A 57,671-nucleotide genomic window follows, 5' to 3' on the forward strand; every position below is an offset into this window, starting at 1 on the left:
CGGGGCCTTAATCTTTTAGGTAGAAAAGTAAAAATAGAAGGGCAAGCTCTATCAGGAGAGGTTAAGTCAGTATTTTTACAGCAAAGTGGGGCAATAGAAATAATGGTTTTAGTAGGGGACGAGCATCTCAAGACAAAATTGGACCAAGTTCTTGAAGTTGAAGCTTAAGTGTCTTCTGTACAAGTTTGTCATCCAGCCCCGAATTACCGCGCTTGACTGCGGTAATTCGACATTCTTGTAGAGCAAGTACCTATAGATTAATTGAAAGACTTGAACGGGGAAGTTCCGTCAAGTGGAGAAATAAAACATAGCGTTTTAAAAGGAACAAAAATGACCAGTACTTATTATAGCAGTCTTTCAGGAATGCTCGCTGCAAGTTACGGATTGCAAAATACCTCGAATAATATAGCAAATATGCAAAGCCATGGTTTTAAACGTAGCGACGTATTCTATTCATCTCTCGGTAATGGGCATGGAGAGGAAGGAAATGGGCATGGCGTACGTGTGCAAGGTACCTCGATTAATTTTAAAGAAGGTAATCATCAGCCAAGCGGTTCTGGTTCTGATTTAGCAATGGTTGGTAATGGTTTTTTTGTAGTGAAACTAAAAAATAATGAATTAGTTTATACTCGTGATGGGCATTTCAAATTCGAAAATGGCGTTTTGATTGATTATAAAACAGGTGGACAAGTGCAGGGCTACGACTATTCTGGCAATTTGACACCAATCTATGAGCAAGGCCCTAAAATATCTGCAGGCCAAGCCACCAGAAATATTTTTATTCATGGTAAACTTATACCTCAAAAAAAACCAGAAAACCAACAATCCCCTCTGTCTAAATATGAGGATATCACCTTTGAGCTAAAAGACATTTACGATGCACAAGGAAATCCCCATACCATTACTTTGAAATTCACAGGCACTGAAAGACCCGATCAAACTGCACCACCAACAGAATGGATACTAACGGGTATCAAATACGATAACAAGGATGAGATAAACCCTCCATACACTCAAACAATAGAGTTTGATGGAACTAATGCTATTTATCAGGGATTATTAGAAGGCCATAACACCATTCAATTATCTCTAAACGGACAACCAATCTCTGTTTACCTCGGAAATCAATACAATGGAGATGATGAACATGTAGTATTAGGTACTGCCTCGACCGATCAAAAAACAGAAACCATTATTGAAATTCACAAAAATGATGGTTACCCCCAAGGCGAGCAAAATGAGCTTAGAATTAATGAAGAAGGCCTAATATCCTACTACTACACTAATGGACAAATCATTAAAGGTATCTACATAGGCATGGCCTCTTTTGATGATATGGAAAACAATTTAATCCAAACGCAAGACAATTTTTTTCGCGCAAAAACAACTCATGGAATTCATTATGGACATGCCAATACCCAAAAGTTAGAGGCTATTCAATCCGGATATTTAGAGGCCTCGAATGTTGATCCCACCATGGAGTTTGCCAATATTGTCGTTTTACAAAGAATGTTCCAAGCCTGCTCGCAGATTATGGATATAGACAAACAATTATTAGAAGAGTTGGAAACTAAATTATGAAGCCCTATCGATTAATTAATGCGGTAGAACTGCAGCAATTAAACCAACAATTTAAACACAAATTGGATGCATGGAATGGGGAGTACTGCCGTACTCCTCTTGGCTTGCATCTGGCGATGACACCCAAAAACTACCGGGTAGAACAGGCCTATATGCTCCAGGAGCATCAGGATGAACTTGCTTGCATCGAAGGTGATTATTTAAGTGTGCTCACCCAGGCAATATTTGCTAGTGAACAATCCGTTTTTCATGCCGCAAGCAAAGAGCTTTTCCTAAAACTACTCAATAAGTTTTTCCACCGAGAAGACAGCATGCTGCTGCCCTATCAGGGAGAAAATCCAGAGTGGTTTTATGCTGGCTCCACCAGTGTGCTGCTTACCTTCGCCTGCGGGCAAAATAATTTCACCCTGATTACGAACCCTGATTGGGTTTATCAACAGCTGCCTGCATCACCAAGAAAAGCTACCGCTTTGAGTTCTCTTGAGGAAGCATTAGCCGAACAAACCATTCATTTATCACTGGAACTTAGCTCCAGTAATTTATCGATCAAAAGTCTTGCTAGTTTGCAAGTCGGTGACGTACTAAGCACCAAGCATCCTATTACTGAGCCATTAAGAATACTCCGTGGAACAGCGCTATTCGCTGAGGCTGAATTAGGCCAATCAGCATCTCATAAATCAATTATTTTAAAGAGGAAATCATGAGTATTACCGTAAAAAAAGTAAGCCTAAAAGAACATGCCCCCCAAACTGAAGGTCAATTTCTTAATCAAAACTATTTAGGTTTGGTTGGCGATATTGAAGTGCAATGCACTGTGCGTATTGGTACCTTAAATTTAAGTATTGCTGAATTAAAAGATCTGAAATCAGGTCAGGAATTACTGCTTGCTCAAAAAACCGATGAGCCGGTTGAAATTATCTTAAATGACCGTGTAATTGCTCGTGGCGAGTTGATGAGCCATGATGACCATTTTGCAGTACAGATTACGGAAATTAATGCATGAGAAACAGAGTAATGCCTGAGTTTAAAACTGAAAAACAGTCGCTCCTTGCAGTCTATGTGCCGCGGCTTGTCCGAGGTATCCAGAAACGTAGCGCTCATACTAGAGAAGCCGCAGCACGTAAAGAGGGATATTTAGCACTGTTATGCTTACTCATTTCTCCAGCACTTCACGCCCAAAGCACCCTGACATTTAAACAAGATCCAATCAATAACATCCATTGGCTTCCTTATTTAGTTGTTTTGTTAATCCTACTCATGGTGCTCTTCCTCTTGGCAAAGCGCTCAAAAGGTTTAGTAAAAAACCCAATCCAAGGCAAAATCATTGAGAAAATCCCCGTGCATCATAAAATGCAAGTTTACATTCTTGACTACCAAGGACAACGATTTTTAATTGCCGACAATCAAAATGCCCTAGCTATTCATCCCGTTCAGGAGGTCAAACCTTCATCATGATGTTTCTGCGTATTATTTTTTGTTTTATCTTGTTTTGCCCGTTAACGGTACTGGCTGCTGGAACGAATATAGGTCCAATCCATTTAGATCAGGACAATATTTCTCCGGCACTGCAAGCATTCGCGCTGCTTACGGTTTTAAGTTTAGCGCCTAGTATTTTAATTATGCTGTCTTCGTTTACGCGCATTGTGGTTGTGCTTTCCATGTTGCGAAATGCGCTAGGATTGCAACAGACGCCCCCGAATACTGTGATCATCAGTTTGTCGCTATTTCTGACTTTATTTACCATGATGCCGGTAGCTAAAGCCATTTATACTGAAGCGTATCAACCCTATGAAGCACATCAAATTACCACCGAAACTGCGCTTGATAATGCCGTCAAACCCCTAAAAAAATTCATGCTGCGACAAACGCGAGAAAAGGACATGAACGTTATTTTGCAATTAGCAAAGGAACCTTTGCCCTCCTCTGCAGAAGAAATTAAATTCTATCAATTGATTCCTGCCTTTATCTTAAGCGAATTACAAACCGCCTTTCAAATTGGATTTATGATTTTTTTACCCTTCTTATTGGTTGACCTCATTGTTTCAGGAATTCTCATGACCGTTGGCATGATGATGATGCCTCCCATGAGTATTTCATTACCGATTAAAATATTGTTGTTCGTTTTAATTGATGGTTGGGATTTGGTTGTTCAGGCTTTGGTGGGGAGTTTTCAAATTTAGCGCCCTTACCCTATTAAGATAAATAGGAAAGGATGTTATTTTGCAAAATATGGTTTTAAGTATTGACTCAAAGTAACTAATTAAAATTTAATTTTTACAGGATACTATTATGAAATTATCAAATAAAATGTTAATAATGGCTGGATTTTTATTATTCTCCAGCCATATCATGGCTGAGTCATGGAACTCCTATTTCCCTCCTAACAAACAAATAAAAGCTAAAGTCATGGAGTTAACCGCATCTGCAGAAGCAAATAAAATTGTACAAAAATTACAAAAAGGAATAGCTGAGCATCAGGAATGGTTCCAATCTTATATAAAAGATCGCAAGCCCGGTGAAACGTTACCCTATCACAGCAATCTGGGAATTACTGAAAATGAGTATAAAATATTTCTAGATAATATAAACCATATGAGAATAAAACAAACTGGTACCGTTGATGTTTCATTTCAACAAGAAAAGGATGGTTCCTTCAAAATTAAAACAGAACAAAAATCACCCATTAATGGCCTAATTATCGGACAAAAAGCAGTCACCACTCCATTTGGTAAAGCAACAACATACTCCATAATTAATAACTCAAGCAAAGATGCACCTACAGGTCCATGGAAAGGAGTGCAATGGAGTTTTACTGACTTTGATGAGCAACAAATGGACACAAAAAGCTTTAGTGAAATGAAAGGGACGGATGTAAAACTTGCTGTAGGTAAATTATCCAATACTGGTGAAGGAATTCTTTACTATAATGTCAATGATATTGACATGCCTAAGAATAAAAAAATACAAATTACTTATGTTATTTTTTATCCTTTAAATAGCTAAATTTTAGCAAATCGCACGTAAATCACGGCTTCAAAGACCGGGATTTACGCGATTAAATTCAGTCATACATCTAGACTCAAACGAAAACTTAGGTATTCGCGTTTTTAGTAAGACAAACACGTACCGTCTTCATCTTCCTCCGGGTACTCATACTCATCGGTATACCCTGTAGTAAAATGGACGGCAGTCGCTACAGAACGAGTAATTAACGATGCAATGCTATGAGGAAAACTCAAGACACCTAAAGCAGCGGCAACAATAGCTGTCACTAATGCATTCCCAATAAATTGCAAGGTAGTACTTACCAAATCAAATGCTTCATTGGCAAGAGTCGGGTCGTCATAGAGCGATGCGCCAGCGGCAACTAATAAACAACCTATACCAAACGTCGCAGCCAAGGCTGCAGATAATACTGAAAACACGGCAACAGTGCCTCCAGCGAAAGGATAAACGACTGGTGCAATGAACTCGCCAACTGCATGACTCACCTTTTTATAGGGAGTAAAAAAACCAGGCCGCTCACTGTACGTATCGAGAGCTCTCCTCGCAATCTCTTCCATGCTTCCTGCATCGTTTGAAAATATATAATTCACTTCGCGTTGGCCATATAACCCAAACATACCGTTCCCCAGTATAATGTCTAAAAAATAATCATTATACGTTTTTGAAAAATATTGTGTCAAATAGAAAAACAGTATTCATCAACGCTTAACGTATCACCGCATGTACTTCTTGAACGCTACCTGACTCTGGCGTGCTCTCACCTTGGGAATTGGGAGCTGTTAACATTGAAAAAAGGGTGTAGCCTGAGCGCGTAAGAAAAGAAAAAGGCGTATGAAATAAGCTAAAGGCAAGTAAAAGGCTACTTATGGCAAATGCCGTTAATCCCAAGCCCGCAATGTGAAATGCAGTCGCTGCATTATCAATCGACTCATCGCAAAACTCATAACTACCGCATAGTGCAGCTCCCGTTGCCGCTAGTGAAGCACCTACCCCTAGAACGGCCCCAAAAATAACGCAGGCTACAGAAAATCCAGAAAAAACACTCAATGCCGCAGGATAAACAATATTGGCTAGCAAACTACCCGAAAACTCATAGCCATTTTTATATGATGTAAAAAAACCGGGTCGTGCATTATACGTTTCCATAAATCTTCGGGCAGGACCTTGCAAAAACCAATCATCATTTTTATCTTTGGCAAAATTAATTACATTCCATACATCTTCCCATGCAACCATCCCAAGCATAAAAACACCCTCCCTGAGTAGTATTTATACATCATCATAATGTGGGAAATAATTAGCTGTCAAATCCACTTAGCTGCAAATAACCTTACGAATTTATTAATTATTTCTTTAATTAAAGATATAGCATATTTTGAAGCAAGGAGCTGGTACCGTTTTAATGCAAACATAGTTTGTACTATCCCCGCCCCCAACATTATAGGTTTGCCTTTTTTATAAGTTAGGCTTATAGTTCCCCAGTTTTTAACAACCTCACATGACAAGGAACCTTACATATGAGTAATCAACAAGTCCAAGAACAATTAAATCGTCATCTTTCTTATTTAGAACAAGATAAAAATAACCTGACTTTACTAGTAAAAATCAGCGATCTTTACATAGAACTCGATGACTTAGATACGGCTCAAGACTATCTTAATCAAGCAAATGATATCGACCGTATTGCCTGCCTTGGTCATCAAGGATTACTCCATTTAAACCGCGGCCAATTTTCTCAGGCTCAAGAAAGTTTTATTGAGGCCTTAACGTATGATGACACCCCAGCCCTTCGTTATAACCTGGGCTTTACCCATTTTATTAATTCCGACTTAGAAAATGCAGCAACAGTGCTATCCCCAATTATTGAAGGGGAACATCACCCAGAAGCAAAACGATTAATGGCGCGGATACACCATGGCCAAGGTGAGTTAGACCAAGCTTTAGATTTAGCAAAGGACGTATTAATTCATGATGCCGAGGATGCTGACGCTTTGGGCCTTCTCGCACTATTACATTTTGATCGCGATGAAAATGAGCAAGCAATTCAAGCTGCGAACCAAACACTTGAGCTCAATCCAGATAATTATGATGCAAAACTGGTTCATTCTATGTTGGGTCTAACTACTCAAGAAACAACAGTAGAGGATATTGAAAAACTATTGCAAATAAACCCAGGTGATTGTCGTCTTTGGTTTGCCTTAGGCAGTGCCCATATGAACCAAGGTGATTTTAAACGTGCAGATTATAGCTTACAAAAAGCTATAGAAATTTATCCTGAATTTTATGATTGTCGTATTGCTTTAGGTTGGTGCTCATTACTGCAAGATCAACTGGATGATGCATTCAATACCTACCAAAGTGCAACCCATCAGGTTGCTGAATTAGCTGATGGCTGGGGTGGTCTGGCGCTGGTTGCCGCATTGAAAGAAAATATTCCGCACGCTGAAGAATTAATTCAAAAAGCAAAAACACTAAGCTCTGATTGTTTCCTTGCGGAGATTGCAGAGATTATTTGTTTTAATTTGACTGATCCGATGAGAGCTAAAGAACATTTGGTTAATACCTTGAAAAAGACAGGGGTTCCAGTGAGTAAGAAATTGGCGGCGGTTATTGAGGAGTTACAGGGGCCAGTCCAGTTGCATTAGGATTGTATGGATATCTTGTAAGTTGGGCTGATGGCCCAACCTACTTTCAAGCTGTCTTCTGCCCACAATTTTTATTCACAACACAAATACCCTGCACTTTTATTTTAACCGGCTTAACTACCCAACCACCGCCTAAAGATTTAATCAACCCCACAGCAGCACTCATTTGCAAACCATCAACATTATTAGCGGATTGCTCAGCAGAAAACGCGGTAATTTGCGCGGTTAATACGTTCGAATAAGGTACTGTTCCAGCTTTATACTGATTCACCACTAATTTAAGTGCCAAACGTGCATGAGCAGCAGCACGATCTTGGAATACACTTTGCTCCCGTAAAATACGCAAAGCAATCAGATTGTCTTCCACATCCTGGAATGCTGTTAATACTACTTGCCGATAAGATGCGACCTGAGCCAGATACGCCTGTTTTGCAGCACGTACGGTAGCCGCTCGTAAACCACCATCAAAAATGGTTTCTGCCACTTGTAAGCCCAGCGACCAACCAAGATTAGGTTTATGAATTAATCGGTGGAAACTATTTGCCGAAGCACTCCCAGTACCAGTTAAGGTCAAAGTCGGGAAGTAAGCAGCTACAGCGACCCCAATGAGCGCGCTTGTTTGCTGAATCAAGCGTTCTGCTTGCGCAATATCTGGCCGACGTTCTAACCATACAGAAGGAACCGTTAAAGGAATTGTCGGTGCTTTGGCGGTTAAAGGCATGTGTTTCAACGATAAAAATGCGGGAGGACGACCAATTAATACCGCAATAGCATGTTCATATTGGCCACGCAAAATGCCATTATTCAATGCAGCAGCCTGTGCGCTTTCCAATTGGCTTTCTGCCTGTACCACATCGGCTTGTGACACCACTCCCGAGCGATATTGATTCTTTGTAAATCGCAAAATGCCTTTATAAGACTTAACTGTATCGTCTAAGAAGCGTTGGTTTTTATCTAAGGTACGTAATTCAAAATAATATTGTGCTAAAGAACCTTGGGCGGATAATCGCGTTACGCCAATTAATGCGGCATTAGACTCCGCCACAGAGCGGTCTGCTTCGATAGTACGGCGTACCAAGCCCCAAATATCGGGTTCCCATGTTGCATTGAGAATTCCCGTGTAGTTGGTGATGGTAGTTGCGGTGTTCCCAGTTCCCGTTGCTGCGGTACCTACAGAAGTTGTTCCGCCTGATGAGCTAATGAATGCAGTTGAACCTCCTCCCTGGCGTTGTCTAAAAATATTAAACGCACCAGTTATCGATGGAAAAAGGCTCGCGCGGGCTTCATTAACAATTTCTAAAGATTGACGATAATTCGCCTCAGCATTCACAATATTCTGGTTATAGTGATTAAGCTGTTCTTCCAAATCATTAAGTACTGGATCATTAAATAGTTTCCACCACTCCCCCCGATCCATATCATCTTGCGGCTCGATAGGCTTCCAGTTTTTACGTACAGGACCTGCAACCATTTTTCCCTTGGCCTCTTTAAACTCATGCGGGCCAACAACTTTGGGACGCACATAATTAGGTCCCACCATACAGGATGCGAGTAGAGTTACGATTAGAGTCACTGCCGACCCTTTGACTAATCGATTAGGCTGATTGACCATAAGCACCTCGAGTAGATTTAAATTGCGCAATCCAGCGATGAAGGCGGATGCTTGCAGTATCCAATGCTAAATAAATTACTGGTGTTGTATAAAGGGTCAATAATTGACTCAGGATTAAACCACCAACAATCGCAATACCTAATGGACGTCGTAATTCAGAGCCCACTCCAAAACCTACAACCAGAGGTAAGGCACCAAGTAATGCAGCCATAGTGGTCATCATAATTGGACGGAAGCGTAATAAGGCTGCCTCATAAATCGCTTCGCGTGGGGTTTTATTCTCATTGCGCTCTGCTTCCAAAGCAAAATCGATCATCATAATGGCATTTTTCTTCACAATACCAATCAAAAGAATGATACCAATCAACGCAATAATACTGAGATCAATGCTACACAGCATTAGAGCCAACAAAGCCCCAACCCCTGCTGAAGGCAAGGTAGACAAAATGGTAATGGGATGAATTAAACTCTCATACAGCATACCTAAAACAATATATACTGCTAATAAAGCCGCTAGAATTAAATACTTTTCATTCGCAAAAGACTGCTGAAATGCCTGTGCAGTTCCTTGGAAAGAACCAATCATTGTGGGGGGTAACTCCATCTTATTAATCATTGCTGTAATCGTATTGACAGCATCGCCAAGTGAAGTACCTGGAGCTAAATTGAAGGAAAACGTAGCCGCAGGTGTCTGGCTTTGGTGATTCACTGACAATAAGGTTGAACCCGGTTTAAAACTGGCAAATGCCGATAAGGGAACTTCATTTCCGGCCGGAGATTTAACATAGAGCTGATCTAGGATCGCCGGATATTGCCAATATTTTTGTGCCACATTCATCACCACAAAATATTGGTTCATTGGCATATACATCACTGAAATTTGGCTTTGCCCAAAGGCATTATAAAGCTCCTGATCAATGATTGCTGGAGTGAGACCAAAGCGTGATGCGGTATCATGCTCTACATTAACAAAAGTTTGCAAACCATGATTCAACTGATCATTATTTAAGTCTGAAATACCGGGAATCTTAGACAATTGCTCCATAATACGCGGTGTCCAAACAGCAAGATCAGCCAAGCTATCAGAAGACATTGTATATTGAAATTGCGCGGCACTCGCACGACCACCAATGGTTAAATCCTGAGAGGATTGCATGTACAATCTTGCCCCAGTAATCACTGCTAATTTTTTTCGTAGACGAGCTAAGACTTCTTCTGTTGGAATATTTTGATGCTTAGGAACTTTTAACAAGATAAATACAGTACCTGTATTGCCTGTATTATTGCCTGGGCCCGTACCAATAAATGCGGCAACATTCGCTACAGCAGGATCTTCCTTAATAATAGAAACGCATTGAATCATTTTTTTCTTCATTGCTTGGAAGGAAATATTTTGATCCGCTTGCAAGGAACCGGCTATTCGATCCGTTCTTTGTTGTGGGAAGAATCCCTTTGGCACAATCACATATAAATAAATAGTTAATAAAATAGCCGCAAAAGTTAACAATAACATCATGGCAGGATGAATAAGCACCCAACGCAAACCACGGCCATAACGGAATTTGACCGCATCAATAAAACGCATAAAGCGATTGGGCTCCACCTCTTCTTCAGAGCGTAATAAACGTGAACACATCATCGGTGTTAAAGTAAGTGATACCACTAGGGAAATAAGAATTGCAACAGATAGAGTCACCACAAATTCTCTAAAGAGCCGCCCCACAATACCCGTCATAAATAAGATGGGAATAAAGACTGCAATAAGCGAAATACTCATGGAGATTACGGTAAAACCAATTTCCTTTGAACCATCAAAAGCAGCTTGTAGCGGTTTTTTGCCCATTGCAATATGACGTGTAATATTCTCTAAAACAACCACCGCATCATCAACCACAAAGCCAGTTGAAATAGTTAGAGCCATCAGTGATAAATTATCCAGACTGTAATTGCATAACTTCATGACCGCAAAAGTTCCCAGTAATGATAAGGGAACAGCAACACCGGGTATGAGCATGGCGCGAAAACTACCCAGGAATAAATAGGTCACAAAAATGACCAACAACATTGCGATAAATAAGGTTAATTCAACATCATGTAAGGAAGTACGAATAGTTGTTGTTCTATCCATCAAAATGTTTAAATCAATATTCTCCGGAATAGAGGCTTTCAGTTGCGGCAATATTTTTTTTACATAATCTACGGTTTTAATTACATTAGCCCCTGGTTGTTTAAATAAAACCAAAAGCACCGCGGGTTTACCATTCGCTATTCCCGCATTATGCACATCAGCAACAGAATCAGTCACATGTGCTACATCAGAAAGACGTACCGGATTATTATTTTGATAAGAGATAATCAACGGAGCATACTCAGCTGCTTTAAACATCTGGTCGTTACTTTTAATGATGGACACCGTACCATCCTCATGAACAACACTCCCTCTTGCCTGGCTTACATTCGCCTCTGCGATGGTGGTAGCTAATTGACTAAAGCCAATTCCATATTTATTTAGGCTCAAGGGATCAACTTCCACACGCACAGCCGGCAAAGACCCTCCCCCTACGTTGACTTGGCCAATCCCTTCTATACGTAGAATTCGCTGCTGTAAAATAGTTGAAGCCATATCATATAATTGCCCCGTTCGATACTTATCTGAAGTTAGAGCAAGAATCATAATCGGCGCATCCGCTGGATTAACTTTGCGGTACGTAGGGTTATTGGTTAAATTACTCGGCAATTGGCTTAACGAAGCATTAATCGCTGCTTGCACATCACGTGCCGCACCATCAATATCACGTGACAAATCAAATTGTACGATAATACTCGATAACCCTAGCGTGCTGGTGGAAGTAAGCTGAGTAATTCCTGCAATACGGCCAATCTGCCGCTCTAAGGGAGATGCCACCGAAGTAGCCATTACTTCTGGGCTACCACCAGGAAGCGAGGCCTGCACACTAATGGTGGGGAAATCAATTTGTGGCAAAGGAGCTACAGGCAATAAATTAAACGCTAAAATACCCGCAAAACTTAAGCCTAATGCCAACAGAATCGTTGCGATCGGTTTACTAATAAATAAGGAGGATATATTCATTTTACCTCCCCTCTTTTAATAAGAAACACGGGCATCATTCGGGCGGCCCTTCACTGTGTTTAGAACGGCCTAATACATGCAAACCATTCCAACGATACCCCATCACCTTTCGCGAAATGCGATCAAAAGTAAGGTAAATCACAGGAGTGGTATACAATGTCACCAGCTGGCTGACAATCAAACCGCCGATAATCGCGATACCCAAAGGACGTCGTAGCTCCCCTCCAATGCCATGGCTAAGTGCCAAAGGGATTGCTCCTAGCATGGAGGCCATGGTCGTCATCAAAATGGGACGAAAACGTAATAAAGCCGCTTCATAAATTGCATCGAGCGGAGCCTTCTTATAAAGGCGCTCTTGTTCCAAAGAAAAATCGATCATCATGATAGCATTTTTCAGTACAAGACCAATGAGCAGAATAATCGCAATCAACGCAATAATACTTAAATCATTGTCCGTTAAATAAAGTGCTAATAAAGCCCCCATTGATGCTGATGGTAAAGTAGACAATATAGTTAATGGATGGATGTAACTTTCATAAAGTACACCCAAGATAATGTAAACCACAACAATAGCAGCAACAACCAACCATCCCTCATTAGCCAAAGAGTTTTGAAAGCTTTTGGCCGTGCCTTGAAATCCTACGTCGACATTCAAAGGGACATTAAGCTTTTCTTGCATGTCATTAACAGCACGTACCGCATCTCCCAAAGAAGCACGCTCTGCGAGATTAAATGACAGTGTTGCCGAAGGAAATTGGTCTTTATGGGCAATAACCAAAGGACCTAAGGTTTGCGAGATACTGGCAATCGCTTTTAAGGGAACAGAACCACTGGTTGTCGTAATTGTTGCCGCCCCAAGACCAATAGGATTACTTACTGTGATGGTATTAGGTGTGGTAATTGGCGTAGATGCTGCACTTGTTGCTGCTCCTGTCGTTGATGCTTTGCTCACTGATGAATTAATGTATATGTTTTCAAAGGCAACTGCAGCTTGGCGCAAGAAAGGTAATACTTCCAAAATAACCCGGTACTGATTACGCTGGGTAAACATGATTGATATTTGCCGCTGCCCAAATGAATCATATAAGGTTTCATCAATCATTTGCATAGTAATCCCCAATCGAGATGCTGTATCGCGGTCTATATTGATGGAAGTAACCAATCCCTTATTTTGTTGATCACTATTTACATCCTTTATAACGGGAATTTCTCGCATTTTATTTTCGAGTATTTTTGCCCATTTCACCACCTCAGCACTATCCGGTGCACTCACACTGTATTGAAATTGAGTACGACTTGCTAAGGTATCAATCGTTAAATCCTGGACTGGTTGCATATATAAGGTTGCTCCGGTCACATTGTGTATTTTGCTTTGCAAACGATTAATAATCTGATTAACACTAGGGCGTTCGTTTAAAGGTTTTAAATTAATAAGAATACGTCCACTGTTTAACGTCACATTGGTGCCATCAATGCCAATGAATGAAGTGAGACTTTCAACCGCCGGATCCTCAAGAACCACATCTGCCAAAGCCTGCTGACGCTCAGCCATTGCGGGAAAAGAAATTGAATCCGCTGCCACTGAAATCCCTTGAATAATACCGGTGTCTTGAATGGGAAAGAATCCTTTGGGAATCACATACAATAAAATAGCGGTAATAATTACTGTGATAAAAAAGATCAATAAAATAAATGGCTGTGAAGAAAGAACCCAACTAAGAGATCGTTTATAAACATCAATCAAGCGATTTAACTGACGCTCTAAATACAACTCAAATGAATTTACCTTCGATTCACTTTGAGCCTTTAATATGCGCGAACAAAGCATGGGGGTCAGAGTTAAAGAAATAAAGGCTGAAATAGCAATGGTTATCGTTAAGGTTAAAGCAAATTCACGAAATAAGCGTCCGACTACATCGCCCATAAATAACAAAGGAATTAATACTGCAATTAAGGAGATAGATAAAGATACAATGGTAAAACCTATTTGCGCAGCTCCCTTATGTGCTGCCTCAACAGGATTTTCTCCCAACTCAATATAACGCATGATATTTTCAATCATCACAATCGCATCGTCAACGACAAAACCAGCAGCAATGGTAAGCCCCATCAAAGTCAGGTTATTTAAGCTAAACCCGAGCAAATACATCAAGCCTAAAGTACCGACCAGAGCTAAAGGAACTGAGATGCTGGGAATAATTGTGGCGGGCAATTTACGCAAGAAAAGAAAAATCACCATAACCACCAAGACTACAGACAGCAATAATTCCAATTGCACGTTTTCTACCGAAGCACGGATACTCAAGGTGCGATCCGTAATAATCTCTACATTAATTCCAGCAGGAATAGCAGCGTTCATTTGTACCAATAAATTTTTAACCCGTTCAGCAACTTCAATGACGTTGGCGCCTGGTTGTCGTTGAATATTAAGGATGATCGCAGGTTCCTTATCCACCCACGCTGCTTGCATCGTATTTTCTGCACCATCAATAACTGTAGCGATGTCCGATAAGCGTACTGGGGATTGATTTTGATAGGAAAGTATCAATGGCTTATAAACAGCTGCAGATAACAGCTGATCATTGGAGTTTATCGTATAGGCCAAACGTGGCCCATCAAAATTTCCTTTGGCCGCATTAACGTTTGAGGCAGTAACCAAGTTACGCACATCTTCCATAGTCAATCCGTAAGCCGATAAGGCATTGGGATTGGCCTGGATACGGACCGCCGGACGATTTCCGCCCCCAATACTGACTAAACCAACTCCCGATAATTGGGACATTTTCGGCACCAAACGGGTTTCAGCATAGTCTTCAACCTGAGTTAAAGGTAAGGTTTTTGAAGTAAGTGCCAAAGTAATAATGGGGGTATCAGCCGGATTCACTTTACTGTAGACCGGAGGATTAGGTAAATCTTTAGGGAGGTAACTGCTACCCGCATTAATGGACTGCTGCACTTCTTGCTCGGCAACATCCAATCCTATATCCAAATTGAATTGTAAGGTAATAATCGATGAGCCAGTAGAACTGTTTGAGGTCATTTGAGTCAAACCAGGCATTTGTCCAAACTGACGCTCAAGCGGGGCTGTCACTGTGGAACTCATGACATCAGGACTAGCACCTGGATAAAAAGTTGAAACCTGGATGGTCGGATAATCGACTTCCGGTAGCGCAGAAACTGGCAGTAATTGATAGGCAAGGACCCCGCTTAAGAAAATCGCAAACATCAATAATGAGGTAGCAATTGCTCTTGCTATAAATGGGCCAGAGATACTCATGAGACACTATGCGGTTTAGTTTTTTTGGATGGATAATGTTCCTGTACAATGATTTTGGAGCCATTCATTAACTTGTTGGCACCTTCAATAACGACATGCTGTCCAGGTGCTAAACCGTGAGAAATTACGGTGTCATCACCACTAGCCGGCCCCATCACGACAGGGGCTGTAGTTACGGTGTGATCTGCATTCACTAAATAGACAAAATCTTCAGTAGTTGTATGTTGGATGGCCGAGGTAGGAACCAAAGTCGCCTTAGTTAGGGTATTTACCAATATCTGAACATTCACAAATTGATTAGGAAATAACTTACTTTCTTTATTATCAAATACGGCCCTTAGTTTTACCGTTCCAGTAGCCGGATCAATCTGGTTGTTCAGTGCAATTAATTTTCCTGTTGCCAATAACTGATTCTGCTGACGATTGTATACTTTCACTTCCAGGCTCTCGCCCTTGAACGCTTGAGGGGCTACTTGTGGGACAAAATCCTCGGCGATAGGGAAAATAACCGTGATGGGATCATGAGTAGTAATAACAACAATGCCGCTCGTAGTCGAGGTTTGTACAAAATTACCTGGGTCAATAAGCCGTAGACCGACTCGTCCATCGATTGGTGCAGTGATATTGCAATAAATCAAATTGATCTTGGTACTCTGAATTAAACCTAAATCTGTCTCAACATTCCCTTCATATTGTTTTACTAAAGCTTGTTGGGTTGCTAAAGTTTGTTGCGAAATAGAATCCTCTCTCCACAAAGTTTGGTAGCGTTTCAGATCGATGCGCGCATTTTCTAATAAAGCAGTATCTCGTTTTAAGTCACCTTGATATTGAGTTAATAAAGCCTCATAAGGACGTTGGTCAATTTGTGCAATTAATTGTCCTTTTTTAACCAAGTCCCCTTCTTTAAATAAAACCTGCATTAAGAGGCCATTAATTTGTGATTGAACAGTAACGGTATAAACAGGAGTTACAGTGCCTAAAGCAGAAATATAAATTGGGACATCACGAGTTGTTGCAACCCCAGAAACAATAGGTACCGGCTTAACAGGATTTGTATGGGGCCTGTGCGCGAAAAAATACCATAATAGAGCAGCCAGCAACACAAGGGCTAAGATCAACAATCCTAATGAGCTTTCTGAGGGGAAGTGTTTCTTCCAACTAGGGGGAATCACCCGTTTTTTCTTATTTTTTTCAGGTGATTTAACTCCTTGCATGAGTACGACGGTCCTTCGTTAAAATTAATGCTAGTCCATCATAACGTGCAATTCATCCCCTCGTAAAGAGAATTTTGCCCTAAAAAACAGCCACTTCAGGCCTAATTTTTTGCCACTGTACTAATGGAGAACACTCAGGTTTTGCCATTTTATCTACAGGGAGATAAAAGGTTTGTTCTAGCAAATGTTGCCCGCTCAACGCGGCATGCGATACGTGATCAGTAAAGACAATCCAAGTACTTTGCGCGGGGAAGTCAACACGTGTTTTATTCACGTGTGATTGATATTCATCATCAAGCTTCATGCTGTCGTGTAAATGCAGCATATAATGATCATAGGGAGAACGTAATGTTTTTGTTGTTTTCGTCCATTTCAGCATATGTGCTTTTAACTTGCTGTAGGTGGCGATTTGTGGTGCAAAACGTGCGAGAACTTTAGTAAATGGCTCCCCCAGATTCCAAACGCGTGGCTCATTATGAGGGTTCACATTACAAAAAACGCGCAAAATTCGTAATCCATGCACCGGGCTTGCTGAAAATGAATCCACATGCAAACGAGTGTCGTCTTTACGCTTAGAACTAACACGCCCATTAATTTGAGCTGGTCTAAAACTCGTACGCCCCCAGCGTAAATGAGGGACGTATGAGGGTAAGACCGCTTGAATTAGCTGGTAGGAAAAATCAGCATATCCTTGCATCATCTTCGCCAGTTGTTCATCCAAGCCACTTATATCTTTTTTATAGGCATTTAAGCTCTTTTTCTGGGAATCGTAGCTGATATTTTTGCGAGAACCATCGAGTATACGCTCTGACATAAGATTTGGATGAATGTCCGCAAAGACATGTTTAGGAAAAAATAATACTTTTCCATCTTCTAACTGCTCAACACTTTCCTGTTGATTGATTTGCTTTATGTCTTGTGTCAGTAAATAAGAATTCATTTTTCGATGACCTCTGATTATATGATTGGATGCAGGTTGACCTCATAGCCTAAAGACACTTACTTAAGGAATTCGCCTCGCTCATGGTCTGCGGGAAGTGATGAGCATAGCGAGTTCGTCTGTTTTTCTTAAGTACGTGCGATTAGCCCCATAGTCTGACGTAGAATAAACTAACGAACTTCAAGCCCTCTTCCCCAACCTACATTTTTTGCGAAATTGTGCACCGATTATTTCTTTTCTGCCAGTTTTTTCTGATAAAAATAAGCTAATAAAAGAATAAGTCTAAAAATTTACGCCCATATCGCATATAATCGGTGAGTTAATTTATTTGCCTGGGGAGCGCCTTATGACAGATTGCCCTTGTGGAACCCAAAAAACATACGAGCAGTGTTGTGGCGTATATCTAGAAAAAAAGCAGCTGCCACAAACACCTGAGCAATTAATGCGCTCACGGTATACCGCTTATAGCCTAGCCAACATTGACTACATTAAAAGCACCATGAAAGGTCAAATGTTAGTAGGTTTCAACTCACTCGAAGCCAAGCACTGGGCAGAGAGTGTCACCTGGCTGGGCTTAGACGTTCTCAGTGCCGAACCCACTGATTCAGATACTGGTTTTGTTGAGTTTTGCGCACGCTTTAAGGAGCATGGGCAAGTAAAAATAATTCATGAACTAAGTGAATTTCACAAAGAGAATGGTTCTTGGTTTTATGTAAATGGGGTAAATAAAGAGAAACCCTCCAAAATCAAGAAGCAACAAATAAGCAGAAATGGCCCCTGCCCATGTGGTAGCGGTAAAAAATATAAAAATTGTCACGCTAAATAAATCCCAGGTTTAATACTATGAATGGAACTATTTTACTAAATGTCTTTATCTTTCTTGCTGCCGCCAGCATCATGGTGCCTATTGCCAGCCGATTTAAATTAGGCTCGGTATTAGGCTATCTTATTGTCGGCATACTCATTGGCCCTTTCGGCTTAAAACTCATTGGCAATTCGCAACAAATCATGCATTTTGCTGAGTTCGGCGTCATTATGATGCTCTTCTTAATCGGCCTTGAGCTCGAACCCTCAATGTTGTGGAAATTAAGAAAACTCATTGTCGGTCTAGGCAGTCTTCAAGTGATGATTACCACCGGTGCTTTATTCACGATTGGTATCATGCTGGGCTACGATTGGCGACCAAGCCTTGCCATCAGCATGGCCCTTTCGCTTTCTTCTACAGCCTTAGTTTTGCAAATGTTACAAGAAAAGAATCTGCTCAAAACAGCAGAGGGTGAAGCATCTTTTGCTATTCTGTTATTCCAGGACATTGCGGTAATCCCTATTTTAATTATTATCCCCTTGCTGCAATTAAGTGGACATATTCAACTTAATGAGCATGAAACCTCCTTTATGACCCAACTTCCTAAGTGGGGGCATGCTCTTGTTGTCGCAGGAGTGATTGGCTCTATTATTTTGGTAGGGCATTATTTATCTCGATATTTATTTTTTATTATTGCGAAAACAAACTTACGTGAAGTATTTACTGCTTTTTCCCTGGCCTTGGTTGTTGGAATCACCTTACTGATGGAGTCAATAGGCGTATCTCCTGCTTTAGGTGCGTTTATTTCTGGAGTGGTTTTAGCTAACTCTCAATACAAGCATGCCATTGAAGCTGATATCCAACCTTTTAAAGGATTGTTGCTCGGGCTGTTCTTTGTTTCCGTAGGCATGGGTATGGATTTTTCGCTCTTTTCAGAACATGCCTGGCTTGTCCTTGGCGCAGTATTAGTCCTGGTTCTGGTCAAAGCCACCACACTCAATATTTTAGGGCGTTACTTTGATTTAACTAATTTTCAAACCTTTGGTCTAGCCTTTGCTCTATCTCAAGGCAGTGAGTTTGCTTTTGTACTCTTCCAATATTCAGGCTCAACCCGTGTTATTAATAGCAATACTATCGATTTTTTCACCTTGGTCGTCGCCCTCTCCATGCTGACGACACCTTTTTTAATGCTGCTGTATAACCGCGTTATTTTGCCCCGTTACATGAGTATGGTCCCGGAAAAAGAATACGACTCGATTAATGAAAGCAATGATATTATTCTTGCTGGCTATGGGCGTTTTGGACAAATTATCGGCCGTCTCCTCAATGGCGAGAAAGTAAAAATCACCGTATTAGAAAATAATGCGGAACAGGTAGAACTGTTAAGAAAATTTGGCTACATAGGTTATTTTGGAGATGCCACCCGACTTGATTTACTGAAAAGTGCTGGAGCAGAGAATGCTAAACTCTTGATTGTCACCGTGGGAAATGTCGATGCAAATCTTAGAATTGTGCAATTAGCTAAAGAGCATTTCCCGCATCTTAAAATCTATGTCAGAGCACGCAATCGCCAACATGCCTATGAACTGCATAAACTAAATGTTGATTATTTCATTAGGGAGGTTTTTGAATCCTCGCTCACCATGACCAAAGAGGTTATGAAGTTTTTAGGTTATAAGCATGAGGATATTGAGCGAAAAACGAAAGCATTCAAAAAGCATGATAATGCAACCTTAATTCAATCATTTGAGTTTTTTGAACAGGAAAGGGACTTAATTAACTTTGCTCGTCAGGCGCGCGGAGAATTAGAACGGATTCTGCATTCCAATTAGAACAATCGAACCGTGCAGTTAATCAGGGTGTTGTACCAAAACCTTGATTACGCTGCGCTGCATCAAGGTTACGGGGAGTACACATGATCAATTTTCAGGATATTTCTTTAAAAACTTTTCTTAGCGAATATTGGCAAAAAAAACCTTTAGTGATTCGTAATGCTTTGCCTAATTTTATTAATCCCTTATCTCCAGATGAATTAGCAGGACTAGCCTTAGAGGACGATGTTGAAAGCCGTATTGTCTGGGAAACACCTGAACAGAATCCAGCCTGGCATCTAAAGCGTGGGCCATTTACAGAGCAAGATTTTAGCTCTATGCCTCAAACTCACTGGACCTTATTAGTCCAAGGGGTGGATCGGTTAATCCCGGAGGTATATGCCCTGCTAGATCATTTTGATTTTCTTCCTCAATGGCGAATCGATGACATTATGATTAGCTTTGCTGCACTAAATGGCAGTGTGGGGCCTCATTATGATAACTATGACGTCTTTTTATATCAGGCTCAAGGGCGTCGCGAATGGTCATTAACGACTAAAGAATGCAATCAGGACAATTATCTTAAAGATCTTGAACTACGCATCATGGAGCGTTTTGCTGTAGAGGAACAGATTCTTCTTGAAGAAGGCGATATGCTTTATCTACCTCCCCATGTCGGACATTATGGTATCTCTCGCTCTGAAGCCTGCATGACCTATTCTTTTGGATATCGCAGCTACCAAGGGCAGGAATTATGGGACAGCATTGGTGATTTTTTATCTGAAAAAGGCGCATTCACCGATTTATATCAAGATCCAGATTGGTCACATTTAAAAAACACTTCAGAAATTACTCAACCTGCCTGGCAAAGCGCGCAAAAACTCTTACAGCAATTAATCAACGATGAAAAAATAATGAAGTCTTGGTTTGGTTGTTTTGCTACCCGTTTAGATCAAAATGCCGAACAGCAATTACCAATGCCCTTGGAAGAGGATGAACTGGGTGATTTGCCAAGCTTTATTCGGGAATTACAATCAGGATTAACTCTTGTGCGCGATGCCTCTTGCCGTTTTGCTTATGTGGAAGAAAATTCGGAGCTGATAAACCAATTTTATATTAACGGTTGTGAGTGGAATATAGAGGGAGTAACTTCGGAATTACTTCGAGAACTTGCCAATCATCGTGTGATTAATGTCTGCCCTTATTTAGAGCATAAACCCAATCAATTATTTCTTTTTGATTTATGGAAATTGCAGTGGTTACAAATAGTAGATCATTGAATTTTAATTGGTTAAATGAACAATCCTGGAGTATAGTTAAGTTATATGTCATAACAAGGATAGGCCATGAAAAAAATAATATTGGTTTTAGCTATGGTGGTTGCTTCTGTAGCTTTGAGTAACTGCTGCGGTAATCCATGCAATGGAGTATGCGCCCCTAGTGATTGTTCTGGTACTAATAGTTATACGGGTAATTGGTATTAAGAGCAACAATATCATGTAGCCCGTATTACGCTGCGCTAATACGGGCTACGAAGCTAATTACTCCCAGCTACTCTCCAACAATCTCTCTTCGCCCCCAATTGAACCGTCCCAGCTCAAGGCTGATTTTATGACTAAATAGGGTAATCAAGGCCCCTGTCAAAATAAGAACAATCCCGACAGCACTCATAAGGTGTAATTCTTCGCCAAGAAGTATCACCCCAAAAATAACAACAAATACAGGTTCTAAAACGGATAAAATAGAGGCTTTTTCGGAACTAATATAACGTAAACTGTACAACATTAATAAAATTGGAATTACCGTTGCGATAATGGCAATACCTAATAAATGAAGCCATACAGTGATTGATGACGGCATAGCAATTGTATGATTAAAAAGAGAAACAATGAACGCAGTCACCATACATCCCAAGCACACCATCAAAGTCGACATGTTTGGCGATAGGGTATTTCGTTTACTGGAAATAATGTAGCACGCATAAAAAAATGCGGAAATTACCCCAAGAAAAATACCTGATAAATTAAATGATAAGGCACTGAGGTCAACTAAAAAGCTCATGCCAATCAAAATAATTAGAATTGCTAGATAATAAATCTTAGGAATTGCTTGTTTATATACTAAAAAGTTAATGAGCATAATTAAGACAGGATAGGTAAAAAAGATTACCATCGCGACCCCTGAGCTCACGTACTGGCAAGCTAAAAAGTAGAGTAAGGTTGAAAGACCATAATAAATAACACCCGTTAAAAACGCATTTAACATGTTTTTAGTGGTATCCGTACTCTTTTTAAGTTGAGGAAACAATACAATTAGAATAGCCACACTGGAAATAAAAAATCGCCAAAATAACATGGTACTTGATGACATTGTCCCATTCATGGCACTTAAACCAAAATAACCAATAAATCCATATAAAAAGCCGGATAAAACTGCGTAGGTTGCGCCAAGGTGCTCTTTTGTCATTATTATGTAATCCAGTGTAAAACAGAGTAGTCTATGTCCATACCCACGAACATTAAGTTAAGAAATTTTGCACTAACTTGTAGGTTGGGGTCAGGTCCCAACATTGAGTTCTGGTGTGGCTCAATGCCTTTGTTGGGCTAGGGCCCAACCTACAATGTTTCAATATAATCCCGAACTTTAATGACAGTGATCCAACCAAGCTCTATTATTTAATGTTTTTTTAGTAATTTAGCATTTTTTGTGAGGATATCATATTGAAAACAAAAAATACATAGTGTATTATTTGCGCACTGAATCTTATAGGTTGAGACTATGCTGCGATTTTTTATCTTTATCTCTTGCTTCTTCGTCATATCAACAAATGTCTATGCCGAAAAAAATCCCTGTAAAGACCACCAATGTATCGCAGTAATTGATGCAGGAAGCACAGGCTCCAGACTCCATGTTTTCACCTACGATAAAGATAAAACCAATACACCAACAAACATTACCGAAGTTTGGGCAAAAAAAATATCCCCCGGGCTTGCAACGATTGAAACCAATCAAAACACGATTGATTCGTATATGACCATTCTCTTTGCTGGAGCACCTACGCAGCAAATGCCCGTTTATTTTTATGCCACCGCCGGAATGCGTCTAGTCCCCCAAGCAAAACAGAAAGTTTATTATCAAAACATAAGAAACTGGTTTAATCAGAATGCCAATTGGCAATTAATAGATGCTAAAACAATTACCGGCGATGATGAAGCACTCTATGACTGGTTGTCAGTGAATTATCATCTCAAAACCTTGCAGTCAGCCTCTACTGAATCTGTTGGGGTCTTGGATATTGGCGGCGCATCTACTCAAATTGCCTTTCCTGTCCCAAGTGATGCAACCCAACAAAAAGGGAAATTTATTGAGTTAAACATTTATGGGCAACATATTACCTTATTCGTACATAGTTTTCTTGGTTTAGGTCAAAATGAAATGGCTCATCAGTTACTGGATTCCTCGTCCTGCTTTTCTGATAGCTACCCTCTTCCTAGTGGTGGGTTAGGTGCTGGAAATGCTCATGAGTGTGCGCAAGAAATTGAATCACTGATCAATGGAGTACATAAGGCAAACCAAATCATTCAACCACTTTTGAATAGTCAGCCTACACGTTCTTGGTATGCTATTGGCGGTATTGCTAATCTTGCTGAAAGTAAACCATTCCAATTTTCTGGTGGACAATTAACTACCCAGGATTTCTTGCAACAAGCCAATGATTTAGCTTGTCATCAGGCATGGGACACATTGAGTGCTACCTACCCTGATAATGAGTATCTTGACTCCTATTGCCTATTACCTGCTTTTTATTATGCCTTAATGGTGCAGGGTTATGGGTTTTCACCAACACAACCAGTGAATTATGTGCCTTCGGCACAGAATATAGATTGGACCATTGGCGTAGTGTTGCATCATTAAAACATTAAAAATCGTAAGCGTCCTTCATGAAAAGCTTATGGCATATTTTATCAAAATCACAAAGATAAGCTCTTTGCGGTGGTGTTTGATGCAATAGCCAATGGCCAAGCTTCTGTATAATGAATTCAGTGAACATTTGAGCTCCAACCCTGGATTGCGGCGTGTCACTCCAGGCTACATGTTGATTATAGCTCTTCTAATGAAAAATCATGCGCACATAAGACTACGTTTTGACCATAAAAAGCGCTAATTCCATCGCGGAAGCGCTTGGCCCGTTCAGAAAGACCATGCGTACAATAATATTTTACTTGTTCATACACTGCGTGTTTAAATGCTTCCGTATCCGCTTGCTCGCCATCTAAGTTGTCAATACTTACTCGAAACTTATGCCCTGCAGCCTTAGAGAGGATCCATTCGATTGCTTGGGGCTTTACTTCAACTTGTTGGAATAAAGCTTGTTGTTCCGCCGTGCGTCCATCAGGAGCATACCAATAACCGAAATCAACCAGTTTCCGTCGCTCTTCCCCGGCAATTAACCAATGAGAACATTCATGTAATGCACTGCTAAAAAAACCATGGGCAAAGAAAATAGCATGATAATCACGTTGTTCATCAGCTGGTAAATAAATGGGCTCATTACCACCTTTCACCAATCTGGTGTTATAATCCGCGCCGAAACAAGCGTGAAAAATGGTTATCAAATCCTCGTAGTGATGCACAAATACCTTTTCAATGGCTAAAACAAAACAATAATGCTTAATTTATACTAATATGATTAAAGAGTCATCGTTTTTTTGTGAGGTTTTATTTTGTAACTTCGCAATAAATTAAGCACATTGCACTGTAGTTTTACTGCAAAGTTACTTTAATTTCTGCTAAATAATGAGAAGAATATATGGTTTTTTACCAAGTAGGAAAGTTTATTAATCGATTTCGTTGGCCCGTTATTATCCTCTGGATAGTGCTTATTTTAGGTTGTATTCCCTTTCTACCTAAAATCATGGATCCCTTTAAAACAACTGGTTTTGTCGACTTGTTCTCTGATAGTACCCGTACGCAAAACTTCCTGAACAAAGAATTTGGTTACGACAATAACAATAAATTTATTATCATGTACCACAGTTCTAGATTGAAGACGACTGATGATGAATTCATGTCTAAGATTAAAAAATCATTGTCTGGCCTAGATGATTACTCTATTAAGCATGAAATTCTACTGCCTTATAAAAAACAACAAGTTTCTAAGGACAAGCATACAGCTTATGCAGTAGTAATCCTTAAAAGCAAAAAAACAATTAGTGATGAGCAATTAAAAGAATTTAAGGCTGCCATCAAAAAGCCAGCCAATATGACCATGCAAATTGGTGGGGAACCTGAATTTGTCGAACAAGTGACCCATCAAACGCAAATCGATCTTTATAAAGCAGATTTTATTGCAACCCCCGTTGCGATTATTACCTTACTTTTTGTATTTGGTTCGGTTGTTGCCGCATTTCTGCCTATTATTTTAGGTGGAGGATGTGCCCTAATTATTTTAACCAGTCTTTATTTTCTTGGACATTACTTTACGCTCTCCGTATTTACCATCAACATCGCCCTATTATTGGGTCTTTGCTTATGCTTGGATTATTCCTTATTTTTTATCAGTCGTTTTCGTGATGAATTAAAGAGTGGCTTAAGCAGTGGAGAAGCATTGGCCGTTACGCAAGCCAGTGCAGGAAAAGCAATTGTCTTCAGTGGGTTAGCGGTATTTGTGAGTTTAAGCGCCCTATTCCTATTTCCGATTAATATTTTAATTTCTGTTGCTGTTGGCGGACTTATGGCGGTATTTTATGCCGTTCTTATATCAACCCTGCTGTTACCCGCAATTCTAGCCGTCCTGAAGACGAAAATTAATCTGCTACCGATTCGTTTTTTCCGAAGAAAAAACTCAGACTTCAGTTATTGGAGATGGATAGCGGAGCGTGTTGTAAAGCGCCCTTATATCTTTTTCTTTTCCATATTAACGTTATTACTCGTGTTAGGATACCCATTCTTATCCGTAAAATTCGGTATTTCAGACTATCGAATTTTCCCTGAAAACTCTGCCAAACGTAGTTTTTATGATACCTATGCGGAAAAATTCACTATTGAAGAATTAAATCCTATCCAATTAGTGATAACGTCCAATACTTCGATCTTATCAAAAAATAACTTGTCTAAGATTTATAATCTGGTGGATAAATTGAAAGACAACCCCCGCATTAAAAAGGTTTCGGGTATCATCAGCAGTGATTCTGACCTGACTAAAAGCCAATACTATACCCTATATCATGACAAACGTAGTCTGTCAGATTCTCATGTAAAACAGTTGTTAGCAAATACCACCTTAAAGCATTTAACCGTGCTCAATATCGTAAGCAAATATCAGCTCAACTCCCCTGAAACCAAAAAGCTAATTGCCGAGCTACGTGATTTGGATCCAATTTCAGGTTTAACGATGAAGTTAACCGGAACGGCTGTAAGTAATGTTGATGTGTTACATACCATTTACCACGTTTTACCCCATGCAATTTTATGGATAATGATCTTTTCCTATCTAATACTCTTGGTTCTACTCAGATCGGTATTCTTACCATTAAAAGCCATTTTAATGAACTTATTAAGTCTATCTGCTTCTTATGGTGCTTTGGTGTTTGTATTCCAAGAAGGATACCTCGCTAATCTTCTAAATTTTGAACCTCAGGGCATGCTGGACGTTAGCTTGTTAGTCATTATTTTTTGCGCGCTATTCGGATTTTCAATGGACTACGAGGTCTTCCTGTTATCGCGAATTAAAGAGGCCCATCAAATAACTGGAGATAATAACAAAAGTATTATTTTTGGAATTGAAAAAAGCAGCCGCATTATCACCAGTGCAGCCCTTATTGTTATTGTGATTTGCGGTTCATTTTTGGTCGCTGACGTATTGATGGTTAAAGCCTTCGGCTTAGGTATTGCTGTTGCTATTTTTATGGACGCCTTCTTAATAAGAAGCTTCTTAGTCCCAGCAACAATGGCTCTATTTAAATCATGGAATTGGTATTTGCCACAGTGGCTTAATCGTTTATTACCGAGACTATAACAATAACAATGTAGGTACAAAACATGGGTATCCAAAATACAATACCAAGTTTATTTGAGGAGCAAGCTCGTAAATTTCCAGAGTATGTTGCTGCCCTACATGGAAAGAAAGCGCTCACATACATCGAATTAAATAACCAGGCAAATCAACTCGCGCGTTATTTACAAGAAAAGGGAGTAACGGCCGATACACCCATTGCACTGTGTCTGCCTCGCTCCTTTGATTTTCTTATCGCCATTATTGCAATTTTAAAAGCGGGCGGAGCTTATCTGCCCTTAGATGCAAATCAACCCGAAGAGCGTTTATTGTTTTTGCTGCAAGACAGTAAGGCACCTGTTTTAATTAGCAAATCAACGTTTAGTGATAAATTTACTCAATATCAAGGCGATTTGGTTCTTCTTGATAAAGAAGACAAACACATCAGCCAGCAAGCTACTGACAATGTGAGTGCCCCGCTCTCCTCTGAGCAATTAGCGTATATTATTTATACCTCCGGCTCTACTGGCCTTCCCAAAGGGGTTTTAATTGAACATCATTCTGTAATTAATTATTGTCAATGGCTTGCAGAATATACCGGATGCCAACCCCAACAACGAATTGATTTTTCTTCCAGTGCGATTTTTGATATGGCAGTATCCGCCTCATTGGCGCCATTACTGCTGGGATTAACTGTTGTTATTTGCCAGGATGATGTCAAAAAAAATATAAGCCATTATCTTAAATACCTGGTGCACGCGCAAATCGATATCATCAAAACCACACCTAGTTATTTTAAAACGCTGCAACATGAGACTCAAAATAATTATCTTGAGCTGCCCTACTTAAAGTCAATTATCTTAGGCGGCGAAAATTTAACCGCAACAGAATGTAAAGCTTGGCTTTCACTCTATCCAAATCATGTCCTCTTCAATGAATATGGCCCTACAGAAACTACTGTTGCAATTTCCGTATATCGAGTTGATGCACACAGTTTTTCTGATTTTGAATTCAATGTTCCTATTGGTACAACAGGCCCAAAGATTCACTGCATTATTGTCAACGAGCATGGAACGCCCGCTTCTGATGGAGAAACGGGAGAGTTATTGATAGTGGTATCTGCTTAGCTCGAGGCTATTTAAATCAACCCAAATTAACCCAGCAAAAATTTATTACACTCCCCGTCGAAAACAAACGCTTCTACAAAACCGGAGACCTATGTCGCAAACGTTCTGATGGGGTTCTTGAATATTTTGGCCGTCAGGATGATCAAGTTAAAATTCGTGGATTTCGTGTTGAACCAGGAGAAATTGAAACGTGCTTAAAAACTCACTGTATGATCAAAAATGTGGCCGTAGTTGCGCAAAAAGATGAACAACATGAGTTACGACTGATTGCTTACTATATTCTAAAAGACAACGAGCCTCATCTGTCACCTAGCACCAACCAAATACGACAATTTCCCCAAAATCATGTTCCTGAATACATGATTCCTGCAGCCTTTGTCCGCGTTGATATCCTACCACTCACAGCAAATGGTAAGCTAGATAAGGCGGCTTTACCGAGCCCTCATATAGAGGCTAGCCAACATTATGTAGAACCGACAACACCTATGGAAAAGCAATTGGTACAAATGTGGGCTGAGGAACTAGGGGTTAAATTAATTGGACTAAATGACAATTTCTTTGAGCTAGGTGGACACTCCTTATCAGCAGCACGCTTGGTATCAAAAATTAATCATCAACTCCATAAAAGTATTACCTTAAAAGATTTTTATAAAGCCTCCTCGATTGCGAAGTTAATCCCTACGATTAAGAATGCGAAACAATCGGAAATCCATACTCATCATGAGGAGCACTATCCTGGGGATAGGCAAATTCCGTTAACTGAATTCCAATTTGTGTTATGGATGGCGGACACTTTTGAGCCCCGAGCAAAAAAATTAAACATTGTTGCCAGAAAACAATTCCAAGGACAACTCGATCGAGAAGCCTTGGAATATGCCCTCCAAGCGGTTTTAAAGAAGCATGAAGTATTAACCTATCGTGTATTAAAACTTAGCCCCAAACAACAAATACAAAAAAATGTGGCTCTACCGCTTCTTGTTGAAGATCTAAGCACCTTATCAAAACAGGATGCGGAGGCAAAACTCCTCATGTCCATGGAACAATTAAGTAGTTCTCACCATTGGCCACAGGATTACCCTTCCATTCTCATTAAATTATTTCATCTAAAAGATGGTTTTAGCGAACTGCAAATTAGTATGCCGCATATCACTTCAGATGATGCATCAATTACCATTATCTTTGCTGATTTATCTAAATACTATTTGCTCTATCACACCAATCCACCATCAATAGATAGCATTGAAACCGACTTTACGTTTAAGAAATATGTCTATATTGACCAACAGGTAATTACTACTTCACTAGATGAAAATATTAGCTTCTGGGAACAATATTTACATGATGCTTCATTCTTTTCATTTCCCAAACAATACGTAGTGGAAAATATGAGTGCAGTAAACCATGGCTATTCAACTTATGAACAGATACCTATTCATACCTTAAGTAAGTTAAAGCGCTTCTGTAAAAAAAATCACATCAGTCTAAATAACGGACTTTGTGCCATACTGGCTCTTGCCTTACGTAATTACTGCAACAGTGCGCCAACCGATGCACCGTATACCGTCATGAATATTGTTAAGTCAACGCGCGACAACCCCATCTATGATCATTCACTCGGCGCTTTTTTACGCATTGAACCTATTAAAATCGATTTGAATGAGCATGCTTCGGTAAGCACATTGGCCAAACAAATATGCGCAGCAACAATTGAAACCAGTAACCATCAACATTGCTCTAATCTTATTAAGCTCGGTGCTACCCATACCTTGCGATTTAAAGGTAAAAAAATCAGAGCAGCATTAATCAAATTATTAATGCCCGTTGCAACAAAACTATTAAAGATTTCACCGAGTTATCATAAAATTTTACAACATTCTATTGCGCGATTAATGTTCTTTAAACGCAACACGCATTTCATTATGAACGTTAATGTTAGAAATGATTTTATTGCTAATATTGATCATCTGGATGAGAAATCCGAGCTTTTTGGGTTAAAAGCTCACCCCATAAAAAACTATCAAGAAGATCTATTAGTTATTGATTATGTTTTTGAAGCATGCTTTTTTTATGATCATGAGCAATATATTCATTATCTAGTGGTTTCAGCAAATCTAACCCCAGAATTCCGCAAGCAAGTCACTAAAGAAGTAGTTAAGATTATGGATTCCTTGGTGGTAGAACAAAATGCAGGGCAGCCCAATCGAACGAGTTATCACACCGTATAAGAGCTGCCGGTTGAAAATCTATAACCAACAGCCTTAGTCCAGCACAGTGTAATCAAAGGAATTAGAGAGGGAAAACCTTGATTACTCTGCGCTGCATCAAGGCTACGCGTGCTTTATATACTCTAAACCTTACTTTTAAGCCTATCTCTTTTGCAGCTTTTCCATTTTTCTGATACATTATTGCAATTCTTTTTTCCTCTAAACTAAGGTCTCAAAAATGATACGAAAAATTTTTGCTGTGCTGATGTGTTTTTTTAGTCTTTCTGCATTTGCCTGCAACAATGCAGTTCCTACAGACAATCCCGGTTTTTGCCCTTCATTTAAAACTGCTGCAATTTGTTATTGCCAAGCATCTGGTTTACCCGCAGGAATGTGCCAAGATATGAAAATGCTGTATGCGCGATTAATCAGCGTGTTTGGTTCATTGCAAAAAGCATGTGAATATCAAAAATACACCTCTGTACAAGATTGTATGGATAACTGGAATTGCTACCGTTTGGGTGGTGCAGATTCTCGTGGCAGAATTTGTAGTTCTACTGGTAAAGCCTGTCAATAACTGCCCTGAAACGAGTTGGGCCGATGGCCCAACTTTTCCCTTGTTTTAGATCTGATTTAGTAAAAAGAGTATTGCATTGTGATTAATAAAAAATCAATATTACCTCTATCTTCGCTTTTATTTATTTCCACTACGGGGTGCCACGCAAGTCTAAATAACCAGGTAAAACATCCTTTTTACGCGGGTGCTATTGCCGGTTATGGATCGACCACCTGGCATGCGCTGATCCCTACCAACAAAAAACAGAAAACTGCCTTGCTAATGTCCACACCCGTAGATGTTCAAGAAGGTGGAGCAACTTGGGGAGCATTGCTTGGGTATGAATTTACCCCTTATTTTGCCGTTGAAGCAAATTACATGCGTTATCCTAACTCAACAGTATATTTCACCTCCTATAGCTTATTCAGTTATGATCATGATGGAAAACTGAGTTTAACTACTAAAACAGACAGCATCAGCGTCCTAGGCAAGATTATGTTGCAAATCCCTCGCACTGAGTTTCGAGTCTTTTCTAGTGCTGGAATCGCAGCCCTCTATCGCGAAGATTTAATAATTGATGACTGGCGCGCATCGCCTACTTTTGGCGTTGGGGTCAATTATAATTTTACAGATCGTATAATGGGGGAAGTTGTAGCAAACTACACCGCTGGTTTTGGAGAGTCTCAACTGAGCCCAGCTGATGCCTATTACCCATTCCTTTATTCTATTACTGCACGATTAGCTTATCGTTTTTAGTGCCAAACCCGTATTATGCTAAGCTAATACGGGGTACGCAGTTTATGACGTTTCGCTTTCGATTTGCATTAAAAAAACCATTTTGTTCGCATATCCTACAATTATTGCCTATTATTAAACCAATGCTTGTTTAAATCCATGAGTAACCGAGTATCTACAATAGGTAAAAAATGATAAAGATGTTATTAGCTTCCTTGGCATATATAGTAAAAGTAGTAAGATTAGTTCTTCTATTTTTTGTCCTTTTGTTAGCCATAAGTTTTGGCTCCCACTATATCGATAACCCTGGTCAGTACACTACCTTAATGAAAATAACAAGCTGGACACAACAAATAAGCCAACCTCTTATATCACAAATAAAGCTAATCATTCCTTATAAATTTCATGGCATTGATTTTAGTCTTTTAATATTAGGTATACTCTTACTGCTGTTAGCTAATTTCTGTGCTTCATTCAGAGAAAAATGCTTCAGTATCATCAATAGACAGAAAGAGAAGAAAGACTATTACGAATGGCGAAACCAAATAAGCCGTGTTGTTTCCAAAGAAAAAATGTCTGAAATCGATAGTAAATTTGAAGCATTAAGTACAACTAAGCCTAGCGATAGAAAACAGCTTCTTAAGGAATTCGCAGACCTTAAAAGTAAACTCGACAATATGGGCCAACAATTAGCTTTTCTTGCTATTGATGTGGTTGACTCAACGGGTATGAAACGAGATGAAGACAAACATCTTGCCGCCTATGACTTTGATCGTTATAACGTATTTGTAGACTCCTGTCTTAAAGAACATGGGGTAGTTAAATATGCCAAAACTCCAGATGGTATTATGAGTTGTTTTCGTACCGTTGATGGAGCTGTCGGTGCTGCCGTATGCCTGCTTGAACGCTTAAAAAGCTTTAATCAAAATGAAAAGAAAATAAAACACGACTTTTTGATTCGTTGCGGTATAAATGCAGGTTTTGTCTATGTCGATGAAGATACGCCTCTTGAGCAGGTAAGCGACCGAGTTATTGATATTGCCGGCCATATGCAAAAATATGCTAAACCTAATTGCATTAATATCGCCGCAACAGCGATAGAGCCCTTGAAAAATCGCACTGGCTTCATGGAAACTACGGATGTGATTGATGAGCAAAAGGTTTATGAATGGAAGCCGAATAAAGCATCGTGATAAGCTTAGTGCCTCAACTAAATCCAATGCTGGGCCCTACAGCAGCCCAGCTTACTTTTTTAATGTGCAATCTGAAAGAGCTCTTTAATCTCTTGCTCAGCTAAATTTATTGATTTAACTCTTATTGATTCATTAATATGCAAACCTTCCGCCCTAACAATAGTAACATCCTGAATACCAACAAAATCAAAAATAAGCTTTAAGTAGTCTTCCTGAAAATCCTTAGACTTCATTACGGCATCACTTGAATAGTGGTTTCCACGAGTAGAAATGATAGTAACCTTTTTCTCACCTGCAAGCCCAACAACCCCTTGTTCTGTATACTTAAACGTGCGTCCAGCAACTAAAACACGGTCAATCCATGCTTTTAATTGCGAAGGTAAAGTAAAATTATACATAGGTGCAGCAATAATAAGTTCATCGGCATTAATAAACTCATTAACCAACTGCTCGGAAAGCTCAAGCTCCTCTTTTAGGGATGGGGACAAGTCCACAGATGCTTTTTGTTTAGCACCCAACAACTCACTGGATAAATGATTAATAGGTTGTTTATTTAAATCACGATAGACTATTTCTGCTTGTGGGTATTTTTGTTGCCAATAATCAAGAAATTGTCTCATGAGCTGACGAGAAATAGAATTATGTTCCAAAATACTGCTATCAAGAGCGAGTAGGTTCATTTGTATCTCCGAATTAATTATTTGCCTCTGTATTAAGCATATAATTAAAACAATAAATGATAAGATAGCTATTTTATGAAACATTGTCCTATAATTAATAACAATAAATGTTTTTAAAGCCTCTGCTATGCGTTCATTAACTCTTTTACCTGATTTAAATGATTTATATTTCTTCTGTTGTGTTGTAGATGAAGGTAGTTTTACTCAGGCAAGCCTTAGCTTAGAAATGACGAAATCCAAATTAAGTCGACGTATTTCAGAATTAGAAAATTACTTAGGTGTGCGCCTACTTAATCGCTCGACGCGTAAGCTCAGTTTAACAGACATAGGTCAATTGGTTTATGAATACAGTAAAGCCATGGTGAACCAAGCCAGTTTTGCTCAAGAAGTAGCTATTCAAGCACAATCAAAACCTAAAGGACGTATTCATGTAACCTGCCCTACCTTGGTTGCTCAGTCGCATTTCAATACCATTATTATCGAGTTTATGCGCCGTTATCCAGAAGTACGTGTCAATCTCTATGCCAGTGATCGTAAAGTAGATTTAATTGAAGAAGGCTTTGATATGGCCTTGAGGTTCCAGGTAAATCAACTGGAAGACTCTAATTTAATCGTTCGTAAATTAGGAGAGAGCACTCATTGCCTAATTGCGACCCCAACTTATTTGCAAGGACACGCACCTTTAAAATTCCCTACTGAATTAACGCAGTTTTCCTGGTTAGGAAAAACGAAAATGGATGGTGTCAATCAATTGCAACTGATGCATACAAACGGACAAAAGGTCAGCATTCCACTGACTCCTCGCCTTGAAAGTAATGAATGGACAATTTTAAAACATGCGGTTTTAGCAAGTTTGGGTATTGCATTATTGCCGTTAGAATATTGTAGTCAGGAAATTCAGGAGGGAAGCTTAATTCGTATTCTTCCAGAGTGGTCTTTATCTACTGCGAGTTTCTACCTCATTTATCCGTCTAAACGGGGCTTAGTTCCCGCTGTACGCCATTTTATTGATTTTGTGGGTGAAGCAGTACAACAAAGCTGTACTGCATTGAAAAGTACTTAACTCGAATTACCGCAGTAATTCAGTCAGTACACTCCCCCAAATTATGGCTTTTTGCCACTTGCATACTCTTTCTGGCTGGCATTCAATGCCTCTGCCAGCCTAGCTTGATCCTCCCCTATTTTACCAAATAGAGTAAAAGCATGGTTCATGTGTATTATTTTGGCTTTAGGTAAGCGCAGAGTCACATCAGCATCGGCATTAAGAGGATCCTCACTCGCCTCAAGTAATTCTCGTTTCGTCATTGTGCTAATGTATTTTGAAGTGCGTTCATGCTGAGGTAAAAACTCTTTGCCCTTAGCCATCCGCATCATTTTATAATAAGTATTTACATCGCGGTAAGTAAGCCTTACATCAAGGGCATTGTCTTGATTATAAATATCCAGCTCTTCATTTCTAGGGAGAGAAGGATCATGTATTTTTGCATAATGCGGTTGCGCCGTGCTTTTAAAAATGCGCTCAAAAATAGCAGCTCCCAGCAAAGCAAGCCCTGTTGCAGCGACACCAAGCCCTACAGCCAATACCCCACCAAGAACCGTAGCATAGGCAGCCAAGGCAACGATTGGCGCCAGCAGCAAGAAAGGCCAATTCCTAGCCAAAAAATAAGCTGTCGGGCGAATCACGTAAGTATAAGGAACCATGACACTATAATAAAATGCACTGCGAGCAACAGAAAAAATCCAAAAATTTCGTGAGCTGCGTTTAGCATTATCGTCTTTAGCATTAATGTAGGTAAATTGAGTGCCCTTAATACCTGCATAGTTTAATGCATGATCGGTAACGGAGGTGGGACCTTGTTTATGTTTGGGAGGCATTACCTCTACTATTTCCCAATCATCTTTCCAAAAACCAAAATAAGAAACAGGATCATTTCCCTGTTTCTGTATTACAACACGAGGCTTCTGAGACAAGTTATTCCCGTTCTCTAGATCATTAGTTGAGGGTGCCTCATGCAATCCCGCAGGATTTAAAGCATCAACGCGTGCTAGCTTATAATCCCCACTATCAATCGCGAGCAATAAGCTTAGTGAGCCCCCAAGGCTTGTTCCACACACGTGAGTGGGGTTGTGCTGTAACGCTAACCACTCGTGAAGACGCTGTCGACCTATTTTATATAAAGAAGTCCTGACGGACTCAAAACCTCGAGCATCGGAATTTATCTGGGTTAAAAATCCTTGGCCTGCAGGATAGGTGGTTCCCATAAAAATTAAATGAGGTTGAGCATCCCGATTGATTAGAGGCTCAAGACCATAGGCAAAAACCCGATCCGAATCACGCTCTTTTCCAGTCGTTAATTCAATTGGTTTTACAGCATATTCCACAAGCACCCATTCATCGCCAATGTATTGAGGAATACTAATCGATTCATAGGGAGTTAAATCACTATAAGGTAACAATGCCAAACAATTACTTAAATAAAGCTGTATTTGCTCTGATTGGTTTTTATTAAATTGTTGGCCTTCTAATTGATTAAATAACTCTAAAAAACCCTCTTGGAAGGCACGGCGCATTTCCTTTAAAAAACCTGGATTACGTTCAATAAAAACTGCATGAAAAACCGTTGGAGTTAATAACTCTCTCCAGGATTCGGTCCATCCCATCATCAATACACGCAATACATTACGTGCGATAATAGGTGCCTGTTCTAATACAGAAAGCCCTGCTGCTGATTCAAAGCCTGCATGTCCAAAAAACTTCAAATCCAGCTCAGCTGTAAATGTATTGTCATTCAGCATGTATTGAATCTCCAAGGTGTTTAAAAATAAACATTATTGCACAAAACTATTACTCTGGTAAAGACTTAAGCTGCAGTTATCTCTTACATTGAGGTGGCTATTGGCAAGGGAAAACCTGATTGCGAGCAACTTATGGTGCTTACTTAGGAAAAAACAGAAGAATTCGCTGCGCTGCATCCAGGCGATTTTAAATGTAGCCTGGATGCAGCGCAACGAAAGCCGGGAGACAATATTCCTTAAGTAAGTGCCGTAAGTTGCTTGCAACCTGGCTGATATACTATTGTTCTTGTTGCAGAGCTTTGGCTATTGATGGGCGAGTTTTTAAATGCTGCATGAATTTTTCTATGTGTGGTACAGCAGATAAATCCATTTTAAAATAATATGCCCATCTTAAAATAACAAATAAATAAGCATCCGGAAGGGTAAAATGCTTCCCCATTAAATAAGTATTTTTTCCTAAATGCTCATTTACATATTTTAATTTGGCCTGAATCATTGGCATATAAACATTCTTTTTCATTTCGTCAGTCAGGGCTGGATTAAAAAACATACCAATAGATTTATGCAGTTCGGTTGACACGTAATTTAGCCACTCTAAAGTATGGTAGCGCTTCAAATCCCCTACAGGCGCTAAAACTTTTTGCTCTTTGGCTGTATCAGCCAGGTATTGTAAAATAACTTGGTTTTCAGTGATTACCTGACCATTATCAAGCATAATCGCCGGAACAGCTCCTTTGGGATTAATTGCCCAATAATCTTCATCGTTTTTTGTTTTTTTTGCTTTTAAATCAACTTCTACATCCTGATAACTAAACTCTAATTCGTTTAAGATAATTCGAACAGCCAAAGAACAAGCTGATTTACAATAATAGAATTTCATCCTCACTCCTTTGATTTAAAATTAAGTGCAAACATCCATGGAAATCATGGAACTTAGTTCAGATTCGATTTCATTAATCAATGACATAGTAGCTGATGTTCTCTTAAAAAAGAAATCCCAAATATACTTTTCTCTTAATGAGTCTAATAAATCCAAATGACTATTTTTCCAACTTTGAATATGTGTTAGCAACTGCTGAAGGCTTAAGTCTTGCTCCGCACCAGCGATATCAGTATATAGCTCTTTAAGCTGGCTAAATTTATTCATTGTCGCCTGAGATTTAGGGGCAATTCGCGGTATACGCTCCATACGCGCATAGAGCTTCTTAAGAATGTTCTCTTTCTTGTCTCCCAATCCAACATATACTGAAGGTGGCATTGGAAGCACATAAAAAGGCACAGAGTCACTTGGATGGCCATATTCAAATTCTGTTTTATAAGGTAAATCAAAAAAGAAATTTTTGGAGACTGAAGCAGTAACGGGCTCTTTCCGTACAGTTTCCAGCAGTTCAATTGCGCTATGACGACAGGTATTTCCGGTGTCTAAATTAGCTACACTGACTTGTATTTTACCCGCATTCACATGCGAACGGGTTTCAGGCGAAACAATACCGAACTTAAGTGTAATCTGTTCATCAGACTCCTCATGAGGTAGATAACATCGAAAAACATTATCCTCCGTGCTTAAGTTACTTAAAATCGCTAGATATTCTAAATATTGCTCATAGTGGATATCATAAGCTTGATAATTGATTGCTCCTTGTGAGCGCCCTCTTCTAAAAATTCCTTCATCCATTAATTGAGCACGAAGACCACTAAAGAGAAGCTGAAACACTCGCACCAACTCGTCCCAACAATACTCATCTTTTTCCTTTGAGTAAAATACCTTCCCCACTCGGCTTAATAAGTTATTTACCTTAAACTGATTATAAACGCCAAAGAAAACAAATGAATGCACATCAGTTTTAGCAATGGCAATAAAAAATCGATCCGTCTTTTTATTTATATCAATTGTAATAGAACCATGGGGCATAATGTTCACAGGCAAAAAATATGGTTATAAACTTTACCATAATTAAATTAAAAAACTATTAACTATAGAGAGTCTGAGCACGCAGATTTGTAGCCCACAAGGGCTACGTTTTGCCACATTATGGCGTGCATTTTAATTCGGGATGAGACTTGATAATCAATTTATATAACTTAAGGTTGGCACTGAGAATTTTATCACCTAATTTAGAATCAGGGTTGCCTTCCCCCCCTTTGCTGTTTAATGCAACGACAGTAGTCACATTATTGCAAGGTTGCCAGAAATACATGGTTCTAAATCCTAAAGTACTGCCTTTATAAACCCAAAATTTTTGCTGAAGCTCTTTATCGTAGTAATAACCAACTCCTAATCCAAATCCAGTTGGTTCCTCAGCAGACACGGTGGGAATCGGCAGCCCTGTTTTCATCGAAACCACGGATTCTAACTCAGCAAGTGCATGCGCTCTATGAGCAGCATCAATTAACGTTCCGTGATACAACAATTGTACCCACTGCACCACATCTTGCGTATTGGCCACAATCGCTCCAGCAGCCCCAGCCCAGGAAAGGTTATTGTCAAAGGTATCCTGAAGCTTTTGCGTTTTTTCATCAAAATAATAACCATGTACCTTCTGTGAAGAAATTGCCTTTTGAGTTGCTTGTCCCTCTGGACCCGCAGGATAATAGCTATGATTTAATCCATTTTTTGCATTAATAATACGCAACTTCAATTGGTTTGCAAAAGCATCTCCAGTCACTTTTTCAATAACCATTCCGGCAAGAATATAATTAGAGTTACAGTACTCATAAAGGCTTTTTCTATGTTTAGGTAAAGGTTTTTCTGGGTGAGCGTAGCTTAATAGCTCCTCATCAGTCCAAGCCCTTGATAGGTTAGCCTCCATTTTTTTACTAAACTCATCGTCTTCTGAATAATTAGGAATACCGCTGGTCATATTCAATAATTGTCGCAAGGTCACCTCACGCCAATTAGGATATTGGGGTAGCCATTTACCTAAATGATCATCTAATGATAATTGGCCTTCAGCTTGCAATTGCAAGAGTATGAGCGCCGTGAATGACTTAGTAATGCTGCCAATATCAAATAAACTGTCTGCGCTAACGGTTTTTGAAATTGGCGGCAAACCAAAAGTCCCTGTAAATGCAGTTTTAACCTCGTATTGATTAGTACCTTGAGATTGAGGAATTAATACCGAAGCCTGAACTGCAGTAAATTTTTCCTTTTTACTGTATTTTTTATAGTAATCCTCAACCACCTTTTGTAACGAATCTGTAACAGGTGCTAACTTAAGCTCTGCATGCGTTAAAGACGAAAGGCTTAACGCCGTTAAACATATTCCTAATGCACATGATTTAATCTTCAACATTCATTCGTTCCTTGAGTTAGGAGATACATGGGAGAGGATTATTTTTTCAATTATATAAAACAGCCATTAGCAAAGACATGGTATTTGAGCACTCTTCGTCAACTCAACGTTCACTGTCATTGCGAATGAAGTGAAGCAATCCAGAATTCTGTGCTCCACACTCATGGATTGCTTCATAACTACGTTCCTCGTGATGACGAAATTTACATCCATATAAACACTTGCGAATTAATTGGATGATGACGCACGAATCTTTAATTGTTCTAAAGCTCCTTCCAGACGACTTAGCGCTCTGTCCTTACCTAATAAAACCAGAGTCACATCAATAGAAGGTGACATACTTGAACCTGTAACCGCGACTCGTAAAGGCTGAGCTATTTTACCCATATTAATATCAAACTGGGCACAGGTATCATTAATGCATTCTTGTAATGTGTCTTTTTGCCACTCAGTAACCGCTTTAAACCGCTCATAAAGCGCCATTAAGGGTTCTAATACAACGGTGCGTAAATGCTTTTTCACCGCATCTTCATCGTATTCAATGGAGTCAGTAAAGAAATACATGCTGATTTCAGCCATTTCAACTAAACTCTTGCAGCGCTCAGCTTGAATCGCGACCAATTCTTTTAAATCAGGTCCCTTAGATAAATCTACACCGGCTTGCTCAAAATGCCAGCTTAGAGCCTTGGCAACTTCTTGAGGATCGTCACTTTTTTGATAATGTTGGTTTAACCAATACAACTTATCATAGTTGAAACTAGAAACGCCCCTACTCACGCTTTTAAGATCAAAACAGGAAATCATCTCATCCAAACTAAAAATTTCCTGATCGCCATGCGACCAACCAAGACGAACTAAATAGTTTAATAAAGCATGGGATAAAACGCCCAACTCTTTAAATTGCAACACACTTACGGCACCATGACGTTTAGATAAACGCTTACCATCGTCGCCTAAGATCATGGGTAAATGGGCGAACACTGGTACAGGAGCATTTAATGCGCGGAATAAATTAATTTGTCTCGGAGTATTATTCACATGATCATCACCACGAATCACGTGAGTAATGTTCATATCCAAATCATCAATAACTACCGCAAAGTTGTATGTTGGATGTCCATCAGAACGTACTAAAATTAAATCGTCTAGTTCTTTATTATCTACATGAATCTCGCCATAAACTTCATCGGTAAACGACACCGTACCCTCTTCTGGATTTTTAAAACGAATCACAAAAGGTTTATCGGTTAGTGGAAGATTCTTATTACGACAATGACCATCATATCGTGGCTTGTCTTTGGCTGCCAATTGCGCTTCACGTAATGCCTCTAAGCGTTCTTTACTGCATTCACAACGATAGGCTTTGCCTTCATCTAAAAACTGCTGTGCGACTTGATTATATCGCTCATAGCGATCGGTTTGATAAAAAGGTCCTTCGTCCCAATCTAATCCCAACCAAGCCATGCCATCTAAAATAGCTTGGACAGACTCTTGAGTAGAACGCTCTCTATCTGTGTCTTCAATTCTTAAAATAAATTGGCCTTTATGGCGTTTTGCATAAAGCCATGAAAATAAAGCGGTGCGTACACCACCCACATGTAAAAATCCGGTTGGACTTGGTGCAAATCGAGTTCTAACAGTCATAATCTCTTCTGTTGTTATGGGGTAAAATAATTGGGCTATAGCAAATACTTTTAAAATAGCATTTTGAGTATATAATAACTGACTTTGTAGCCTGGGTGAAGCGCCTTACATAGAGACTTGAATGCTGCAAATAAGTTGTGATACATAGAAAACAAAAGTCAGATTATCTACCCCCAGGAGTCATCCTTGAAAAGTATTGGTATCAAATATCAGCTAAGAATTACCACCCTTATCCCAGCCTTTCTCGTCGCCTTGCTCTTCGCAGTCTTTTATAATGGCCTCTTTGGTAATGACCTAAAACAGCACATGTCACGCCTTGGAGAAGCCTATATTCGCCAATTAGTACCCGCAGCTCAGTATGCCATGCTTCGTCGAGATGATCGCACCTTACAAGGCTTAATTAATGCCTCAACAATTAACCCTGAGGTTAAAGCACTCGCGTTTTATAATAGCGAAGGACAACTCCTGGCCTATCGCGGCGGGAAGCATTCAATACATAAACCCTTTACGCCACCTGATTTCACAGGGGATTATATTGAAAGCAAGCAAATAAATCCCTTCACTATTAATTTCATTGCCCCTGTCACTATTCCTAAATTTAATCTGTACTCTAATAACACTTTTAGTAAAAACCTAACGAATGCTTCAGCCTTTCAAGCCGATGATATCCTTGGTTGGCTCTCTATTGATATTGATACACGTTCTATGTTGATCAAACGTTATCAAATGCTGATTGTTACTATTTTCATTACCTTATTTGGTTTGCTAATGGGGCTAACCAGCCATTATTTTCTCTCAAAACGTATTTATTTACCCATTTCGCGCTTGCGTCGTAGCATGAAACAAATTCTACGTAACGAATTTGAAACCGAAATAAAAACCACCAGTAAAGGTGAGTTAGGTATTATTGAAAAAGGATGCGCCCATTTACAAAAAAAATACATCGATACAATTAAAGACCTTAATCAACATATTGAAGTCGCGACCGAAGATTTACAGCAAAGTCTGGAGCTTTTAGAAGAAAAAAATATTGAACTGTCTTTAGAAAAGAAAAAAACTGAAGAAAAAAGCCGGCAAAAATCTGAGTTTATTGCCAATATGAGCCACGAGATTCGTACGCCAATGAATGGAGTCATTGGTTTTACTAATGTGTTATTGGAAAGTAAACTTGACCCACTACAAATGGATTATGTCAAAACCATTAAATCCTCTGCTCAAGATTTATTAGGTATTATTAATGACATCCTCGACTTCTCAAAAATTGATGCAGGAAAATTGCATCTGGATTGCATTCCCTTAAATATCCGGCATTGTATTGATGAGGTACTTACTTTAGCGGCTCCTACAGCTCATAAGAAAGGAATTGATTTAATTCCGATTACCGACATTAACGTACCCAAAACGGTATTAGGCGACCCCTTCCGTATTAAACAATTCATCAGTAATCTAATAACCAATGCCGTAAAGTTTACGGATCATGGCTATGTGCTTATCCGAACGCACATCGAACAAGAAACAGAAAAAGATTACACCCTGTGCATTACGATCAGTGATACGGGATTAGGAATATCCCCGGAGGATCAAAGCAAACTATTTACTGCATTTAATCAGGCCGATACGAGCATTACTCGCCGTTACGGGGGCTCTGGTTTAGGGCTAGTCATTTGTAAAAAGCTTTGTGAAGAAATGGGTGGTCGTTTGAGCATGACCAGTGAGCTCAACAAGGGCTCGGCTTTTACTGCTCATATCAAAGTGGAAAAACTAGCTGCTTATGAAATAGAAAAAAATCAAACACATCGCTTTGCTCATTTTAAAGTCTTGTGCTTCGATGATAATCCTCTGCATTTGGAAGCCTTATGTAATGGCTTAGGTTATTGGGGAATTGAATGTATCTCCGTGAGTTCATTTAGTCAGCTGTCTCAAGCCCTAGATGATAATATAGACTGTAAAATGGCCTTCGTGAACGTAAACCAAGGCTGTGAACGGCAAATGGAAAAAATTATTGCTGCCCATAATCATTTCCCCTACGTACTTATTTCCAAATGGCATATTCATGATTATGCGGCATTAGGGGCACATGGCTTTTTATTTAAACCCATTAGTATCCAAAAACTGCAAGATATTATTGAATTACTCATTAACGAAAGCCCTCAAAAAAAACAAGGGAATCATGAATTAGATGGCTTACGAGAACAATTACGTTTTCTGCATCCAGACTTGTTAATTGCTGAAGATAATCCTGTAAATAAAATGCTATTGGATTCATTGTTAGGAACCCATGCTAACATCGATGCGGTAGACGATGGGGAAATGGCTGTTTCCTCATGTAATGAAAAAAAATACGATATTATCCTGCTTGATTTGCAAATGCCGAAGCTAAATGGTTTAGATGCAGCACGAATCATTCGTCAAAAATCCCAACTCAACCGACATACACCGGTAGTTTTGATTAGCGCCAATAGCAGTGATGTCAATAATACGGAGTTAAAGAAATCAGGCATAAATCTTTGCCTGCAAAAGCCCATTGATGAAAAGCAATTATTGATGCATATTCTACGTATTGTTGATAGAGCCAAACATGCTGCTATTGATTGGCAACTCTGCGTACAAAAAGTTTCAGGAAACCAAGAGCTTGCAGAAGAATTTTTACGCCAATTTGTTGAAGAGCTGCATAAAAATCGTGAAGAATTTATCGATCTCATGCACAACAAAGACATCAAACAACTTGGCGCTGCAGCACATAAGCTTCATGGAGCCTGTTGCTTTTCCGGAGTGCCTACCTTACAAGCGAAGGTAATCCAGGTAGAAAAGATGGCCGCGCGCCCCGCCTCTATTGACGAACTCGCCATTCCCTTTGCCGAATTAATTCAAAGTATTGATGCGGTAATTAGCGAGTATGAAAATCTACCCGAAAAAAATACTTAGTTTTGTTGACATTTTTATTAGCAGAGCCAAAATGGGCTGATTTTTTAATTGATAAGCAGGAGTATCACGATAATTCAGTCCTCTAAAAAGCCAGATAATACGTAGGCTGGGAGGTAAAGCCCAGCAAACATTAACATTAGGACTACACACTTTTAAACACAAGCTAGCATCAGACGAATCGACTCATAAAGCAGGAGAAAAAATGACAATAAAAAATGCTATCTATGCACAATCAGGCGGTGTAACCGCAGTAATTAATGCCTCAGCTTGTGCTGTAATTCAAACCGCTAAGTTATATCCCGAGCAGATCGGCAAAGTATACGCTGCTAAAAATGGGATTATTGGCGCATTAAACGAAGAATTAATCGATACCTCATTAGAAACTGATGCCGATATTGCTAAATTAATGCAAACACCCTCCGGTGCTTTTGGTTCTTGTCGTTATAAATTAAAAAATGATGGTGACGAATACGCGCGTCTAATTGAAGTTTTTAAGGCTCATAACATCGGCTATTTCTTCTATAATGGTGGTGGAGACTCTCAAGATACAGCACACAAAGTATCTCAATTAGGAGAGAAAATGGGTTATCCAATCACCTGTATTGGAATTCCCAAAACAGTAGATAATGACTTACCATTTACTGATGCATGTCCTGGTTTTGGTTCTGTTGCTAAATACGTTGCGATTTCCACTAAAGAAGCAGGATTTGATGTGGCATCCATGGCCGCCTCCTCTACCAAAGTGTTTATTCTTGAGGTAATGGGCCGTCATGCAGGCTGGATTGCAGCAGCCAGCGGCTTGGCTAGTCAAAACGTCAGTGAGCCACCACATATTATTTTATTGCCCGAAATCACTTTTGAACCAGCTAAGTTTCTTAAAAAGGTTGAGGACTGTGTTAAAGAGCATGGTTATTGCGTTGTGGTTGTTTCCGAGGGAATTCGTAATAGTGAAGGTAAATTCTTGAGTGATGCCGGCCTACGCGATGCATTTGGTCATGCACAACTTGGTGGTGTTGCCCCAGTTATTGCTCAATTAGTTAAAACTGAACTGGGCTATAAATACCACTGGGCCGTAGCGGACTACCTCCAGCGTGCAGCACGCCATATTGCGTCCAAAGTTGATGTAGAGCAAGCTTATGCTTTAGGAAAAGCAGCAGTTGAATATGCGGTTAAAGGTCATAATGCAATCATGCCTATTATCGTGCGTGAACAAGATGAACCCTATCGATGGTCCATCAATCATGTACCTTTAGCTGACGTAGCGAATCAGGAAAAAGCCATGCCAGCAGAATATATTTCTGAAGATGGAATGGGAATTACCGAAGCATGCCGACGTTATCTAGCCCCGTTGATTCAAGGCGAAGCCTATCCTGAATATGTTAATGGTATACCTGATTATGTTCGCTTAAAAAATCAGTTAATTGCCAAGAAACTTTAGGATCGATTTACACTGTGCTACAGGGATATCCCTGTAGCCTTATCTCAAAACGATTATATTTAGGAGCAACACATGAAACAAAAAGGCTTAACATTAATTGAATTAATGATTGTTATAGCAATTATTGGTATTCTTGCTTCCGTTGCTATCCCTTCCTATCAAGATTACCTGATTAGAGCCAGAGTAACAGAAGGTTTGAGTTTAGCGACTACAGCCCAAACCACAGTCTCTGAAAATGCCCTGACCGGAAATACTGATTTAAGTATGGGATGGAGCAGCCCCACGGCTACTGCTATTGTAAAAAATGTCAGTATTGCCAAAAACACTGGCGTGATTACTATTAATTACACGCCACTCGCTCAAAATGTTGCAATCACTATGAGCCCCAAATCCAAAGGGGAACTCCTCAGTGCGGGTACGCCACCTACAACAACGATTACTTGGGAGTGTGCAGTAACTGAAAAAAGTAATAACCGATATGTCCCAGCAAATTGTAGGATTTAGCATGTCACGAAAAATACGTATAGAAGAATTGTTAAATCAGGAACTTAGCCCTATTTATTTAAGTGTTGATGATGAATCATCAAATCATCATGTTCCTCAAGGTGCAGAAACGCATTTTAAAGTGACCGCAGTCTCTTCTAAATTCATTGATTTAAGTCGTATTGCCCGACATCGTTTAGTAAACCGTTTACTCGCTAATGAATTTGAGTTAGGGATGCATGCGTTAAGTATGCATCTCTACACTCCGGATGAATGGGAAAAAAACCAAGCGGTTCCTAAATCACCGTCTTGTCGAGATGGGTATAAGAATAAATAGATAAATTGGAAGTTGCGTCCTAACCCAACGATGCTGCCTCGAACACACCAGAACTCAATGTTGGGCGAGAGGGCCCAACCTACAAGTCAGTGCCTTATTAGCTAAAATAATAAATTAAATTAAGCTTTGGTCCGAATAAATAAGTAGTTTTTGCGATAACCTCAGTTTTTGTTTCATCATCACTATCTCGTGACAACTCACCAAAACGTACTTTTCCAAGCAAAATATAACTTAGCCCGACATCCAGCATCAGATGCTTTGTCATCGCATATTTGAGGCCAACTGTAACCTGAGGGCTAAAATTAGTTTGAGTCTTGTGTGCCTTCATTACCAACTTCTCTTCATAATCGTAAGCTTGATAATTTAATTGAGAATGTGCTCTCAGATTGGTAACACCCAATCCAGGAGCAGCGTAGATTGAATAATTAGCTTTAACGAGATAATCAATATTAAAAATAGCAGCCACCACATTACCATTCATTGAGGAATGAAAGCTATTAATCAAATCATCAACTTCATAAGGACCTGCCATAAAAGGATTAAATTTTTTAGAATATCCAGATAGTTGCAAATAAGAAGCTTCCAAGCTGAGCCTCCAATTAGAATTAAGCAAATGACTCACCCCTAGCGCTACATTACCCGCGCCGTTACTGCTATGGAGAGAGCCCGCGCTGATTTCTGGTGACATAGAACCCGCTATTGGATCAGTCCGTTGGAGGGAATAGTTTCCACTACGGCTCCATAAATAATCGGCACCAAACTTAGCATAAAAAGAGGCAGCGATACTGGCTTTAGATAGGATGAGCATCGCTACAACCAATAAATTCTTTTTCATTTTATTTCCTTTACGTCGCTAAACAAAAAATCTAGGTGGGGCCCATAACCCAACAAGAGCATCCAGTTACATTAAAACTCCATGTTGGGTCATGGGCTCAACCTACAGGTAATTAGCATATGAACCCATTTGCATCGTTAATACGGCAAATTACTCCAGGTGTTGCTAAAGTAAATACGGTACGCCCATAAGACGCAGTAAGGAGTGCGCCATTAACTTGTAATACAGGAGTTTCATAAGCTGATAGTGGCTGGCATGCACGAGTTGCCTGATTAATTTCCCACTTGGTTGCTAGTGGTGACGGAATTGAGCGCGCTGTAGGTACGTAGAAGTTAGGGGGACAACGATTAAAGGGATCAAACGAGTTTTTCAACCTCAAGTCTGTAGATGAGGGAGCAGCAATAACAGTGTGTCCTGAGGTTGCAAGTTTCACCGCTTTGTATGCATTTATAATTCCTACTCCACAAGACTTCTCACCAAGGCACGAGCGTTGAGGATCTGGGGTAGGAGCAAAAGAATCAACGCTTTCCAATAGAATACTTTTTACTTCCTGAGAACTAAGATAAGGATTTATGGCATAAATTAATCCCGCGATCCCTGCAACATGAGGTGTTGCCATACTCGTGCCCTCATAAAATGAAAAGCCACTATTTTGACATCCCCCTCCTGCAGAAACTGTAGATAAAATACCATTGGCATCACAAGGATCTCCATTAACCTGTTCCCCTCCTGGAGCAGCAATGGTAACTCGTGGCCCATAGTTTGAATAATTAGCCCGATAGCCATTAATTTGTGTTGCCGCCACCACCATTACATTATTGCATGACCGTGGTGGATTGTTTGATGCAGGTACATTGTCATTTCCTGCACTGACCGTAATAACCCCATTATTTTGAATAAAGGCATCGAGTGCCTCTTGTAAGGATGGTTGGCACCCAATATATGAGGGGTAATTAAAGCTCATGCTAACAACTTTTGCTGGATAATTGTTATGCGGAACCCCAGGAATGTCCCTGCCCATAGCCCAATAGAGTCCTTGCTCTAAGTCTGAAAGTGAGCCAGGAACAATAGGCAGGATTTTCAGGAAAGGCCCCATGCCTGTAATCCCTGCAATGGCACCTGTTGCCGCAATGGTACCGGCAGTGTGTGTGCCATGCTCATCACCTACCTGACTGACATCCGTACTGTGAGTACCAAAATTCCAACCAGTCAACAGATTAGGAGCTAAATCAGGGTTGTAATTAATTGCTTCAAAATTAGAAATAACAATCGGAGGTGTTGCATAACCCAATGTTATCGACCAGGCTCCATTTAACAAACCAGGAGCCGACTCCAACATAACTCCAGGGTAGCGAAACTCATCCCATTGAGAGGCATGAGAAATAGATACCTGCATAGTTGAAGCCGAAGGGTCTGTGTTAGAGGTATGTACCGGAGGTTTAATCAAACAGTAACGCATATCACGATCTGCGTATTGGACATCAGGTTGTTTTAATATTTTGGTCAAACCCACACTAAAGTATTTGTCTGTCGAAATATTTTTAGCTGAGGATAAGTGTTTTAATTTTTCAGAGTCCACAACCACCAGGTAAGCACCACTGACCATAGGCTTGATGGTTTGTACCGGCAAGCCACTTTTTTGCGAAAAGCGTTCCCACCATAACTTATCAAGCTCAGGTTGCTCCTGACTATTAACCTCTTTATATTTTAAAATAATTTGATCAAGTAACTCCCCACACTGTTCCTTGGCAGCAAAGGAGGCAGATTCTAAAGAAAAAAATGCCAATACAGAGTTCAGTAAAAATAAACACTTCCTTATCTTCATTATTGTACTACCCAACGAGTCCGTAATTTTGGATATCAACAATAACCCGCGTCTTATTTATAAGTCCATAATTTTTCAAACTTTTTAATTAAATTCTAATACTTGGGTATTCAATCTATTGTGTTTATCCTAGTGTACGAAGCATCGTAGTTTCTAAATCAGAGGAAATTAAAAGCATACATAGCATTTTAAAGTATGTTAAGTATATAATGCTCCCCTTTTAACAACTCGAACGAATTAATGAACAACTGGTCTTCGGAAAAAATTTCTGTACTTGCTCTAGTCCTATTGATAACTGGTGCTATTGATAGCATTAGAAATTTACCCGGCACGGCATTGTTCGGCTCGTCGTTGATTTTCTTTTTTATCTTTTCAGCTATTGTTTTTTTGATCCCCGTCGCCATGGTTGCAGCCGAATTAGCCTCAACTTGGTCTGAAGAGGAAGGTGGTATTTACAGTTGGGTAAATCATGCCTATGGTGAGAATGTGGCCTTTTTTACGATCTGGCTGCAATGGATAAATACCTTGGTATGGTATCCCACTATTCTTTCGTTTATTGCCGGCGCATTAGCTTATTTAGTCAATCCAGAGCTCGCACAAAATAAATACTATTTGATTGCGGTAATTCTCACTATCTTCTGGTCTTTAACCTTTGTAGGCTTATCAGGGCTACGTGCTTCAGCTCATTTTGCCGGAATCTGTGCCATTTTAGGTATGATTATCCCTATGGGTTTTATTATTTTGCTGGCAATTATCTGGGTTATTAAAGGGAATCCTATTGCTATTGACTTTAGTCTTCCTCATTTATTACCTCAATGGAAAGACAGCCAATCCTGGGTATCACTTACGGCAATTATGACTTCGTTTTTAGGTATGGAGTTGGCTGCGGTGCATGTGCGTAACGTGAAAGATCCGCAAAAGAACTTCCCCCGAGCGCTCTTCTTTTCAGGCTTACTTATCTTATCTACGATGATTTTAGGTTCTCTCGCGATTGCGTTCGTGTTACCGAAAGAGAAAATTAGTCTTGTGGATGGGGTCATGCAAGCCTTCAGTAATTTTTTTCATGCCTATCATTTGACTTGGCTGATGCCTATTTTGATTTTTCTTTTACTCCTAGGAAGTTTGGGGAGCATGATTAATTGGATTATCTCCCCTGCCAAAGGCTTGCTCATGGCAGCAAACCATAATTTCCTACCGAAGCCCTTATGCAAATTAAATAAGCATGGTGTTGCTTCCCGCATTTTAATCGCACAAGCAGTATTGGTAACGGTATTATGCAGCGGCTTTCTTTTATTCCCTAGTGTGAATGCGATTTATTGGTTGTTTACCGACTTAAGTACTGAGCTGTACATTATGATGTATGTACTGATGTTTATTGCTGCATGGAGGCTAAAAGCAAAATTTGCTCATGTACAAAGACCCTTTGCAATACCTGGGGGCAAACCAGGTTACTATCTTACCTGCATTTTAGGTCTATGTGGTTGTATTATGACCTTAATTGTGGGCTTCATACCCCCCGTTGAATTCATGAACTTTGGTAGCGCCTCTCATTTCCGTTTAGTTTTCTCCATAGGTATTTTTGTAATGATTTTACCTGCAGTGCTACTTTACTGGCGCAAACGTCGTCAAGAAGCAAGTTTATAGCATTACGTAACCCGTATTCGCACAGTCCAATACGGGTATTCGTGCCACACCATTCGGAGAGAATATCATGCCATCAAAAAAGCTGGATTTATTGTGCAAACAAATTGAAAATCAAGACACCGATGATTTTGGTAAATTTTACATGTACGCAAGTTTATTAAAATCAGTTGCAGTACGAAATACTACCTTTACAAGTGGACTGCCAAAATGTAATAACGGCGTAGTATTTTGGAAAAAAAACAGTTTAGTGCTTGGAGAATTACCTAAAGATTTCCCAGAAGAAGTCGCAGCTTATGCTCGTGAATTCATTAACACTGAGCCCAACGTATCAAATCTTTTTTATAACATTGCCATGACGTACATTCGCAAAGGCAACATTGCTGATTTAATCTATGTCATTGATAAAATGCTGACGCATCTTCTAGCAATAAATAGCACACAAACTCACAACCAAGAAATTTCTAACCATATTGATTTTATGAAAAAAAAGCCAGAGATTGTCAAATTTATTGAGCAAATTTCTGCGTGCAATCAGCAACTGCTTTCTACCGTAGATAGTACCTGTAATACGGCTTTATTTACTGGGTCCTTTTTTTTATTGAGCTTTATATTTTCCTTAGCACCATCATTAATTGTTCTAGGACTCATGGCTTGGAGCGGCTACAATGCGTACTCTTATGCTATTCAAGCTTATGAACAAGGAATAGAAACAGGGAAAAAAATTAGCCTGCTAGGCGAAGAATTAGCAAGCCTTCCTCAAAAGACTAGCCTGTTGAATAACAAAAACCATAATAGCTTTTTCACTGCGATCATTACTCCCTTACCCCACGCAGCCATTACAGCAGGAGAACAGCTAGTTCCTAATAAGTCATGGTTAGATACTGCATCAAAATGGCATGAGCAACTAGATACCACCTGTAGATTGATCGTAAAATAAGCAGAGATAGCCTGGTTACTTGCCTCTGTATCTTATTCATATTTCTGCGGGCACTCCGCAGTCTGCCATTAAGTTAAAGATTATATTTATAAATTGTAGGTTGGTGCCCATGGCCAACCTACAAGCCGTCTCTAGGGACGAAATATCAAAATATAGAGCCTGGCTATGTCGTAAGAAATGTGTATAAGATACAGTTGCTTGCCACCAGGTAACACCGAACTAATATTCGCCATTGTTGAGGTGAATGGATTTATAACTTATCTTTTTCTTCCAAAGGAATCACTCGAGCTTCATGCTCTAGCATAACCGGAATATCACCATGAATCGGGAATGCTAAACGATCAAATTTACAAATTAATTCATTTTTTTTATGAATAAGTTTACCTTTGCATAAAGGACAAACCAAAATTTCCAATAATTTTTTATCCACCAAGATCTCCTTCACTCAATTAAGAGTTTTTATCGTATGTTACTTGATTGCGAACGTATACTGGCTGTGCATCAGCAACAGCAATGGCGGGGAGATTTTTAGCCCTTGCCAATTCAATCATCGTTGCCGCATTTGGATATACGGTTAATCTGTTACTAACTTGTGCCTTTAAAGCCTCAGGAAAATCAGCCCAATACTCATCAATACCTACACCAGCAAGCACAATGGGTTGCTGAATAGGAACGGCAATTTCAGTAACTGCACTCACTCGCTCTTCTGCAACATATTGTGCTTGCGGGAAATAAGCCCAATACATTTCGTGCATGCGCGCATCTAAGGCTGCCAATACAGCAGAATCTGCTTGTTCAGCCTGTTGGCGTGCACCCCAAGCAATAGTAGCCAGGCTGCTTACCGGAATTAACCCTAAATCATGAGCATAAGCCAAGCCTTTTGCAATGCTGCAGGCGATACGTAAACCAGTAAAACTCCCAGGCCCACAACCAAAAATAATACCATCTAGCTGCGTCATGGAGATACTTGCCTTTGCCAATAACTCATCAATCATGGGCAGCAAAAATTGCGCATGAGTTCGTTGGGCCCCCTGCTCTTGATGTAAGAGCTCATCGCCAAACGATACCGCGACACTTGCTTGCTCTGTTGATGTATCAATCGCTAACAGTTTCATAATCCAATGCCAACTCTCTAATAAATTTTAAAACCTTTTGTTCATCACGTGTTTTGGGAAGTTTCGGCAAACTGGATAAAATACGTCGTCCATATTCTCTACCAGTAAGGCGCGGGTCAGCAATAACCAAAATACCTTTATCCGTATTATCCCGAATTAAACGCCCGACTCCTTGCTTCAATGCGATTACTGCATTGGGTAAAGATAATTCATCAAATCCAGAAACGCCTTTTTCTTTTAAATAAGCCATTCTCCCACGCGTAACAGGATCAACTGGGCTGGAAAAAGGTAATTTATCAATGATAACACAAGAAAGTGCTTCCCCCTTAACATCAACTCCTTCCCAAAAGGTTGCCGTACCTAATAAAACAGCATTTCCTAATTGTCGAAAACGTTCTAGCAAAATAGGCTTTGCTTCTGTTCCTTGAATTAAGATCGGGTAGTTTATGATACCGTCCATCATTTGAGCAACCTGTTTTAGCGCCTTGTGACTGGTAAATAAAAAGAAGCAACGTCCTCCTAGCTCCTCAATAATGGGTACTACTCGTTTAAACAATAAATCATAATAATTTGGATTTTTAGGATCAGGCAATCCGCGAGGCAAATAAAGTAAAGCCTGCTCCTGATAATCAAAAGGACTAGGCAAAAGTAAGGTTTTTGCCTCATCTAATCCCAAGGGATTACAAAAACAGTCAAAAGAATCTGCCATGGTTAAGGTAGCAGACGTAAAAACATAGGTGCAGGATTGTCTTTTGAGTAATTGGCTAAAAGGTTCCGCAACGGTATAAGGCGTTGCATGAAATACTAAAGTATGTTTAAAACGCTCTAACCAACGAATTTTGTCATTTTGTGTTTGAGTAAACAGTTGCAATATGGCACCAAACTCTTCCAAACGCTCTTTGCAACGAATTAAGCCAGGCTTTTCCGCAATTGCTTCTGCATCAAAGCACTCCAACAATTCGCTTTGTAAACTCAGCCAATTATCCCAAATCCCCATAAAAGCTTTATTGCGTTTGAGTTCTTCCCAACTACTACGCTCATCAAAAGCAGAGACATACGTCACTAATTCATCCATCAGCTTGTCTGCTTTAAAACTTAGTGCTTTTAAGGGTTGGTTGGCCAAATCAATAGCCGGCCACTCGCGAATCACATCATCAACTAAGTCGCGAAATTGGCGCGTGCCAATGCGATCGCCATTAAAATGGGTGGCAATTTCTGCTAATTGATGAGCCTCATCAAAAATGACTACATCAACACCAGGTAATAACTCCCCAAAACCTTCATCTTTCAAACGCGAATCAGCAAAAAACAGATGATGATTAATTACCACCACATCAGCAGTTAAGGCTCGTTTACGCGCTTTTACCAAAAAACAGTCTTCGTAATTAGGGCATTCCGCACCTAAGCAATTATCCACAGTTGAAGTGACATAAGGCCATACTGGAGAATCTTCGCTTAATTCAGGTAATTCTGAGCGATCTCCTAATGTCATTTGCGATAATTTGCTCCGCACATGAGCCACCTCATGTGCACATTGTGGGCTTTGAAATTGCCCCTCTTCAGCATGTAACTCAACACGATGCTGACAAATATAATTTGCTCTGCCCTTTAAATTTTGGATGCGCGTGGAAAGGCCTAAAGCCCGAACTAAGGTAGGCAAATCTTTTTGATAAAGCTGATCTTGTAAGGTTTTAGTTGCGGTTGAAATGAGTGCTTTTTTACCGCTAAGCAGACAAGGCAATAAATAGGCAAAGGTTTTCCCAGTCCCAGTTCCGGCCTCAGCAACTAAAATCGATTTGTCCTCAATCGCCAGGGCAATAGCCTCTGCCAAATCGGACTGAGGGGCTCTGGCCATAAATCCTGGGATGGCTGTTGAAAGCCGGCCTTTTTCACTGAGACTGTGCCGGCATGATTCGCTAAGAGAAGTGATTTCAGCTACTCTTCTTGTAAATATTGCAGTTTATCAGTTACCCCTTCCCAATCTTTAGCATCTTCTGGGGCATCTTTTTTGGCCGTAATATTTGGCCACTTTTGTGCAAGTCTGGCATTCAATTCTTTAAACGGCTGTTGCTCATCGGTTAAATCGTCTTCAGAAACAATAGCATTCACAGGGCACTCTGGCTCGCACAATGCGCAATCAATGCATTCATCGGGATGGATCACTAAAAAGTTAGGCCCTTCATAAAAACAATCCACAGGACAGACTTCAACACAGTCTGTGTACTTACAACGAATGCAACTTTCAGTTACGACAAAAGTCATGCTCAACCTTTTCAAATGGGAATAAAGAATAAATGTTATTAAAGCACAAAACCAGGTACTGGTGGTAGTAATTCTCTATTGCTAAGACCAGATTTAATCAGGTGCGCTCTGTAATTTTAAATTGAAAAATAATCACTGTGCTCTTGAATAAGACATCTACCTGTGTTAAATTTAATCAATTTTATTTTTAAGGTTCAATTAGGACCCTTTTATACCTTATCGCTTTTTGTTGGAGCACCAATGAGTCAGTTAAACAATCTATTTGATCAAACAAGTCATCCGGAAATTCAAAAACTTATAGAAAAGTTTAATGAGACTCCAAATGAAAATTATCTCGAGCGCTATTTTTACCTGCAAAAACTTAATTTTTTGCTGAAGCATACTCGAGCCGATGAAAACTTAACTCGTTGGATAAATGCCAGTTCAGATGAAGAAGGAAGTTGGCAAGCGCTGTTAGTGTCTTTGGACATTAATCCTCTCGCTGTGCCCCTGTTACAAGCGACTCAATTTGCTGATGTAGTGGCAAACAGTGTAGGGCACCGTCCCGCTCCCCGTACCGAAGAGAATGCCCAGAGATTAACAGACTCACTCAATCAATTATTAAAACAAAACTTACCTTTTGAACGTTGCCAAGCACAGTTCGTTGAATTAAATTATCGTATAAGCCAGATATTTGCAAAGCTCCCCCCTTATCCTCAAATTGGACGAGGGCTGTTAAAAGCATGTATTGAGCAATTTAATGCACTTCCGCAAGATGATCATATCCAACGTATATTTCAGTTACAACGAATTCAATATCACTTGAACAAAGTCCCTTTAAATCAAAGTTTATTTAATTGGCGTAATGGCCATCCTGACCATACTGGGTCTTGGGAATCACTTTTAAATACTTATGGCATTGATCCCGATGGATCCTTTTTCTTAAAAAGCGCTCAGTTTGCCAAAGCGATAAAAAGCAGAATGAGATCTTACCCTCCCCTACCCAAAGATGCGGCATATAACGACATCTACAAGCTAATGCAACAACGTGATGAGCTCCTTGAAAAAAGCGTTCTTGACGCAAAAGATAGAACTTTATACATCGCTCTTTGTTGCCGCATTGATTACTTAATGGAAAATCAATCCAAAAATAAAGCAACCAAAGAGAGACACCTTGAAGATTTAGCTAAAGCCAAAGATAAACTTTCGGCAATTAAAGGCCATAACAAAGAAGTGAGTGAACGATATCAAACAGCTGTTTTAGGTGATCACCAAGCAAACAATTTTAATTTCACGTTAGATATCAAGGTGTTTGAAGAGGAATTCGCAAAAGAAGAATCTAAAAAAGAAGCGTCTAAGCGATTTATTCTCCGTATCGAAGATCGCCCACAATTAGGTATTGAACAGAAATTACATTCTTACCAAGTAACTGATTATTTTGCAGATGATGTTGCATTTTCGATGATCCAATTCAAAGATGGAGAAGGTGATGTCTGCTATAAACCTTTAGTTTTAAGCCAATTTGCCAATGAAGGCGATTTACGTAGTGTGGCAAAACGGTTAAGAAATAAAAATACGGCGTTCATTCTCAGCACTGCAGCTCACTTTTTCCAAAGAATAAATGACTTTTGCCTCAAACTAAAAGAGGCAGATGTGTACCATCCGGATATTAAATTAAGTAACTTTCTGGCTCATAACAAACGATTAATTGTTGCGGATAGAAAAACCTTTGTTAGTGGAAAGTCTCAACTTGCATCAAATTTACGCTCTACACCTCAATATGCACCCCAAGAATATTCTGACTGCCTCAATGAAGATCAAGATGGGTATGTACCTAAAGCCTACAAAACTCGATTTGATATGGAACAATTTATGGCATACCAGGTAGGTATGGCTTTAAAAGAGTTCTTACTATTAACAAAAATGGATGAGGTACCTGACGATTATTGGAGTCCTGATTGTGATATAGAGTCTTATTTTAAAGATGGGAACAGTCAAATTAAGAACTATATTTTGTTAATTCGTGAAATGACTCGTCAAGAAGAAGGAAGAAGACTGTCTATTAGCCAAATGCAGAAATTATTATTTACCATCAATAAGCAACCGGTTAATTTTTACGAAGATGTCGAACAGGTCTTGCCTTCAGCATCAGTAGGACTTGAAAAAGAATATAATGAAATCAATGAATTATTAAATAATAAACTAAGTAGTGAAGAATTATTGAAGCAAGCAAATGCTCTCTTTATTCGATTAACCAATCGCGAACCTCAAGAATGTCGCCTAAATCGATTTGCGGAAAAACTTGCGATTAAATGTTATGAACAATGTTCGAAGACTTATTTTTCTAATATTTCACGCTCTATTGAAAAAACATTATTAGACCAGGACTGGCCACATGCAAGCTTCACTCAAAAACTGATTCATTACTTATCTTTCGGATATTTCCGCGTACCCGAGGTAACTAAGGTAACAGAAATAAACCTTGCTTTGAATTTTGCAGGACCCGAATTCCAATCTCATTTTGTTCCATTCATATACTTATCTGAAACACATCTGAGACATTTGGGAATTAAACAATCTCAACACATGATTGATTTCTTACAAGCAAACATGACGGAAATAAAAACAGCGTTTGCGGAAACTATTTCGGAAAGTATCGGCGAAGCAGAATTAAACCTGAATGAGCC

At 39.6% G+C, this 57,671-nt stretch carries 48 protein-coding genes (2 of these 48 running past the window's edge); 27 read left to right on the forward strand and 21 right to left on the reverse strand.

Features of this window, described 5'->3' with window-relative positions; all coding sequences use genetic code 11:
- From J2N86_RS10350 to J2N86_RS10380, 7 genes are all read left to right on the forward strand, one after another.
- A protein-coding gene (locus J2N86_RS10350) for a flagellar hook capping FlgD N-terminal domain-containing protein (RefSeq protein WP_252579336.1) crosses the window boundary here: on the forward strand, positions 1-168 show its end. Its footprint begins 201 nt before the window's first position; the window shows 168 of its 369 coding nt (coding positions 202-369); the start codon falls outside the window, past its left edge; the stop codon is at positions 166-168.
- 162 nt (positions 169-330) lie between these two features.
- A complete protein-coding gene (locus J2N86_RS10355) occupies positions 331-1,581 on the forward strand; it encodes a flagellar hook-basal body complex protein (RefSeq protein WP_252579337.1) in 1,251 nt (416 codons plus the stop codon).
- Positions 1,578-2,285 carry a FliM/FliN family flagellar motor C-terminal domain-containing protein gene (locus J2N86_RS10360; RefSeq protein ID WP_252579339.1) on the forward strand — a complete coding sequence of 236 codons (708 nt, stop codon included), beginning with the start codon at positions 1,578-1,580 and terminating at the stop codon, positions 2,283-2,285. Before J2N86_RS10355 ends, J2N86_RS10360 begins: the two co-directional genes overlap by 4 nt.
- Complete coding sequence (locus J2N86_RS10365) at positions 2,282-2,584, forward strand: FliM/FliN family flagellar motor switch protein (RefSeq protein WP_252579341.1); 303 nt, start codon at positions 2,282-2,284, stop codon at positions 2,582-2,584. The genes J2N86_RS10360 and J2N86_RS10365 overlap by 4 nt, the downstream gene beginning before the upstream one ends.
- A complete protein-coding gene (locus J2N86_RS10370) occupies positions 2,581-3,036 on the forward strand; it encodes a hypothetical protein (RefSeq protein WP_252579342.1) in 456 nt (151 codons plus the stop codon). The genes J2N86_RS10365 and J2N86_RS10370 overlap by 4 nt, the downstream gene beginning before the upstream one ends.
- Entirely contained in the window at positions 3,033-3,761 is a 729-nt protein-coding gene (gene fliP, locus J2N86_RS10375) for a flagellar type III secretion system pore protein FliP (protein ID WP_252579343.1), read from the forward strand. The genes J2N86_RS10370 and fliP overlap by 4 nt, the downstream gene beginning before the upstream one ends.
- 109 nt (positions 3,762-3,870) lie before the next feature.
- Positions 3,871-4,584, forward strand: a complete 714-nt coding sequence (locus tag J2N86_RS10380; protein WP_252579345.1) for a hypothetical protein — start codon at positions 3,871-3,873, stop codon at positions 4,582-4,584.
- Positions 4,585-4,688: 104 nt separating this feature from the next.
- Here the strand turns inward: J2N86_RS10380 and J2N86_RS10385 are convergent, their stop codons facing one another.
- Both J2N86_RS10385 and J2N86_RS10390 read right to left on the reverse strand, forming a co-directional pair.
- Positions 4,689-5,204, reverse strand: a complete 516-nt coding sequence (locus tag J2N86_RS10385) for a hypothetical protein (protein ID WP_252579347.1) — start codon at positions 5,202-5,204, stop codon at positions 4,689-4,691.
- An 88-nt stretch (positions 5,205-5,292) separates the two neighbouring features.
- Positions 5,293-5,832, reverse strand: coding sequence for a hypothetical protein (locus tag J2N86_RS10390; protein ID WP_252579348.1), 540 nt, complete (start codon positions 5,830-5,832; stop codon positions 5,293-5,295).
- 272 nt (positions 5,833-6,104) lie between these two features.
- Here J2N86_RS10390 and J2N86_RS10395 point away from each other — a divergent pair, with 272 nt between their 5' ends.
- On the forward strand, positions 6,105-7,232 hold the full coding sequence (locus tag J2N86_RS10395; protein ID WP_252579350.1) for a tetratricopeptide repeat protein: 1,128 nt from the start codon (positions 6,105-6,107) through the stop codon (positions 7,230-7,232).
- Positions 7,233-7,278: 46 nt separating this feature from the next.
- Here J2N86_RS10395 and J2N86_RS10400 read toward each other — a convergent pair whose 3' ends face one another.
- From J2N86_RS10400 to J2N86_RS10420, 5 genes are all read right to left on the reverse strand, one after another.
- On the reverse strand, positions 7,279-8,805 hold the full coding sequence (locus J2N86_RS10400) for an efflux transporter outer membrane subunit (RefSeq protein WP_252579352.1): 1,527 nt from the start codon (positions 8,803-8,805) through the stop codon (positions 7,279-7,281).
- A 22-nt stretch (positions 8,806-8,827) separates the two neighbouring features.
- Complete coding sequence (locus J2N86_RS10405; protein ID WP_252579354.1) at positions 8,828-11,935, reverse strand: efflux RND transporter permease subunit; 3,108 nt, start codon at positions 11,933-11,935, stop codon at positions 8,828-8,830.
- Positions 11,936-11,969: 34 nt separating this feature from the next.
- The gene (locus J2N86_RS10410; RefSeq protein WP_252579356.1) at positions 11,970-15,212 is read right to left on the reverse strand and encodes an efflux RND transporter permease subunit; all 3,243 of its coding nucleotides are present in this window, start codon (positions 15,210-15,212) and stop codon (positions 11,970-11,972) included.
- A complete protein-coding gene (locus J2N86_RS10415) occupies positions 15,209-16,426 on the reverse strand; it encodes an efflux RND transporter periplasmic adaptor subunit (RefSeq protein ID WP_252579358.1) in 1,218 nt (405 codons plus the stop codon). Before J2N86_RS10415 ends, J2N86_RS10410 begins: the two co-directional genes overlap by 4 nt.
- A gap of 79 nt (positions 16,427-16,505) precedes the next feature.
- Positions 16,506-17,366, reverse strand: coding sequence for a Kdo hydroxylase family protein (locus tag J2N86_RS10420; RefSeq protein ID WP_252579360.1), 861 nt, complete (start codon positions 17,364-17,366; stop codon positions 16,506-16,508).
- 346 nt (positions 17,367-17,712) lie between these two features.
- Between J2N86_RS10420 and J2N86_RS10425 the strand changes: the two genes are divergently transcribed.
- The 4 genes from J2N86_RS10425 to J2N86_RS10440 all read left to right on the forward strand — a co-directional run bounded on the left by J2N86_RS10425 (position 17,713) and on the right by J2N86_RS10440 (position 21,466).
- Positions 17,713-18,192 (forward strand): YchJ family protein, encoded by a 480-nt coding sequence (locus J2N86_RS10425; RefSeq protein ID WP_252579362.1) that lies wholly within the window; start codon positions 17,713-17,715, stop codon positions 18,190-18,192.
- Positions 18,193-18,209: 17 nt separating this feature from the next.
- Positions 18,210-20,003 carry a monovalent cation:proton antiporter-2 (CPA2) family protein gene (locus tag J2N86_RS10430; protein ID WP_252579364.1) on the forward strand — a complete coding sequence of 598 codons (1,794 nt, stop codon included), beginning with the start codon at positions 18,210-18,212 and terminating at the stop codon, positions 20,001-20,003.
- 83 nt (positions 20,004-20,086) lie between these two features.
- The gene (locus J2N86_RS10435) at positions 20,087-21,262 is read left to right on the forward strand and encodes a JmjC domain-containing protein (RefSeq protein ID WP_252579366.1); all 1,176 of its coding nucleotides are present in this window, start codon (positions 20,087-20,089) and stop codon (positions 21,260-21,262) included.
- Between the two features lie 66 nt (positions 21,263-21,328).
- Positions 21,329-21,466: a hypothetical protein gene (locus J2N86_RS10440; RefSeq protein ID WP_252579367.1), complete on the forward strand. Its 138-nt coding sequence runs from the start codon at positions 21,329-21,331 to the stop codon at positions 21,464-21,466.
- A 67-nt stretch (positions 21,467-21,533) separates the two neighbouring features.
- Here J2N86_RS10440 and J2N86_RS10445 read toward each other — a convergent pair whose 3' ends face one another.
- Positions 21,534-22,451: a DMT family transporter gene (locus J2N86_RS10445; protein ID WP_252582441.1), complete on the reverse strand. Its 918-nt coding sequence runs from the start codon at positions 22,449-22,451 to the stop codon at positions 21,534-21,536.
- Between the two features lie 309 nt (positions 22,452-22,760).
- On the opposite strand from J2N86_RS10445, the gene J2N86_RS10450 reads away from it, so the two are divergent.
- The gene (locus J2N86_RS10450) at positions 22,761-23,897 is read left to right on the forward strand and encodes an acetate and sugar kinases/Hsc70/actin family protein (RefSeq protein ID WP_252579368.1); all 1,137 of its coding nucleotides are present in this window, start codon (positions 22,761-22,763) and stop codon (positions 23,895-23,897) included.
- 185 nt (positions 23,898-24,082) lie between these two features.
- Here the strand turns inward: J2N86_RS10450 and J2N86_RS10455 are convergent, their stop codons facing one another.
- A complete protein-coding gene (locus J2N86_RS10455; protein WP_252579370.1) occupies positions 24,083-24,616 on the reverse strand; it encodes an elongation factor P hydroxylase in 534 nt (177 codons plus the stop codon).
- A 176-nt stretch (positions 24,617-24,792) separates the two neighbouring features.
- Here J2N86_RS10455 and J2N86_RS10460 point away from each other — a divergent pair, with 176 nt between their 5' ends.
- The 6 genes from J2N86_RS10460 to J2N86_RS10485 all read left to right on the forward strand — a co-directional run bounded on the left by J2N86_RS10460 (position 24,793) and on the right by J2N86_RS10485 (position 32,791).
- Entirely contained in the window at positions 24,793-27,000 is a 2,208-nt protein-coding gene (locus J2N86_RS10460; protein ID WP_252579371.1) for an MMPL family transporter, read from the forward strand.
- A 23-nt stretch (positions 27,001-27,023) separates the two neighbouring features.
- The gene (locus J2N86_RS10465) at positions 27,024-28,103 is read left to right on the forward strand and encodes an AMP-binding protein (protein ID WP_252579373.1); all 1,080 of its coding nucleotides are present in this window, start codon (positions 27,024-27,026) and stop codon (positions 28,101-28,103) included.
- A 209-nt stretch (positions 28,104-28,312) separates the two neighbouring features.
- Positions 28,313-30,328 carry a condensation domain-containing protein gene (locus J2N86_RS10470; RefSeq protein ID WP_252579375.1) on the forward strand — a complete coding sequence of 672 codons (2,016 nt, stop codon included), beginning with the start codon at positions 28,313-28,315 and terminating at the stop codon, positions 30,326-30,328.
- A 217-nt stretch (positions 30,329-30,545) separates the two neighbouring features.
- On the forward strand, positions 30,546-30,884 hold the full coding sequence (locus J2N86_RS10475) for a hypothetical protein (protein ID WP_252579377.1): 339 nt from the start codon (positions 30,546-30,548) through the stop codon (positions 30,882-30,884).
- Positions 30,885-30,962: 78 nt separating this feature from the next.
- Positions 30,963-31,619 (forward strand): outer membrane beta-barrel protein, encoded by a 657-nt coding sequence (locus J2N86_RS10480; RefSeq protein WP_252579379.1) that lies wholly within the window; start codon positions 30,963-30,965, stop codon positions 31,617-31,619.
- Positions 31,620-31,789: 170 nt separating this feature from the next.
- Entirely contained in the window at positions 31,790-32,791 is a 1,002-nt protein-coding gene (locus J2N86_RS10485; RefSeq protein ID WP_252579381.1) for a hypothetical protein, read from the forward strand.
- A 59-nt stretch (positions 32,792-32,850) separates the two neighbouring features.
- On the opposite strand, the gene J2N86_RS10490 is transcribed toward J2N86_RS10485, so the two are convergent.
- Complete coding sequence (locus tag J2N86_RS10490) at positions 32,851-33,471, reverse strand: FMN-dependent NADH-azoreductase (protein WP_252579382.1); 621 nt, start codon at positions 33,469-33,471, stop codon at positions 32,851-32,853.
- Between the two features lie 127 nt (positions 33,472-33,598).
- Here J2N86_RS10490 and J2N86_RS10495 point away from each other — a divergent pair, with 127 nt between their 5' ends.
- Positions 33,599-34,534 carry a LysR substrate-binding domain-containing protein gene (locus tag J2N86_RS10495; protein ID WP_252579383.1) on the forward strand — a complete coding sequence of 312 codons (936 nt, stop codon included), beginning with the start codon at positions 33,599-33,601 and terminating at the stop codon, positions 34,532-34,534.
- A gap of 41 nt (positions 34,535-34,575) precedes the next feature.
- Here J2N86_RS10495 and J2N86_RS10500 read toward each other — a convergent pair whose 3' ends face one another.
- From J2N86_RS10500 to gltX, 5 genes are all read right to left on the reverse strand, one after another.
- On the reverse strand, positions 34,576-36,267 hold the full coding sequence (locus tag J2N86_RS10500) for a hypothetical protein (protein WP_252579385.1): 1,692 nt from the start codon (positions 36,265-36,267) through the stop codon (positions 34,576-34,578).
- A gap of 277 nt (positions 36,268-36,544) precedes the next feature.
- Positions 36,545-37,147 (reverse strand): glutathione transferase GstA, encoded by a 603-nt coding sequence (gene gstA / locus J2N86_RS10505; protein WP_252579387.1) that lies wholly within the window; start codon positions 37,145-37,147, stop codon positions 36,545-36,547.
- A gap of 21 nt (positions 37,148-37,168) precedes the next feature.
- Positions 37,169-38,179 carry a hypothetical protein gene (locus J2N86_RS10510; RefSeq protein WP_252579388.1) on the reverse strand — a complete coding sequence of 337 codons (1,011 nt, stop codon included), beginning with the start codon at positions 38,177-38,179 and terminating at the stop codon, positions 37,169-37,171.
- A gap of 118 nt (positions 38,180-38,297) precedes the next feature.
- Positions 38,298-39,557 carry a serine hydrolase domain-containing protein gene (locus J2N86_RS10515; RefSeq protein ID WP_407658991.1) on the reverse strand — a complete coding sequence of 420 codons (1,260 nt, stop codon included), beginning with the start codon at positions 39,555-39,557 and terminating at the stop codon, positions 38,298-38,300.
- A gap of 231 nt (positions 39,558-39,788) precedes the next feature.
- A complete protein-coding gene (gene gltX, locus J2N86_RS10520) occupies positions 39,789-41,204 on the reverse strand; it encodes a glutamate--tRNA ligase (protein WP_252579391.1) in 1,416 nt (471 codons plus the stop codon).
- 186 nt (positions 41,205-41,390) lie between these two features.
- Here gltX and letS point away from each other — a divergent pair, with 186 nt between their 5' ends.
- The 4 genes from letS to J2N86_RS10540 all read left to right on the forward strand — a co-directional run bounded on the left by letS (position 41,391) and on the right by J2N86_RS10540 (position 46,387).
- Positions 41,391-44,129, forward strand: a complete 2,739-nt coding sequence (gene letS, locus J2N86_RS10525; protein WP_252579393.1) for a two-component system sensor histidine kinase LetS — start codon at positions 41,391-41,393, stop codon at positions 44,127-44,129.
- 202 nt (positions 44,130-44,331) lie between these two features.
- Complete coding sequence (locus J2N86_RS10530; RefSeq protein WP_252579394.1) at positions 44,332-45,567, forward strand: 6-phosphofructokinase; 1,236 nt, start codon at positions 44,332-44,334, stop codon at positions 45,565-45,567.
- Positions 45,568-45,639: 72 nt separating this feature from the next.
- Entirely contained in the window at positions 45,640-46,071 is a 432-nt protein-coding gene (locus J2N86_RS10535) for a pilin (protein WP_252579396.1), read from the forward strand.
- Position 46,072: 1 nt separating this feature from the next.
- A complete protein-coding gene (locus J2N86_RS10540; RefSeq protein WP_252579397.1) occupies positions 46,073-46,387 on the forward strand; it encodes a BolA family protein in 315 nt (104 codons plus the stop codon).
- A 97-nt stretch (positions 46,388-46,484) separates the two neighbouring features.
- On the opposite strand, the gene J2N86_RS10545 is transcribed toward J2N86_RS10540, so the two are convergent.
- Both J2N86_RS10545 and J2N86_RS10550 read right to left on the reverse strand, forming a co-directional pair.
- Positions 46,485-47,222, reverse strand: coding sequence for an outer membrane protein (locus tag J2N86_RS10545; protein WP_252579398.1), 738 nt, complete (start codon positions 47,220-47,222; stop codon positions 46,485-46,487).
- A gap of 112 nt (positions 47,223-47,334) precedes the next feature.
- A complete protein-coding gene (locus J2N86_RS10550) occupies positions 47,335-49,047 on the reverse strand; it encodes a S8 family serine peptidase (protein ID WP_252579399.1) in 1,713 nt (570 codons plus the stop codon).
- A 240-nt stretch (positions 49,048-49,287) separates the two neighbouring features.
- On the opposite strand from J2N86_RS10550, the gene J2N86_RS10555 reads away from it, so the two are divergent.
- Together J2N86_RS10555 and J2N86_RS10560 are read left to right on the forward strand one after the other, a co-directional pair.
- Positions 49,288-50,691, forward strand: a complete 1,404-nt coding sequence (locus J2N86_RS10555; protein WP_252579400.1) for an APC family permease — start codon at positions 49,288-49,290, stop codon at positions 50,689-50,691.
- Positions 50,692-50,758: 67 nt separating this feature from the next.
- Positions 50,759-51,628 (forward strand): hypothetical protein, encoded by an 870-nt coding sequence (locus J2N86_RS10560; RefSeq protein ID WP_252579402.1) that lies wholly within the window; start codon positions 50,759-50,761, stop codon positions 51,626-51,628.
- 250 nt (positions 51,629-51,878) lie between these two features.
- On the opposite strand, the gene J2N86_RS10565 is transcribed toward J2N86_RS10560, so the two are convergent.
- The 4 genes from J2N86_RS10565 to fdxA form a co-directional block, all read right to left on the reverse strand.
- Positions 51,879-52,058: a Trm112 family protein gene (locus tag J2N86_RS10565; RefSeq protein ID WP_252579404.1), complete on the reverse strand. Its 180-nt coding sequence runs from the start codon at positions 52,056-52,058 to the stop codon at positions 51,879-51,881.
- Positions 52,059-52,077: 19 nt separating this feature from the next.
- Positions 52,078-52,743 carry a tRNA (adenosine(37)-N6)-threonylcarbamoyltransferase complex dimerization subunit type 1 TsaB gene (tsaB, locus tag J2N86_RS10570; RefSeq protein ID WP_252579406.1) on the reverse strand — a complete coding sequence of 222 codons (666 nt, stop codon included), beginning with the start codon at positions 52,741-52,743 and terminating at the stop codon, positions 52,078-52,080.
- Positions 52,724-54,598: an ATP-dependent DNA helicase gene (locus J2N86_RS10575; RefSeq protein WP_252579407.1), complete on the reverse strand. Its 1,875-nt coding sequence runs from the start codon at positions 54,596-54,598 to the stop codon at positions 52,724-52,726. The genes tsaB and J2N86_RS10575 overlap by 20 nt, the downstream gene beginning before the upstream one ends.
- An 80-nt stretch (positions 54,599-54,678) precedes the next feature.
- A complete protein-coding gene (gene fdxA, locus J2N86_RS10580) occupies positions 54,679-55,005 on the reverse strand; it encodes a ferredoxin FdxA (RefSeq protein ID WP_252579408.1) in 327 nt (108 codons plus the stop codon).
- Positions 55,006-55,245: 240 nt separating this feature from the next.
- On the opposite strand from fdxA, the gene J2N86_RS10585 reads away from it, so the two are divergent.
- Positions 55,246-57,671: the 5' portion of a hypothetical protein gene (locus tag J2N86_RS10585; RefSeq protein ID WP_252579410.1), read on the forward strand. 550 nt of this gene lie beyond the right edge of the window; only the first 2,426 of its 2,976 coding nucleotides appear in the window; it begins with the start codon at positions 55,246-55,248; its stop codon lies off the right edge, out of view.

Origin of the sequence: Legionella lytica (assembly GCF_023921225.1) — a bacterium.
Lineage (GTDB): Bacteria > Pseudomonadota > Gammaproteobacteria > Legionellales > Legionellaceae > Legionella > Legionella lytica.

What these genes read in the sequence shown, in the direction of transcription:
- J2N86_RS10355 (WP_252579337.1), top strand. Translation starts at nt 331, where the DNA reads ATGACCAGTACTTATTATAGCAGTCTTTCAGGAATGCTCGCTGCAAGT.
- J2N86_RS10360 (WP_252579339.1), top strand. Translation starts at nt 1,578, where the DNA reads ATGAAGCCCTATCGATTAATTAATGCGGTAGAACTGCAGCAATTAAAC.
- J2N86_RS10365 (WP_252579341.1), top strand. Translation starts at nt 2,282, where the DNA reads ATGAGTATTACCGTAAAAAAAGTAAGCCTAAAAGAACATGCCCCCCAA.
- J2N86_RS10370 (WP_252579342.1), top strand. Translation starts at nt 2,581, where the DNA reads ATGAGAAACAGAGTAATGCCTGAGTTTAAAACTGAAAAACAGTCGCTC.
- fliP (WP_252579343.1), top strand. Translation starts at nt 3,033, where the DNA reads ATGATGTTTCTGCGTATTATTTTTTGTTTTATCTTGTTTTGCCCGTTA.
- J2N86_RS10380 (WP_252579345.1), top strand. Translation starts at nt 3,871, where the DNA reads ATGAAATTATCAAATAAAATGTTAATAATGGCTGGATTTTTATTATTC.
- J2N86_RS10385 (WP_252579347.1), bottom strand. Translation starts at nt 5,204, where the DNA reads ATGTTTGGGTTATATGGCCAACGCGAAGTGAATTATATATTTTCAAAC.
- J2N86_RS10390 (WP_252579348.1), bottom strand. Translation starts at nt 5,832, where the DNA reads ATGCTTGGGATGGTTGCATGGGAAGATGTATGGAATGTAATTAATTTT.
- J2N86_RS10395 (WP_252579350.1), top strand. Translation starts at nt 6,105, where the DNA reads ATGAGTAATCAACAAGTCCAAGAACAATTAAATCGTCATCTTTCTTAT.
- J2N86_RS10405 (WP_252579354.1), bottom strand. Translation starts at nt 11,935, where the DNA reads ATGAATATATCCTCCTTATTTATTAGTAAACCGATCGCAACGATTCTG.
- J2N86_RS10410 (WP_252579356.1), bottom strand. Translation starts at nt 15,212, where the DNA reads ATGAGTATCTCTGGCCCATTTATAGCAAGAGCAATTGCTACCTCATTA.
- J2N86_RS10415 (WP_252579358.1), bottom strand. Translation starts at nt 16,426, where the DNA reads ATGCAAGGAGTTAAATCACCTGAAAAAAATAAGAAAAAACGGGTGATT.
- J2N86_RS10420 (WP_252579360.1), bottom strand. Translation starts at nt 17,366, where the DNA reads ATGAATTCTTATTTACTGACACAAGACATAAAGCAAATCAATCAACAG.
- J2N86_RS10425 (WP_252579362.1), top strand. Translation starts at nt 17,713, where the DNA reads ATGACAGATTGCCCTTGTGGAACCCAAAAAACATACGAGCAGTGTTGT.
- J2N86_RS10430 (WP_252579364.1), top strand. Translation starts at nt 18,210, where the DNA reads ATGAATGGAACTATTTTACTAAATGTCTTTATCTTTCTTGCTGCCGCC.
- J2N86_RS10435 (WP_252579366.1), top strand. Translation starts at nt 20,087, where the DNA reads ATGATCAATTTTCAGGATATTTCTTTAAAAACTTTTCTTAGCGAATAT.
- J2N86_RS10440 (WP_252579367.1), top strand. Translation starts at nt 21,329, where the DNA reads ATGAAAAAAATAATATTGGTTTTAGCTATGGTGGTTGCTTCTGTAGCT.
- J2N86_RS10450 (WP_252579368.1), top strand. Translation starts at nt 22,761, where the DNA reads ATGCTGCGATTTTTTATCTTTATCTCTTGCTTCTTCGTCATATCAACA.
- J2N86_RS10460 (WP_252579371.1), top strand. Translation starts at nt 24,793, where the DNA reads ATGGTTTTTTACCAAGTAGGAAAGTTTATTAATCGATTTCGTTGGCCC.
- J2N86_RS10465 (WP_252579373.1), top strand. Translation starts at nt 27,024, where the DNA reads ATGGGTATCCAAAATACAATACCAAGTTTATTTGAGGAGCAAGCTCGT.
- J2N86_RS10470 (WP_252579375.1), top strand. Translation starts at nt 28,313, where the DNA reads ATGATCAAAAATGTGGCCGTAGTTGCGCAAAAAGATGAACAACATGAG.
- J2N86_RS10475 (WP_252579377.1), top strand. Translation starts at nt 30,546, where the DNA reads ATGATACGAAAAATTTTTGCTGTGCTGATGTGTTTTTTTAGTCTTTCT.
- J2N86_RS10485 (WP_252579381.1), top strand. Translation starts at nt 31,790, where the DNA reads ATGATAAAGATGTTATTAGCTTCCTTGGCATATATAGTAAAAGTAGTA.
- J2N86_RS10490 (WP_252579382.1), bottom strand. Translation starts at nt 33,471, where the DNA reads ATGAACCTACTCGCTCTTGATAGCAGTATTTTGGAACATAATTCTATT.
- J2N86_RS10495 (WP_252579383.1), top strand. Translation starts at nt 33,599, where the DNA reads ATGCGTTCATTAACTCTTTTACCTGATTTAAATGATTTATATTTCTTC.
- J2N86_RS10500 (WP_252579385.1), bottom strand. Translation starts at nt 36,267, where the DNA reads ATGCTGAATGACAATACATTTACAGCTGAGCTGGATTTGAAGTTTTTT.
- gstA (WP_252579387.1), bottom strand. Translation starts at nt 37,147, where the DNA reads ATGAAATTCTATTATTGTAAATCAGCTTGTTCTTTGGCTGTTCGAATT.
- J2N86_RS10510 (WP_252579388.1), bottom strand. Translation starts at nt 38,179, where the DNA reads ATGCCCCATGGTTCTATTACAATTGATATAAATAAAAAGACGGATCGA.
- gltX (WP_252579391.1), bottom strand. Translation starts at nt 41,204, where the DNA reads ATGACTGTTAGAACTCGATTTGCACCAAGTCCAACCGGATTTTTACAT.
- J2N86_RS10530 (WP_252579394.1), top strand. Translation starts at nt 44,332, where the DNA reads ATGACAATAAAAAATGCTATCTATGCACAATCAGGCGGTGTAACCGCA.
- J2N86_RS10535 (WP_252579396.1), top strand. Translation starts at nt 45,640, where the DNA reads ATGAAACAAAAAGGCTTAACATTAATTGAATTAATGATTGTTATAGCA.
- J2N86_RS10540 (WP_252579397.1), top strand. Translation starts at nt 46,073, where the DNA reads ATGTCACGAAAAATACGTATAGAAGAATTGTTAAATCAGGAACTTAGC.
- J2N86_RS10545 (WP_252579398.1), bottom strand. Translation starts at nt 47,222, where the DNA reads ATGAAAAAGAATTTATTGGTTGTAGCGATGCTCATCCTATCTAAAGCC.
- J2N86_RS10550 (WP_252579399.1), bottom strand. Translation starts at nt 49,047, where the DNA reads ATGAAGATAAGGAAGTGTTTATTTTTACTGAACTCTGTATTGGCATTT.
- J2N86_RS10555 (WP_252579400.1), top strand. Translation starts at nt 49,288, where the DNA reads ATGAACAACTGGTCTTCGGAAAAAATTTCTGTACTTGCTCTAGTCCTA.
- J2N86_RS10560 (WP_252579402.1), top strand. Translation starts at nt 50,759, where the DNA reads ATGCCATCAAAAAAGCTGGATTTATTGTGCAAACAAATTGAAAATCAA.
- tsaB (WP_252579406.1), bottom strand. Translation starts at nt 52,743, where the DNA reads ATGAAACTGTTAGCGATTGATACATCAACAGAGCAAGCAAGTGTCGCG.
- J2N86_RS10575 (WP_252579407.1), bottom strand. Translation starts at nt 54,598, where the DNA reads ATGGCCAGAGCCCCTCAGTCCGATTTGGCAGAGGCTATTGCCCTGGCG.
- fdxA (WP_252579408.1), bottom strand. Translation starts at nt 55,005, where the DNA reads ATGACTTTTGTCGTAACTGAAAGTTGCATTCGTTGTAAGTACACAGAC.